The organism is Aeromonas sp. QDB31, assembly GCF_027707605.1.
GTDB classification, from domain to species: Bacteria; Pseudomonadota; Gammaproteobacteria; order Enterobacterales; family Aeromonadaceae; genus Aeromonas; species Aeromonas media.
This window is the reverse complement of the sequence record NZ_JAPCIX010000011.1, coordinates 56,932-113,582: the sequence shown is the minus strand read 5'-3', so window position 1 is coordinate 113,582 and position 56,651 is coordinate 56,932. Positions and strand designations below refer to the sequence as shown.

51 protein-coding genes and 2 tRNA genes (1 of these 53 running past the window's edge) are annotated in these 56,651 nt (G+C 61.7%); 25 read left to right on the top strand and 28 right to left on the bottom strand.

Annotation, left to right across the window (positions count from 1 at the left end; all coding sequences use genetic code 11):
- The 7 genes from PG898_RS13180 to putP form a co-directional block, all read left to right on the top strand.
- Positions 1-327, top strand: partial view of a GNAT family N-acetyltransferase gene (locus PG898_RS13180; RefSeq protein ID WP_268424666.1) — the 3' portion only. It extends 225 nt beyond the left edge of the window; only the last 327 of its 552 coding nucleotides appear in the window; its start codon lies off the left edge, out of view; it ends in the stop codon at positions 325-327.
- A 221-nt stretch (positions 328-548) separates the two neighbouring features.
- Positions 549-1,655, top strand: coding sequence for a 1-acyl-sn-glycerol-3-phosphate acyltransferase (locus tag PG898_RS13175; RefSeq protein ID WP_043132989.1), 1,107 nt, complete (start codon positions 549-551; stop codon positions 1,653-1,655).
- Between the two features lie 300 nt (positions 1,656-1,955).
- Positions 1,956-2,426, top strand: a complete 471-nt coding sequence (locus PG898_RS13170; protein WP_270824689.1) for a YhcH/YjgK/YiaL family protein — start codon at positions 1,956-1,958, stop codon at positions 2,424-2,426.
- A gap of 282 nt (positions 2,427-2,708) precedes the next feature.
- Positions 2,709-3,908: an acetate kinase gene (locus PG898_RS13165; RefSeq protein ID WP_270824690.1), complete on the top strand. Its 1,200-nt coding sequence runs from the start codon at positions 2,709-2,711 to the stop codon at positions 3,906-3,908.
- A gap of 133 nt (positions 3,909-4,041) precedes the next feature.
- On the top strand, positions 4,042-5,283 hold the full coding sequence (locus tag PG898_RS13160) for a mechanosensitive ion channel family protein (protein WP_270824691.1): 1,242 nt from the start codon (positions 4,042-4,044) through the stop codon (positions 5,281-5,283).
- Between the two features lie 185 nt (positions 5,284-5,468).
- Positions 5,469-6,392 carry a L,D-transpeptidase family protein gene (locus PG898_RS13155; RefSeq protein WP_270824692.1) on the top strand — a complete coding sequence of 308 codons (924 nt, stop codon included), beginning with the start codon at positions 5,469-5,471 and terminating at the stop codon, positions 6,390-6,392.
- A gap of 273 nt (positions 6,393-6,665) precedes the next feature.
- On the top strand, positions 6,666-8,174 hold the full coding sequence (gene putP / locus PG898_RS13150) for a sodium/proline symporter PutP (protein WP_270824693.1): 1,509 nt from the start codon (positions 6,666-6,668) through the stop codon (positions 8,172-8,174).
- Between the two features lie 61 nt (positions 8,175-8,235).
- Here putP and PG898_RS13145 read toward each other — a convergent pair whose 3' ends face one another.
- From PG898_RS13145 to PG898_RS13115, 7 genes are all read right to left on the bottom strand, one after another.
- A complete protein-coding gene (locus PG898_RS13145) occupies positions 8,236-8,826 on the bottom strand; it encodes an MliC family protein (protein ID WP_270824694.1) in 591 nt (196 codons plus the stop codon).
- 145 nt (positions 8,827-8,971) lie between these two features.
- Positions 8,972-9,577 (bottom strand): NAD(P)H-dependent oxidoreductase, encoded by a 606-nt coding sequence (locus PG898_RS13140; RefSeq protein ID WP_270824695.1) that lies wholly within the window; start codon positions 9,575-9,577, stop codon positions 8,972-8,974.
- 56 nt (positions 9,578-9,633) lie between these two features.
- Positions 9,634-10,065 (bottom strand): MerR family transcriptional regulator, encoded by a 432-nt coding sequence (locus PG898_RS13135; protein WP_270824696.1) that lies wholly within the window; start codon positions 10,063-10,065, stop codon positions 9,634-9,636.
- Between the two features lie 610 nt (positions 10,066-10,675).
- Positions 10,676-11,248: a hypothetical protein gene (locus PG898_RS13130; RefSeq protein ID WP_270824697.1), complete on the bottom strand. Its 573-nt coding sequence runs from the start codon at positions 11,246-11,248 to the stop codon at positions 10,676-10,678.
- A complete protein-coding gene (locus PG898_RS13125) occupies positions 11,229-11,669 on the bottom strand; it encodes a hypothetical protein (RefSeq protein WP_270824698.1) in 441 nt (146 codons plus the stop codon). The genes PG898_RS13130 and PG898_RS13125 overlap by 20 nt, the downstream gene beginning before the upstream one ends.
- Positions 11,670-11,968: 299 nt before the next feature.
- A complete protein-coding gene (locus tag PG898_RS13120) occupies positions 11,969-12,397 on the bottom strand; it encodes a VOC family protein (RefSeq protein WP_270824699.1) in 429 nt (142 codons plus the stop codon).
- A 395-nt stretch (positions 12,398-12,792) separates the two neighbouring features.
- Positions 12,793-13,155, bottom strand: coding sequence for a DUF2061 domain-containing protein (locus PG898_RS13115; RefSeq protein WP_270824700.1), 363 nt, complete (start codon positions 13,153-13,155; stop codon positions 12,793-12,795).
- A 180-nt stretch (positions 13,156-13,335) separates the two neighbouring features.
- Here PG898_RS13115 and PG898_RS13110 point away from each other — a divergent pair, with 180 nt between their 5' ends.
- Entirely contained in the window at positions 13,336-13,542 is a 207-nt protein-coding gene (locus tag PG898_RS13110) for a hypothetical protein (protein WP_005325909.1), read from the top strand.
- An 80-nt stretch (positions 13,543-13,622) separates the two neighbouring features.
- Here PG898_RS13110 and PG898_RS13105 read toward each other — a convergent pair whose 3' ends face one another.
- Genes PG898_RS13105 through PG898_RS13095 form a run of 3 tightly spaced genes read right to left on the bottom strand, consistent with a single transcriptional unit; the run spans position 13,623 to position 16,835 of the window.
- The gene (locus PG898_RS13105; protein WP_270824701.1) at positions 13,623-14,477 is read right to left on the bottom strand and encodes a 23S rRNA (adenine(2030)-N(6))-methyltransferase RlmJ; all 855 of its coding nucleotides are present in this window, start codon (positions 14,475-14,477) and stop codon (positions 13,623-13,625) included.
- Complete coding sequence (locus PG898_RS13100; RefSeq protein ID WP_182787743.1) at positions 14,471-14,932, bottom strand: DUF2390 domain-containing protein; 462 nt, start codon at positions 14,930-14,932, stop codon at positions 14,471-14,473. Before PG898_RS13100 ends, PG898_RS13105 begins: the two co-directional genes overlap by 7 nt.
- Complete coding sequence (locus PG898_RS13095) at positions 14,925-16,835, bottom strand: ABC transporter ATP-binding protein (protein WP_270824703.1); 1,911 nt, start codon at positions 16,833-16,835, stop codon at positions 14,925-14,927. The genes PG898_RS13100 and PG898_RS13095 overlap by 8 nt, the downstream gene beginning before the upstream one ends.
- 152 nt (positions 16,836-16,987) lie before the next feature.
- Here PG898_RS13095 and PG898_RS13090 point away from each other — a divergent pair, with 152 nt between their 5' ends.
- From PG898_RS13090 to PG898_RS13080, 3 genes are all read left to right on the top strand, one after another.
- Positions 16,988-17,398: a CBS domain-containing protein gene (locus tag PG898_RS13090; RefSeq protein ID WP_226171593.1), complete on the top strand. Its 411-nt coding sequence runs from the start codon at positions 16,988-16,990 to the stop codon at positions 17,396-17,398.
- A 317-nt stretch (positions 17,399-17,715) separates the two neighbouring features.
- Positions 17,716-18,783, top strand: a complete 1,068-nt coding sequence (locus PG898_RS13085; protein ID WP_226171596.1) for a porin — start codon at positions 17,716-17,718, stop codon at positions 18,781-18,783.
- Positions 18,784-19,132: 349 nt separating this feature from the next.
- Positions 19,133-20,077, top strand: a complete 945-nt coding sequence (locus PG898_RS13080) for a chemotaxis protein CheV (protein WP_042650193.1) — start codon at positions 19,133-19,135, stop codon at positions 20,075-20,077.
- Between the two features lie 104 nt (positions 20,078-20,181).
- Here the strand turns inward: PG898_RS13080 and PG898_RS13075 are convergent, their stop codons facing one another.
- On the bottom strand, positions 20,182-20,790 hold the full coding sequence (locus tag PG898_RS13075; protein ID WP_182787747.1) for an arylesterase: 609 nt from the start codon (positions 20,788-20,790) through the stop codon (positions 20,182-20,184).
- A 57-nt stretch (positions 20,791-20,847) separates the two neighbouring features.
- Between PG898_RS13075 and PG898_RS13070 the strand changes: the two genes are divergently transcribed.
- Positions 20,848-21,558, top strand: coding sequence for an ABC transporter ATP-binding protein (locus PG898_RS13070; protein WP_005325231.1), 711 nt, complete (start codon positions 20,848-20,850; stop codon positions 21,556-21,558).
- The gene (locus PG898_RS13065; protein ID WP_270824704.1) at positions 21,555-23,996 is read left to right on the top strand and encodes an ABC transporter permease; all 2,442 of its coding nucleotides are present in this window, start codon (positions 21,555-21,557) and stop codon (positions 23,994-23,996) included. The genes PG898_RS13070 and PG898_RS13065 overlap by 4 nt, the downstream gene beginning before the upstream one ends.
- Positions 23,997-24,060: 64 nt before the next feature.
- Here PG898_RS13065 and PG898_RS13060 read toward each other — a convergent pair whose 3' ends face one another.
- Entirely contained in the window at positions 24,061-24,966 is a 906-nt protein-coding gene (locus PG898_RS13060; protein ID WP_171273296.1) for a TIGR01777 family oxidoreductase, read from the bottom strand.
- Positions 24,967-25,227: 261 nt separating this feature from the next.
- On the opposite strand from PG898_RS13060, the gene PG898_RS13055 reads away from it, so the two are divergent.
- Positions 25,228-26,778, top strand: coding sequence for an EAL domain-containing protein (locus PG898_RS13055; protein ID WP_270824705.1), 1,551 nt, complete (start codon positions 25,228-25,230; stop codon positions 26,776-26,778).
- Between the two features lie 118 nt (positions 26,779-26,896).
- Here the strand turns inward: PG898_RS13055 and PG898_RS13050 are convergent, their stop codons facing one another.
- Both PG898_RS13050 and PG898_RS13045 read right to left on the bottom strand, forming a co-directional pair.
- Positions 26,897-28,078, bottom strand: a complete 1,182-nt coding sequence (locus tag PG898_RS13050) for an aminotransferase-like domain-containing protein (protein ID WP_043132945.1) — start codon at positions 28,076-28,078, stop codon at positions 26,897-26,899.
- Between the two features lie 201 nt (positions 28,079-28,279).
- Positions 28,280-29,347 carry a M28 family metallopeptidase gene (locus PG898_RS13045; protein ID WP_270824706.1) on the bottom strand — a complete coding sequence of 356 codons (1,068 nt, stop codon included), beginning with the start codon at positions 29,345-29,347 and terminating at the stop codon, positions 28,280-28,282.
- A gap of 277 nt (positions 29,348-29,624) precedes the next feature.
- Between PG898_RS13045 and trmB the strand changes: the two genes are divergently transcribed.
- From trmB to PG898_RS13020, 5 genes are all read left to right on the top strand, one after another.
- Complete coding sequence (gene trmB / locus PG898_RS13040; RefSeq protein ID WP_041205099.1) at positions 29,625-30,338, top strand: tRNA (guanosine(46)-N7)-methyltransferase TrmB; 714 nt, start codon at positions 29,625-29,627, stop codon at positions 30,336-30,338.
- Between the two features lie 43 nt (positions 30,339-30,381).
- Positions 30,382-30,714: a YggL family protein gene (locus PG898_RS13035; protein WP_005325222.1), complete on the top strand. Its 333-nt coding sequence runs from the start codon at positions 30,382-30,384 to the stop codon at positions 30,712-30,714.
- Between the two features lie 99 nt (positions 30,715-30,813).
- On the top strand, positions 30,814-31,734 hold the full coding sequence (gene glsB, locus PG898_RS13030) for a glutaminase B (RefSeq protein ID WP_270824707.1): 921 nt from the start codon (positions 30,814-30,816) through the stop codon (positions 31,732-31,734).
- Positions 31,735-31,772: 38 nt separating this feature from the next.
- A complete protein-coding gene (locus PG898_RS13025; RefSeq protein ID WP_374396647.1) occupies positions 31,773-33,056 on the top strand; it encodes a rhodanese-like domain-containing protein in 1,284 nt (427 codons plus the stop codon).
- A gap of 188 nt (positions 33,057-33,244) precedes the next feature.
- On the top strand, positions 33,245-33,454 hold the full coding sequence (locus tag PG898_RS13020; protein WP_182787760.1) for a YgdI/YgdR family lipoprotein: 210 nt from the start codon (positions 33,245-33,247) through the stop codon (positions 33,452-33,454).
- 52 nt (positions 33,455-33,506) lie between these two features.
- Here the strand turns inward: PG898_RS13020 and PG898_RS13015 are convergent, their stop codons facing one another.
- Together PG898_RS13015 and PG898_RS13010 are read right to left on the bottom strand one after the other, a co-directional pair.
- On the bottom strand, positions 33,507-37,070 hold the full coding sequence (locus PG898_RS13015; protein WP_270824709.1) for an ATP-binding cassette domain-containing protein: 3,564 nt from the start codon (positions 37,068-37,070) through the stop codon (positions 33,507-33,509).
- Between the two features lie 99 nt (positions 37,071-37,169).
- Positions 37,170-38,447 (bottom strand): alpha/beta hydrolase, encoded by a 1,278-nt coding sequence (locus tag PG898_RS13010; RefSeq protein WP_270824710.1) that lies wholly within the window; start codon positions 38,445-38,447, stop codon positions 37,170-37,172.
- A 521-nt stretch (positions 38,448-38,968) separates the two neighbouring features.
- On the opposite strand from PG898_RS13010, the gene PG898_RS13005 reads away from it, so the two are divergent.
- Positions 38,969-39,190 carry a hypothetical protein gene (locus PG898_RS13005; protein WP_080675078.1) on the top strand — a complete coding sequence of 74 codons (222 nt, stop codon included), beginning with the start codon at positions 38,969-38,971 and terminating at the stop codon, positions 39,188-39,190.
- A gap of 64 nt (positions 39,191-39,254) precedes the next feature.
- Here the strand turns inward: PG898_RS13005 and PG898_RS13000 are convergent.
- From PG898_RS13000 to PG898_RS12985, 4 genes are all read right to left on the bottom strand, one after another.
- Positions 39,255-39,330, bottom strand: a tRNA-Asn gene (locus PG898_RS13000).
- A gap of 5 nt (positions 39,331-39,335) precedes the next feature.
- Positions 39,336-39,411 (bottom strand) — tRNA-Phe (locus PG898_RS12995).
- A gap of 304 nt (positions 39,412-39,715) precedes the next feature.
- A complete protein-coding gene (locus PG898_RS12990) occupies positions 39,716-41,062 on the bottom strand; it encodes an MFS transporter (protein WP_043133176.1) in 1,347 nt (448 codons plus the stop codon).
- Between the two features lie 63 nt (positions 41,063-41,125).
- Positions 41,126-42,220: a cellulase family glycosylhydrolase gene (locus tag PG898_RS12985; protein WP_041205105.1), complete on the bottom strand. Its 1,095-nt coding sequence runs from the start codon at positions 42,218-42,220 to the stop codon at positions 41,126-41,128.
- A gap of 325 nt (positions 42,221-42,545) precedes the next feature.
- Between PG898_RS12985 and PG898_RS12980 the strand changes: the two genes are divergently transcribed.
- Entirely contained in the window at positions 42,546-43,565 is a 1,020-nt protein-coding gene (locus tag PG898_RS12980; RefSeq protein WP_270824711.1) for a LacI family DNA-binding transcriptional regulator, read from the top strand.
- A 149-nt stretch (positions 43,566-43,714) separates the two neighbouring features.
- Here the strand turns inward: PG898_RS12980 and PG898_RS12975 are convergent, their stop codons facing one another.
- The 5 genes from PG898_RS12975 to galE all read right to left on the bottom strand — a co-directional run bounded on the left by PG898_RS12975 (position 43,715) and on the right by galE (position 48,373).
- Positions 43,715-44,050 carry a SemiSWEET family sugar transporter gene (locus PG898_RS12975; protein WP_081805630.1) on the bottom strand — a complete coding sequence of 112 codons (336 nt, stop codon included), beginning with the start codon at positions 44,048-44,050 and terminating at the stop codon, positions 43,715-43,717.
- Between the two features lie 95 nt (positions 44,051-44,145).
- Entirely contained in the window at positions 44,146-45,117 is a 972-nt protein-coding gene (locus PG898_RS12970) for a galactose-1-epimerase (RefSeq protein ID WP_270824712.1), read from the bottom strand.
- Positions 45,114-46,265 (bottom strand): galactokinase, encoded by a 1,152-nt coding sequence (galK, locus tag PG898_RS12965; protein ID WP_270824713.1) that lies wholly within the window; start codon positions 46,263-46,265, stop codon positions 45,114-45,116. The genes PG898_RS12970 and galK overlap by 4 nt, the downstream gene beginning before the upstream one ends.
- Positions 46,262-47,308 (bottom strand): UDP-glucose--hexose-1-phosphate uridylyltransferase, encoded by a 1,047-nt coding sequence (locus PG898_RS12960; RefSeq protein WP_270824714.1) that lies wholly within the window; start codon positions 47,306-47,308, stop codon positions 46,262-46,264. The genes galK and PG898_RS12960 overlap by 4 nt, the downstream gene beginning before the upstream one ends.
- Before the next feature lie 51 nt (positions 47,309-47,359).
- The gene (gene galE, locus PG898_RS12955; protein ID WP_270824715.1) at positions 47,360-48,373 is read right to left on the bottom strand and encodes a UDP-glucose 4-epimerase GalE; all 1,014 of its coding nucleotides are present in this window, start codon (positions 48,371-48,373) and stop codon (positions 47,360-47,362) included.
- 136 nt (positions 48,374-48,509) lie between these two features.
- Here galE and PG898_RS12950 point away from each other — a divergent pair, with 136 nt between their 5' ends.
- Positions 48,510-48,839, top strand: a complete 330-nt coding sequence (locus PG898_RS12950) for a hypothetical protein (protein WP_270824716.1) — start codon at positions 48,510-48,512, stop codon at positions 48,837-48,839.
- A 419-nt stretch (positions 48,840-49,258) separates the two neighbouring features.
- Here the strand turns inward: PG898_RS12950 and PG898_RS12945 are convergent, their stop codons facing one another.
- Positions 49,259-51,472 carry an immune inhibitor A domain-containing protein gene (locus tag PG898_RS12945; RefSeq protein ID WP_270824717.1) on the bottom strand — a complete coding sequence of 738 codons (2,214 nt, stop codon included), beginning with the start codon at positions 51,470-51,472 and terminating at the stop codon, positions 49,259-49,261.
- 495 nt (positions 51,473-51,967) lie between these two features.
- On the opposite strand from PG898_RS12945, the gene rraB reads away from it, so the two are divergent.
- The gene (rraB, locus tag PG898_RS12940; RefSeq protein ID WP_270824722.1) at positions 51,968-52,303 is read left to right on the top strand and encodes a ribonuclease E inhibitor RraB; all 336 of its coding nucleotides are present in this window, start codon (positions 51,968-51,970) and stop codon (positions 52,301-52,303) included.
- 103 nt (positions 52,304-52,406) lie between these two features.
- Here rraB and PG898_RS12935 read toward each other — a convergent pair whose 3' ends face one another.
- Entirely contained in the window at positions 52,407-54,377 is a 1,971-nt protein-coding gene (locus tag PG898_RS12935; protein ID WP_270824718.1) for a putative bifunctional diguanylate cyclase/phosphodiesterase, read from the bottom strand.
- A 169-nt stretch (positions 54,378-54,546) separates the two neighbouring features.
- Here PG898_RS12935 and PG898_RS12930 point away from each other — a divergent pair, with 169 nt between their 5' ends.
- Complete coding sequence (locus PG898_RS12930) at positions 54,547-55,041, top strand: hypothetical protein (RefSeq protein WP_042648318.1); 495 nt, start codon at positions 54,547-54,549, stop codon at positions 55,039-55,041.
- A gap of 63 nt (positions 55,042-55,104) precedes the next feature.
- Here the strand turns inward: PG898_RS12930 and PG898_RS12925 are convergent, their stop codons facing one another.
- A complete protein-coding gene (locus PG898_RS12925; protein ID WP_270824719.1) occupies positions 55,105-56,046 on the bottom strand; it encodes an AraC family transcriptional regulator in 942 nt (313 codons plus the stop codon).
- Between the two features lie 113 nt (positions 56,047-56,159).
- On the opposite strand from PG898_RS12925, the gene PG898_RS12920 reads away from it, so the two are divergent.
- Complete coding sequence (locus tag PG898_RS12920) at positions 56,160-56,489, top strand: carboxymuconolactone decarboxylase family protein (RefSeq protein WP_024945875.1); 330 nt, start codon at positions 56,160-56,162, stop codon at positions 56,487-56,489.
- Positions 56,490-56,651: the final 162 nt, after the last annotated feature.

Here is a 56,651-nt window from a genome sequence, read left to right as displayed (position 1 = left end):
CCCAAAGGGGAGCGGGTACTCGCCACCTGCAACTTCACCCACATCATGATGGGCATGTTCAAGGCATGCCATCTGGGCTATGCCATCGACCAGGCCCATGAGGGGCAGGGGCTGATGCAGGAGGTGGTGGCCGCCGGCATCGACTATCTGTTCCGGGAGCGCGGCCTGCACCGCATCATGGCGAGCTACATGCCGGCGAATCGGCGCAGCGGCGCCTTGCTGGCGCGTCTCGGGTTCGAGCAGGAAGGCTATGCCCGGGACTATCTGATGATCAACGGCCGCTGGGAGGACCACGTCCTCACCGCGCTGCTCAATCCGGCAGGTTGAGGCCCATATGGCTTTCTCCGTGCTGGGCCAGTTCCTTCTCAAGCCGTTGGCACAGACCGTCCCGGATCCTGGTTACCCAGGTTATCTCGGCTTTTTCACGGCAAGATCGCACTATCTGTGTGCGTCTCATACCCCTGACCCCAAAAGCGTGTAAAATTGCGCCCTGAATTTTCCCGGCCAGCAGCAGCTGGTCGCGACTCCATACATGCAAGGCTGACATTGTGACAGAAGTAGATAGATTCGCGGACATTCGCCCCTATCGCGATGACGAAGTGCCGGCTGCCATCGAGCGGCTGATCCAGGATGACGAGTTTATCGGCGCCATCGCCAAATACCGTTTCGGTTCCCTGATGAGCTGGCTGGGCTGGGCCATTCGCCCGCTGATCCGCCAGTTCCTGCGCCACAAGTGGGCCAAGGTCAGCACCATCCATCAGGTGCAGATGGGGGTGACCCGTTACATGAGCCGCATGATCGCCACCTCCACCCAGGGGGTGAGCTTCTCCGGTCTCGAGCATCTGAAGAAGGAGCAGGGCTACCTGTTCGTCTCCAACCACAGGGACATCGCCATGGATCCGGCGTTCGTCAACTGGGGGCTGCACACCCACGGTTTCGATACCGTGCGCATCGCCATCGGTGACAACCTGCTGCGCAAGCCCTGTGCCACCGAGCTGATGAAGCTCAACAAGAGCTTCATCGTCAAGCGCTCCGCCAAGGGGCCGCGGGAGATGATGAAAGCCCTCGGCGAGCTGTCGGCCTACATCGGCCAGTCGGTGCACGAAGGCCACTCCATCTGGATCGCCCAGAAGGAAGGGCGCGCCAAGAACGGGGACGACAAGACGGATCCGGCCATCCTCAAGATGTTCTACGTGGACGGCAAGAAGCAGAAGATCGACTTCGTCGACTACATGCGCAGCCTCAATATCGTGCCGGTGAGCATCAGCTACGAAGTGGATCCCACCGACAAGGCCAAGGCGCGGGAGCTCTACGAGAAGTCGGTCAACGGCAGCTATGAGAAGGGCGAGTTCGAGGACATCGAGAGCATAGTCGCCGGCATCATCGGCCAGAAGGGGCGGGTACACGTCTCCTTCGGTGCCCCCATCACCGAGGGCTTCAGCGATCCGGACGAACTGGCCGCGCTCATCGACAAGGCGATCTGGAGCAGCTACCGCCTCTTCCCGGGCAACTACCTGGCCGCAGATGTGCCCGGCAAGGCCAGCACTATAGAGCAGACCGCCTTCCTGACCCGCCAGTCGGAGGTGCCGGAAGAGCACAAGGCCATCTGGCGCGCGATGTACGCCAAGCCGGTGGAGAACGCCAGCAAGGTTTGAATGACGCCGATTCGGTGAAAAAAACGGGAGCAGATGCTCCCGTTTTTGCGTCTGGTCAAAGTCGGTGGCAATGGACTAGTGAATAATATTGTTTCAACTGGTACGATCATCGGGTGAATGAGCGGGTATCTCTTGGCAAGGGGCGGGCGACTGTGCAACAGTGACCCGGCGCCAACAAGATGAATCAGGCGCTTTTCGAGTCTGCATGGATGGCAGGCGACGCTGAATAAGGACCTTTAGGGGTCCTTTTTCATTGATGGACAAAGATAGACGGCAGATATACCTAAGGATGCAAACCCCATGATCACCGGCAGTCTGGATACCTTGCAACGCACCCCCTTGCCCGCGCCCCTGGCCCGCATCATGGCCGAGGTAGTGAAGAGCCTTGCCCACTGGCGTGAGGCGCCGCTTGGGAAGCAGGACATCGACGGCCTCAAGCTGTTCTGCCTGGTGAGCGAAGCGCTGACCGAGCCGGTCGCGGATCGCCGCGGCGAGTTTCATGAGCAGTATCTGGACATCCAGCTGCTGCTGCGGGGGGAGGAGTGGATCGGCGTCGGGCCCCATGCCTATGTGAGCGACGGTGCCGATCATCCCCACCCCGATCTCTGGTTCGTCGATGACGACCAGACCAGTTATCTGGCGTTGCAGCCCGGCGACTTTGCCATCTTCTGGCCGGGAGAACTGCATCGCCCTCTCTGTACCCTGACTACCCCAGGCTTGGTGAAGAAGCTGGTTGTCAAGGTCCACCAGTCGTTGCTGGCCACCGTCTGAGCTGCAGCGCCGGGTGCCCGGGCACCCGCCACAACAGGGCCGCCGCTCGGCCCGTCCCGAATCGATGATTCGACGCGCGCGCCAGGCCCAGGGTTGGCGGTTAGCGCCAGACAGTTTGAGATAGATGAGCGCGCCAGACCCAGCGTTGGTGGTCGGCGCCAGACAGTTTGAAAAATTGGGCGCACTTTCCTGCGACCATAACGCCCCCGGCAGGGGAATCCCATCCATGTTGGATGACACGACACTGTCGGCGTAAAGCCGAAGCACAGGAAGATGTAGAACATGAGCAAGTTGGTATTGATCCTTAACTGCGGTAGCTCTTCCCTGAAATTTGCCGTAATGGACGCCGAAACAGGTGAGGACATGCTGTCCGGCCTGGCCGAATGCTTCAATCTGGATGACGCACGTATCAAATGGAAACTCCACGGAGTCAAGGGCGAAGCCATGCTGGGCGCGGGCGCTGCGCACCAAGCCGCCCTTGACCACATAGTGGGTCACATCCTGCCCCAGGATCCGACTCTCGCCGAGCAACTGGTCGCCATCGGCCATCGCATCGTGCACGGTGGCGAGCAGTTCTCCCGCTCCGTTCGCATCGATGATGGCGTCATCGCCGGCATCGAGGCCGCCATTCCGTTTGCCCCCCTGCACAACCCGGCGCACCTCATCGGCATCCGTGCCGCCCTCAAGGTCTTCCCAGCCCTGGCCGAGAAGAACGTGGCCGTGTTCGACACCGCCTTCCACCAGACCCTGCCGCAGGAAGCCTACCTCTACGCGCTGCCCTACAAGCTCTATCAGGAGAACGGCATCCGTCGTTACGGCGCCCACGGCACTTCCCATCGCTTCATCGCCGAAGAGACCGCCAAGGCGCTGGGCAAGCCGCTGTCCGAGCTCAACATCATCAACTGCCATCTGGGCAATGGTGCCTCCGTCTGCGCCATCCGAAACGGCGAGTCCGTCGATACCTCCATGGGTCTGACCCCGCTGGAAGGGCTGGCCATGGGCACCCGCTCCGGTGACATCGACCCTGCCGTGGTCTTCTTCATGCACGACCAGCTCGGTTACAGCGTGGACGAGATCAACCAGGTGCTGACCCGTGAATCCGGTCTGCTGGGCATGACCGAGGCGAGCAGCGACTGCCGTTACGTCACCACCAACTACGCCACCGATACCGGCGCCAAGCGTGCGCTGGATGTCTTCACCTACCGGGTGGCCAAGTATGTGGGTGCCTACGCCGCCGCCATGGGCGGTCGCCTGGACGCCCTGGTGTTCACCGGCGGGATCGGCGAGAACGCCGCCATGGTGCGCGAGATGGTGCTGGCAAGGTTGGCCCTGTTCGGCTTCAAGGTTGATAAAGAGGCGAACAACGCCGCCGTGCTCGGTGGCGAAGGCCCCATCACTGCCGAAGGCAGCCGCCTGGCGCTGGTGATGCCCACCAACGAAGAGCTGGTCATCGCTCGCGATGCCCTGAGCCTGGTCGGCTGACGCCACCTCGCAGCGAATCAACGCCCGGCCTGTGCCGGGCGTTGTCGTTTCGGGGGCACATTGAGCAAGCTGTCATTTGACATGAGGGGCCAGATACGTACCCTGACCGCAGTTTCACGTCCCGGAGGTAGAGATGAAGGAGATATTTTTCAACTGGTTGTCAGGCCTGGGTGTCGATGTGACCCCCATGATCGCCCTGGTGATCGCCCTGGGCTTCATCGTGCTGACCGCTCTGGCCCTGCACCTGGTGCTGCACCGTATCCTGCTGGTGCGTCTGGTGGGGCTGCTCGGCAAGACCAAGCAGGTGTGGCTGCCGCCCCAGCTGCAGCAGCGCCTGTTCTACCGGCTCGCCCTGGTGTTGCAGGGGGCCGTGCTGCTCGGTCAGGCGGAAATCTGGCTGCCCAAGGCATCCGACAGCCTGCAACTGATCGAGATGCTGGCCCAGCTCTGGATCCTGCTGTTCCTGCTGCTCGCGCTGTTTGCCCTGCTTGACTGCCTGCTGTCGGTGAGCCGCCATACCCGGCTCGGACGGGATCTGCCCCTGCGCGGCATCTTCCAGGGGGTGAAACTGGTGGCCAGCATACTGGTCGGCATCCTGATGATCGCCCTGCTGCTCGGCAAGTCGCCGCTCTTCCTGTTCAGCGGCCTGGGGGCCATGACCGCGGTCCTGATGCTGGTGTTCAAGGACCCCATCCTCGGTCTGGTGGCCGGCATCCAGCTCTCCGCCAACCGCATGCTGAGCGTCGGTGACTGGCTGCAGATGGACAAGTACGGTGCCGATGGCGAGGTGACTGACATTGGCCTCACCACGGTCAAGGTGTCGAACTGGGACAAGACCATCACCACCATCCCCACCTATGCCCTCATCTCCGACTCCTTCAAGAACTGGCAGGGGATGACGGAGTCCGGCGGCCGGCGCATCAAGCGCAGCGTCAACATCGACATGACCAGCGTGCGCTTCCTCACCACCGAAGAGCAGTTGCAGCTCAAGCAGGCCAAGTTGCTGGCCCCCTATCTCAGCCGCAAGGAGCAGGAGCTGAGTGCCTACAACCAGCAGCTCAGCGACGCCTTGAGCTGCCCCATCAATGGCCGTCACCTCACCAACCTCGGCACCCTGCGCGCCTATCTGGATGCCTACCTGCGCGCCCACCCCGGCATTCGCAAGGACATGACCCTGATGGTGCGCCAGCTGGCACCGACCTCCGACGGTCTGCCGCTGGAGATCTACTGCTTCACGGCGACCACCGCCTGGGCCGATTACGAAGGGATCCAGGCCGATATATTCGACCACATATTCGCCATTATCGGGCAATTTCATCTGCGGTTGCATCAATCCCCAACCGGTTATGACATGCATGCCTGGAAGAACGGGTGATTTGATTATTGTTACAGGATGAGGCCAGGGGAAAACGCCATATTAATCATCGACCCGTCACCACGTGTCGGTTGAAATTTGCGGTGCAGAGGAGAAAAATGGCGGCCTTCTCTTCGCCCCGGGCGCGCACGCCGAGCCCGGTCTGGCACAGAGTGCTGTATCACCCCCTATATCACAGGAAAGTTATGAAGCTCCTCCACAACACGGCGGCCGCACTGTGCTGCAGCCTGCTCCTGGCCGCCCCCGGGTTTGCCATCGAATATACCCTGCCTGCGGCCAACAGCCGCCTGGTGGGCGAGAACCTGGAATACGTGGTGCCGGCCGAAGAGGCGGGCCAGCCCCTGGAAGCGGCCGCGGCCAAGTTCCAGCTGGGATTGACCAACATGCTGGAAGCGAACCCCAAGGCGGATCCCCTGTTGCTGCAGGCGGGTGAGAAGCTGGTCGTGCCGCACCAGCTGATCCTGCCGGATGCCCCCCGCGAGGGCATAGTGCTGAACGTCGCCGAGATGCGCCTCTACTACTACCCGAAGGGCAAGAAGGTAGTGGAAGTGCTGCCGATCGGCATCGGCCAGCTCGGCACCGACACCCCGGAAGACTGGGTGACCAGTGTACAGCGCAAGAAGGCGGGCCCGACCTGGACCCCGACCGCCAAGATGCACGCCGAGTACGCCGCCCGGGGCGAGACCCTGCCCGCGGTCTGGCCGGCCGGCCCGGACAACCCCATGGGGCTGTTCGCGCTCTACATCGGCAAGATGTACGCCATCCACGGCACCAACGCCCAGTTCGGCATCGGCCTGCGGGTGAGCCACGGCTGCGTGCGCCTGCGTAACGACGACATCGAGTACCTGTTCAAACAGGTACCGGTCGGCACCCGTGTCCAGTTCGTGAACCAGCCGATCAAGGCTTCGGTCGAGCCGGATGGCAGCCGCTACCTGGAAGTGCACCAGCCGCTCTCCCGCAGCCAGGAGGAGTTCAACTCCAGCCTGCCGGCACCCTTGCCCATGTCCACTGCTGTGACCCGCTTCATCGCCCACGCCGACAGCGATTCCCAGTTGGTCAAGCAGGCTCTGGAACAACGCAGCGGCATGCCCATCGCCATCAACCGCTGATCCGGTTGCCCTCGATGTCGAGCCCCGGCCAAGGTCGGGGCTTTTTTATGATGCAGGGGAGGGGATCCCACGGATAAGTCTTTGCACCGCCGGGATATAATCCGGCCTAACCGCTCTTGATTGGTTACTTGATTAGGTGTGAAACGTTTTCTCTGTGTTTTTTATTTGTTAAAAGTGGTTGTGATCAGGCGATCTGCTGATTACTCTAGGCCGGTTTTTTAAGGAAGAGTTCGTCGCAAGAACGAACACAGACGTCACATAACGGAGTTTTGAATGACAGCTAGCACCCCAATGCTCATCACCTTTTTGGTGTACATCCTCGGGATGGTGTTGATCGGCTTTATCGCCTATCGCGCCACCCAGAACTTTGACGACTACATTCTCGGCGGCCGCCGCATGGGGAGCTGGGTGACCGCCCTCTCCGCCGGCGCCTCCGACATGAGTGGCTGGCTCCTGATGGGCCTGCCCGGCGCCGTCTTCATCGGCGGCATTTCCGAGAGCTGGATCGCCATCGGCCTCACCATAGGTGCCTACTTCAACTGGCGCTGGGTAGCCGGTCGGCTGCGGGTTCACACCGAGAAGAACCGCAACGCCCTGACCCTGCCGGACTACTTCACCTACCGTTTCGAGGACAAGAGCCGGGTGCTGCGCATCCTCTCCGCCCTGGTGATCCTGCTGTTCTTCACCATCTACTGCGCCTCCGGCGTGGTGGCCGGTGCCCGCCTGTTCGAGAGCACCTTCGGCATGAGCTATGACACCGCCCTCTGGGTCGGTGCCGCGGCCACCATCACCTACACCTTCTTCGGCGGCTTCCTCGCGGTGAGCTGGACAGATACGGTGCAGGCGACCCTGATGATCTTCGCCCTGATCCTCACCCCGGTATTCGTCATCATCGCCGTCGGCGGCATCGACACCGCCATGGTGCAGGTAGCGGCACAGAACGCCAGCAACCTCGACATGTTCAAGAACCTGGACTTCATCGCCATCATCTCGCTGATGGCCTGGGGCCTGGGCTACTTCGGCCAGCCCCACATACTGGCGCGCTTCATGGCGGCGGATTCCCACCACTCCATGGTCAATGCCCGCCGTATCAGCATGACCTGGATGGTGTTCTGCCTCGGCGGCGCCGTGGCCATCGGCTTCTTCGGCCTCTCCTACTTCTCCACCTTCACCGAGCAGGCCGCCGGTGTTACCGGCAACCCGGAGCGCGTCTTCATCGAGCTCTCCAAGATACTGTTCAACCCCTGGATTGCCGGCGTGCTGCTCTCCGCCATTCTGGCGGCGGTGATGAGCACCCTGAGCTGTCAGCTGCTGGTCTGCTCCAGCGCCATCACCGAAGATCTCTACAAGCCCTTCCTGCGCAAGAACGCCTCCCAGAAAGAGCTGGTGTGGGTCGGCCGTGCCATGGTGCTGCTGATCGCCGTGGTGGCCATCGCTGTCGCCGTGAACCCGGAGAACCGGGTACTGGGGCTGGTGAGCTACGCCTGGGCCGGCTTCGGTGCCGCCTTCGGCCCCGTGGTGCTGCTCTCCGTGCTCTGGTCGCGCATGACCCGCAACGGCGCCCTGGCAGGCATGCTGACCGGTGCCCTGACCGTCATCGTCTGGAAGCAGTTCGGCTGGCTGGGTCTGTATGAAATCATCCCGGGCTTCGTCTTCGCCACCCTGGCCATAGTGCTGTTCAGCTTGCTGGACAAGGCCCCCTCCAAGGCCATGCTGGATCGCTTTGCCGATGCCGAGCGGGAGTTTCAGACCCCCATAGCCGAGGCGATCGCGGTGAAATAACCCCGGTGACCGCCAACAAAAAGCCCCGCAACTGCGGGGCTTTTTTCATGGCGAGGCGGGCTTATTGGCCGCTGACCCGGCACTGCCGGGCGGCTTGGTCATAACGCTCCAGCCTGGCTTCGTTCCCCTTGGTCAGCAGCGTGAGATTCTGCCCCTCGTAACGGGCGCCGCTGGCGCTGGGGGCTTCAAAGGCGAGCACCTGCGACTGCTGCGCCCCCTCGCTCAGGTTGATAACGGCAGCGGGCCGCTTGGCCTCGTTGTAGAAGTAGGTCGAGAGCCGGATCCCGCCGTCGCACTGGTAGTCGACCGGGCTTGGCACCATCAGCTGGCCCCCCTTTATCTGCAGCTCTGTGATGCGCAGCTGGTAGCTCTCCTCCACGCATTGGCGCGAGTCGCTCTCCTTCCAGCACTCGTTGCGCCCCTTGATCCAGCCGCGCTGCATCGCCTTCTCCGTCTTCTGCTGCTCGGCCGACAGCTGGCTCAGCGCCTTGGGGTAGAGGGCGGCGAGCTCGTTATCCAGCGCCGCCAGCCCGGCGTCCTGGCAGACAAGCTGCTCGGTCGCGCTGTGGGCCTTGGTGCAATCAAAGGAGGGGGTGGCGGCACAGGCCAGCAGTGGCATCAAGGCGAGGGTGCCCAGCAACATCTTGGTCATCGAAAAGGCTCCAGCAAGAGGGATTCCCGCTTACTACAGCACAAGGGTGCCGGGCCGCCGAGGACTTTTTCACCCCAGGCTCCCTTGCCCGCCCCCTTGGGGCTTCGTTGCCGACAACCCTGGTCAGGGTCGTCGACGTCCTGGCTCAGGGTCGCCGCCGCGCCAACTGCTGCGCATCCTGGCGAGCGGCGGCCCCGGCTTGCGTGAGCCAGCGCTGGCGCGCCTTTTCATCCGAGGTGTGGACGGGCCCCAGATGCTGGCGATGGGTCAGCTGGATGCCGCAGAGCCCCAGCACCGGCTTGGCGAGGGTGCGTTCGACGGGGGAGCCCAGCCACCAGCGGTAGTACCAGACAGGGCTGTCCATGGTGAGCAACAGGCGCGCCGTCTTGCCGGCGAGCAGGCGCTCGGGAAGCGCCTTGCCCTTCTGATAGCGAAAGGCAAATCCCGAGAGCAGCGTTCTGTCCAGCAAGCCTTTGAGCCGGGCCGGCAGGTGGCCCCACCAGAGAGGGGCCACGATCACCAGATGGTGGGCCTGCTTCAGGCTTTGCTGCAATGCCAGCAGATCGGGCTCGAGGGGCTGCAATTCGTCATAGCCATGGTGCAGATCCGGCTCGAAGGCGAGCTCCCCCACGTGATGCAGGGTGACCTCTGCGCCACCCTCCTCGGCGCTGCGGGCATACTCCCTGGCCAGGGCATGGCAGAGGCTGTCGGGTTTGGGGTTGCCGTTGATGATAAGCAGCTTGGGTGTCATGGCGTGGCTCCTGATGAAGTGAGCCCCCATTACACCCCTTGTCCCATGGGACAGAGTCAAGCCACCTTGTGCGCCTGCCCTGCATCCCTCTGATAAAGCTGCGATTCTGAGTCGTGTGGGACGGGAGCGCCATAGCGGCAGGGGTGCAGCGCCAGCAGGGCGGCGCACTGGGTCAGGGATTGATGCTGGCGTTGCAGCTTGGCGATCTCCGCCTCGATCTGCGCCAGCTTGCCCGCGATAAGCTGCTCCACCTTCTGCCAAGGGAAGTGGTCGAGGCTGGTGACGTCCGCGAGCAGGGGAACCAGCTCCCCGAGCTTGCAGCCAAGCCGCTGGGCCTCGCGGATAAAGCCGACCCACTCCAGATCCTCGGCCCGGTAGACGCGATACTTGCCGCGCCGCCTGGGCTCGGGCAGCAGCCCTAGCTGCTCGTAGAGACGGACTGCCTTTGGAGTGGTGCCCGCCAGCCGGGCAAATTCGCCGATATACATGGTGCTGCTCGCAAAGGGGGTGTGAAAGGTGCCCACTATAGGCCAGTGGCAGGGGAGAATGCATCCCCATGGGGGAGGGGGGCGCCATCGGCGCATTGCATTGCATTGCATTGCATTGCGCGGCATGGCCTTGGACGGGGTTTCGCCCGCCCTTTGGGCCGGGGTGAGTGACTTTGGAAAGACCCGCTTTTTGTTGAACATAAGACCAAAGGTCTTCTCCCCCGGCAAGCCGTCCGCTTCGCTGATTCCCTCGCCTCCTTCATCGGGTCGGACGGATCGCCGCACACGGCACTTTGGCCTTCGCCATCCATGGCTTCGGCCAAAGCTCGCTTCGAACATCCCTGTTCTCGCGCCATATCGGGGTCGAGCAGTGCTCACCCTGATCCGATCTGGCACATCTGCGCCGTTGTCCATGGCGGCGCTCCTGACCCGCTAAACTCGGCTCGGCGGCTTGCAGGGGGTCGCAATACCGTACCAGCCCTTGCCTTATGGGGAAGTCGCTTTTCTGACCGCTACGCAGCACTCAGAATGATGGTGGAACCAATTCAGCTCTCTAGAATAAATGAAAAAGAAAAATACCATGCGTTGTGAAATTCTAGTTGATGACCTATCAATTGTTTTTTTTCAAGTCACCAAGCAAAATTTTACAGCTACCGACAATTGATTCCATAGCAATAACATTACCGAGCATATATCCGTGTTCATTTTGAATTGACGATGACATATCACACTGAATATTTTCTGTACTTCCTTTTAAGAATTGGTCTTTTTTCTTACCTTTCCCAAGGAAGTATTCATCAGAGTGTTCACGCATATCTCTTACATCTACTGCATCTCGCGTTGTTTCAATAAATTTTTCCAACGAAGATTTTAAACTTCCTTGCGAATAATTAGCTACTTGCTTTGAAAAACGAATGCTCATTACTGTGGCTGTAAGCACATAATGTTCATCAAACATACGTCTTTGATACCAGTCATCATGAATATCGAATGGTCTATTAATTTTGGCTAAAAACTCAGTTCCGCTGTATATCACTTCTTCTAACCAACTTTTCAAAAAGAAAATTGATGTTTCTTTCTCGTCTTGATTCATTGCTTCTCCAATGTTTTTAACACCATGCACAGCGATTTGAGTTACAGGTTTGGCAGCCCATTGCTGCTTGTTAACTATTTTTAAATGCAATGGCCAGTCCTGCTACTATTAGTGATGCAAAAGCTGTAACCCAAGGTCCTATTACAGCAATTTTATTGCGCCGTTCTTCCGCAGCTTTAGATATTATTAAATCCAATAGCTTAGTAATATACTCTGCTTCAAGTGGTGGCTTTTTATCATTTTCATCTTCATCCTCCGCTTCATCTAGCCATTGTCTTGCATGACGAATTTGCAGGCTGTAGAAATAGTCATCTGTTTTTTTACTTTTCCTTTTAGATTGTCTGAATAACCCTTTGAAACTGCTAAGAACAGTTTCAATTTCGTTTTTGTCGATAGAAAGAGCTTTGGCTAAGTTTGTAGCTGTTCGTGCAGACCAATCCGTCAAAGCTAAATGGGTAACCAATGCGATTAGCGTTTCTTGGTGATCAGAGTAACTGGGGTTTTGGCGCATACTTTCCTTGGTAGTTAACAGTAATTATATGGTAGGGGGTACTAATTCGATAATAAAGTCTTTCGCATGACTTCGTACCAAACTCATAACGGTTACTGAGATATTTTTTATATCAGTATATTGTGGCCATATCTAAGATGGCTGAGTCTGTTAAGTTTATGTTTTATTTTAGATGTTTTGTTGCGACTTTATAGGGGGGCAATGGGTAACTTATGATATTCACCATGGTGTAGCAGGGTATAGTTATCTTACTGCATCATGGGGGATCCCAAATTAGGGGGAGGGTCTTCTCCCTCTTTCTAAAACCGAATTTCCACCGACTCTGCGCTGCGCTTTGCCTCGCCGTGATATACCGCTTCGATATTGTTGCCGTCGGGGTCGAGCACAAAGGCGGCGTAATAGCCGGGATGATAGGCTCGCTCGCCGGGGGTGCCATTGTCCTGACCGCCATGGGCCAGCGCCGCCTGATAGAAGCGATCCACCATGGCCCTGTCTTGCGCCTGAAAGGCGAGATGGTGGCGGCCGGTGAGTACGCCAAGCGCCGCCGGGCTGTTGATGGCGGTGACAAACAGCTCGTCAGCCCAGAAATAGCCGTCACCCGCGCCGCCTATGGGAATATCGAGGGCGGCCAGCATGGCGCTGTAAAAGCGCTGGCTGGCGGCCAGGTCCTTCACCACCAGCTGAATGTGGTCGATCAGCCGACCCCGATGCAGTGTTTGCGTTTCCATGCTCAGCCTCCACTCAGACATTTTTGGACAAGAAACCGGTCTGATTGCTGGTTATCGTTTTTGGGCAAGCTACCGCCCCTGAATGTCAGCTTCCAGTGTGCTGCTATTTGGCTGCGCTTGAGGGATGGCGTGGCCCATGGGTGACTCCAACGAGGCATATATTGCCATTCGGGTATGTTAGCGGGGGTGGCGCTAAGGGGAAGGGCAGGGTGATGGATTTCTGGGCGGGATCAAAGAATGAGTCGCTATGGCAAGGGGAGTGGCGGCGTAGTCGTGCTGTGAGAGGGGGCTATGCCCCCTCATTGGGCTCATGGGGCCGGTTGCCTTTTAGGCCAGCACCAGGGGTTGGTGGCTGTTATGGCCGCTCGTGAAGGAGAAGGGCCGGTCGCCCTCCCTCAGGCCAGCGCCAATGTCTGGCGGCTGCGCCACAGCCGCTCGTGGAAGAAGAAGACGACGGTGTTGATGGCGGGCTCTATCAGCGCCATCACGCCACCGGTGAGCAGCTCGCCGCTCAGCAGGTAGGCGACGGCGAAGGCCACCGAGAAGTGCACCAGGGCGAAGCTGCTGGTCTTGGCCTGCAGGCTGTGGTCGGGCTTGAGCTTGTGCCAACCAAGGTCGTGGAAGTAGAAGGCGACAGTGTTGACGGCGGGCTCGATCAGGGCGATCAGGCTGGCGGTGAGCAGTTCGCCGGTCAGCAGGTAAGCCACGGTGAAGGCGACACTGAAGTGCAGGATGGCGAAGCTGATGGTCTTTTTCATGATGGTGTCTCCTCTGGCGATAAAGGCAGTATCACCCAGAACCTCATCAAATGAAAACCATTCTCATCTATCAGCGAAATAGAAAATGCCTATCAACCGGGGGAGAAGCCACCAGATTGGGAGTTGCCTGGGGCCACGGCGGCGCTAGAGTGTGCCTTTTGCCATGAAAAAGGAGCTTTCATGACCATCAATGCCAACATCTATGTGCTGTTCATCCTGCTTCTGATGATCGTCGTCGGCGTCGTGGCCTGGCGACTGGCCCGGCGCAAGAGCCGCCACCCTGTGCTTGTCACCGTCCTGTGCGTGCTGCTCTGCCTGGTACCGCCCTTCGCCCTGCTGGCGCTGCTCATTCTGGCACTCTGGCGGGATATGCCCGTCAGGGCCTGAGGCGAGCGGCGTCATCCTGGCAACGGCAGATAGAGAAAAGCCCCTTTCGGGGCTTTGTCGTGTTTGCGGTCGGTGAGGGCTCAGTCGGCTGCCTTGTTGAGCCACTCCACCCTGTACTGGGCACCGGCGCCCTGGGCCAGTTTGGCGCACAGGGGTTTGAGGAAGTCTTCGATCTGCTCGTCCAGCATCCAGGGGGGGCTGACGATGAGCATGCCGGAGCCGTTCATGCCCCAGTCGCTGGTCTGGCCGGCCACTTCGAGCTCCGCCACCAGGACGTTGCCGAAGTTCTCCCGCTTGATCGCTTTGAGCATATCGCGGGACTTGTCCGCCTCCTGTCCGAGGATGGGATACCAGAGGGCATAGATGCCGGTGGCCCAGCGCTTCTGTGCTTTTTTAAGGGTATCGACCACGGCGAAGTAATCTTCCTTGAGCTCATAGGGAGGGTCGATGAGCACCAGCCCCCGGCGCGGCGTCGGCGGCAGCAGGGCCACCAGCCCCTCGAAGCCGTCCCTATGGTGGACGGCGACACGGGGGTCGTAGCCCATGTTGGCGCGAAGGTCCTCCACCTCGTTGTTGTGCAGCTCCATCAGCGCCAGCTTGTCCTGATCGCGGATAAGGCGGCGCGACAGCTCCGGCGAGCCCGGGTAGTAGTGCAGCTGACCATCGCTGTTCATCTCCTCGATGACGCCCAGATAGGGGGCCATGGCGGACCACTGGGCCCGCTCGTCCCACAGGCGGCCGATGCCGTCGACGTACTCCGCCTTCTTCTGGGACCAGTCGCCGCGCAGGTCATAGAGACCGCCGCCGGCATGGGTGTCCAGCACGATGAAGGGCTTCTCCTTCTTCTTGAGGGACTCGATGATCAGGGCCTGGACGGCGTGCTTCAGGACGTCGGCGTGGTTGCCGGCGTGAAAGGCGTGGCGGTAGCTCAGCATATTAGGTCTCTGAGGGGGCCCTGCTGGGCACCCAGTAACGATAGATAGTTCAACAGGTTGTGGCTCTTGCCACGAAACAGGGAGAGGCCGCGCAGGGTCTGCAGCAGGACCCCCTGTTGCAGCCGCTCCAGCTCCAGCTCGTGGGCCAGCATGGCCTGGTACTCTTCCTCGGCCAGCCGTGACTTGGCTTGCTGGCGCAGGGTGCGCCAGGGGAGCAGCACGGCTTCGGTCTGGACCAGGGCCGGTTGCAGGTCGGTGAGATCTACCGGGATGCCGAGCAAGTCCAGATGGTGCAGCAAGAGCGCCAGGTTGACGTTGCCCCCCTGGCTCTGCACGTCGAGCCAGTCCTGGCTGCGCTCGCCATAGACCTTGCCGCTCCAGTGCCAGAAGCCGAGTGGCGTCGGCAGCTCGTGCACGGCGACCCGCTCGCTTGCCATCAGCCGTTCGTCACGCAAAGAAGGCCTGCTCCATGGTTTCCAGCTCCTCACTGAGGCTCATCCATTCCAGCTCCACCTCTTCCAGCTGCTCCTTGAGGGGGCCCTGGGACTTGAGCAGCTCGGAGAGCTTGCCCTTGGCGCTCTCTTCGTAGATGGCGGGATCGGCCAGCTGGCTCTCTATGTCGCCAAGCTTGCCCTGCAGCTTCTCCATGCTGGCCTCGAGCTTCTCCAGCTTCTGGCGCAGTGGCCGGGTCTGCTGACGGAACTGGGCCTCGAGCCGTTTCTGATCCTTGCGCGCCACCGCCGAGTTGGCGGAGACGGGGCCGTCCGTCGGCTTGGCGTTGGCCTCTTTCTCCTGCTCGCCGAGCCACTTGTGGTAGTCATCCAGATCGCCGTCGAACGGCTCGACCCGGCCACCGTGCACCAGATAGAAGTCATCGGTGGTGGTGCGCAGCAGGTGACGGTCGTGCGAGACCACCACCATGGCACCCTCGAAGCCTTGCAGCGCCATGGTCAGGGCGTGGCGCATCTCCAGATCCAGGTGGTTGGTCGGTTCATCCAGCAGCAGCAGGTTCGGCTTTTGCCAGGTGATCAGCGCCAGCACCAGCCGCGCCTTCTCGCCGCCGGAGAAGGGGGCCACCTTGTCCAGCGCCTTGTCACCGTGGAAGCCGAAGCTGCCGAGGTAGTTGCGCAGCTCCTGCTCGGACTTGTCCGGCGCGAGGCGGGCCAGGTGATCGAGCGGGGTATCGTCCAGGCGCAGGGTCTCGAGCTGATGCTGGGCGAAGTAGCCGATGCTGACCCCGGCGCTCACCTCCAGCTTGCCCGATAACGGCGCATTGGAGCCCGACAGCATCTTGATGAAGGTGGACTTGCCTGCGCCATTGCGCCCCAGCAGGCCGATGCGTGAGCCCGGCACCAGGTTCATCTTTATCTTCTCCAGGATCACCTTGTCACCGTAACCGGCGCACAGGTTCTCCATGGCGATGAGGGGGGTCGGCAGGGCCGAGGGCTCGCGAAACTCGAAGCTGAACTCGGAGTCGGCGTGGGCGGGCAGGATCTTCTCCATCCGCTCCATGGCTTTCAACCGGCTCTGGGCCTGACGTGCCTTGGAGGCCTTGTAGCGGAAACGGTCCACATAGGCCTGCATGTGGGACATCTCCCGCTGCTGCTTCTCGTACATGGACTGCTGCTGCGCCAGTTGCTCGGCGCGCTGCAGCTCGAAGTCGGAGTAGCCGCCGGTATATTCGTTGAGCTTGCCGTTCTCGATGTGGATGATGCGGTTGATGACCGAATCGAGGAAGTCGCGGTCGTGAGAAATCAGCACCAGCGTGCCCTGATAGCCCTTGAGCCACTTCTCCAGCCAGATGACGGCATCCAAATCCAGGTGGTTGGTCGGTTCATCGAGCAGCAGCAGATCGGAGCGGCAGAGCAGCGCCTGGGCCAGGTTCAGGCGCATGCGCCAGCCACCGGAGAAGCTACGCACCGGCGAGTCGAGCTGATCGCCCCCAAAGCCCAGGCCGTGCAGCAGCTCGGCGGCGCGGGCGCGGATGCTGTAGGCGCCTATGGTGTCGAGCCTGCCGTGCAGCTCGGCCACCAGGAGGCCGTTGTCATCCGCCTCGGCCTGGGCCAGCTGGGCTTCGAGGGCGCGGAACTCCTTGTCGCCATCGACCACGTACTCCAGCGCGGAGCAGTCCAGCGCCGGGGTCTCCTGGGCCACGCCGGCAATCTGCCAGCCGGCGGGCAGACTGAAGCTGCCGTTGTCGATGGCCAGCTCGCCCCGCACCAGCGCAAAGAAGGTGGACTTGCCACAGCCGTTCTTGCCCACCAGGCCCACCTTGTGGCCGGGATGTATGGTGCAGGAAGCGTTGTCCAGCAGCGTGCGGCCGCCGCGGATCAGTTCGATTTGACTGGCAACTATCATGGATGGATCTGCTTGGCTCAATGAAGGGGAGAAACTGGCGCGGATCTTACGTGAAATGACTCGGATTTGCACTTGAGGCTGGAGGGCATGGCTGGCTGCGGCAAGAAAAACGTGCCATAACAGAGACATCTGTCAGGGGGCTGGAGGCTTCCATGTTGATTAAAGAGATCATGACGACCCGGGTTGCGACCGTTTCCATGGATGACAGGCTCAATGTCATCAAGGCGATCTTCGAGCAGGCTCACTTTCGCCACCTGCTGGTGGTGGAGGAGGAGGTGCTGGTGGGGGTCATCTCGGACCGGGATCTGCTGCGCGCCATCAGCCCCTATCTCGACACGGATGCCGAGATGAACCGCGACACCGAGACCCTCAACCGACGCGCCCACCAGATCATGAGTCGCGAGCCCATCACCATCTCTCCCGAACGTTCCTTGCAGGAGGCAGCCAGCATCATGCTGGAGCAGCATGTCTCCTGCCTGCCGGTGCTGGAAAACGGCGCCCTGGTGGGCATCGTCAGCTGGAAAGACCTGCTGCGCGTCATGCGGGGCTGGCAACCGATCTGAGGCTTCTTGGGGTCGCATGGAGCCCACTCCACCTGGCCCTTATTGAACACCGCTCGATACAAGTGTCTGTCATATCGATATAGGACGTTTTTATTGTTCTTATTTCATGTCTTCTATGGTTTAAAATTCCAAATTAATCGGCCTTTGTGACACTTGGTGTCGCAATGACTGGATTGCATCGTGTTTTTCCAATTAATCGACCCCAGCTTCAGTTCCCATCAAGGTTCGCAGATCTACCCTAGGTCATCGGAAATGAACCCGATTCAAAATGACAACGACCGAGCACAGGTCTGGTTTACACCTCAGAGGAACGAACAATGAAAAAGACAGCATTGACGATGGCCATCTCCAGCCTGCTGCTGGCCGGTGGTGCACAAGCTTCTACCGTTTACAACCAGGATGGTACCAAGCTTGACATCGGTGGCCGTGTTCAAGGCATGTACTACGGTAGCGACAACGACGACGAGAGTGGCGATCAGAGCTACCTGCGTCTGCGCATCGGTGGTGAGACCCGCATCAACGAAGAAACCGTCGCCAACGGCTTCGTCGAGTACAACGTACCGACCAACAGCTCCGACACCGAGCTGCGTTATGCCTACGTTGGCATCAAGAACGATCGTTTCGGTGCCTTCAGCTACGGTCGTCAGGATGGTCTGATTGCCAAGGCCGTTAACGACTACACCGACGTTCTGCCGGAGTGGGGCGGAGATGGCCTGGGCAAGGGTACCGAAGTGTTCGGTACCGGTCGCACCAACGGCCTGGCCCAGTACATCTACACCTTCGACGGTCTGGTGCTGGGTGCCCAGTTCACCGGCGAGAACGAAGCGCAGAACGAGAGCGCTACCAGCTGGACCAAGGGCTCCAACGAAGGTTACGCCCTGTCTGCCAACTACAACTTCGACATGGGCATCAGCCTGGGTCTGGCCTATAACCAGGCCGGCAAGACCACCGAACAGGTTGAAAAGGCCAACTTCGGCGCTCAGGACGCGAAGCTGACTGCCGTTGGTATCAAGTACAACGCCAACAACCTGTATGCTGCCGCGACCTATGCCTATGGCGAAGACCATGTCTACGTTAACAATGCCGGCAACAACGGTTACGTTAGCGAGAGCAACGGTTACGAAGCCGTAGTTCAGTACACCTGGGGCCAGTGGAAGCCGTCCCTGGCGTACAACCGTCTGGACGTGAAAGACGCCGACCAGAACATTGACGATACCCTGACCGAGTACGTGTCCATCGGTGCCTGGTACAACATCAACGACAACTTCGATGTCTACGTTGATTACAAGGCCAACCTGCTGAGCAGCGACGGCACTGACGGGTACAACAAGTTCGGCCAGAACACCGACGACGTCGTTGGCGTGGCCATGCAGTACCACTTCTAAGTCATTCCCTGACTGCCTACTGTATTTTTGGACCGGCCGCTTTGCGGCCGGTTTTTTTATGGGCGCCACATCAGGTGGGCGTGTTATCGGGCGTCAGGCCAATCCCGGGTTCAGCATTGTCCCCTGCTGGTCGATAACTCTCTGTGTCGGGTCGGTGGCGATGAAGGACGACTGTCACTGGGCTATGGGGCGAGGATCACGTCCCGTGGCCAAGTTCCTATCTTTTCTCGACCCTTTTCATTATTTCTATAGAGACTTGCGTTGCTCCTGCCGGGAGAATGCGGGTCTGGTTGGCATGCTGGCGCCCCATCGCGGGGCGGCACTCGGGAAACGGACGTAAGGGCTTTATATGGCGAGCATATTGGATTCAGTGGATCAACGTACCCAGCTGGTGGGGGAGAATCGCCTGGAGTTGTTGATGTTCCGGCTGGGTACCCAGCAGCTCTTTGCGATCAACGTCTTCAAGGTGCGGGAGGTGGTGAAGCTGCCCCATCTCAACAAGATGCCGGGCTCCCATCACAACATCAGCGGCGTGGCGAACATCCGCGGCGTCTCCATTCCCGTCATCAACCTGCGCGGTGCCATCGGCATGCGCCCCATGGCGGTCGACAACGAATCCAACCTCATCATCACCGAATACAACCGCACCATTCAGGGGTTCCTGGTGGGGCAGGTGGCCCACATCGTCAACATGACCTGGAAGGACATACTGCCGCCCCCCCGTTCGGCGGGCCGCGCCAACTACCTCACCGCCATCACCCGTGTCCCGGAGGGCGGGGTCGATCAGATTGTCGAAATCATCGACGTGGAGAAGGTGCTGGCGGAGATCATCACCTATGACATCCGCATCTCGGCGGAGGTGCTGGACAAGGAGATCCTGCCCCAGATGCAGGGGCGCCGGGTGCTCATCGTCGATGACTCCAGCACGGCCCGCAATCAGGTGCGCGAGACGCTCGCCCAGCTCGGGCTCGAGGTGATCGAGTGCCAGGATGGCTTGCAGGCGCTCAAGCTGCTCAAGGGGTGGTGCGATGCGGGCAAGAAGGTGACTGACGAGATCATGCTGATGATAACGGACGCCGAGATGCCTGAGATGGATGGCTACCGTCTGACCCACGAGGTGCGCAGCGATCCGCGCATGGCCGATCTCTTCATCACCCTCAACACCTCCCTGAGCGGCAACTTCAACGAGGCCATGGTCAAGAAGGTGGGATGCGATCGCTTCATCTCCAAGTTCCAGCCTGATTTGCTGGTCGGGGTTACCCAGGAGCGCATGCGCCAGATCCTGGGGGCTTGAACCGGACTCAAAGGCTTAGCGCCTTAAGCCAGCCTGATAACAGAACACCCGCCTTGGCGGGTGTTCTGTTTTGGCGGGCAGGGGCCAATGCCGGCCCCCTGGGGTCACTGGGTCAGCAGGGGCTCGATAAAGCGGGCGACCCGATCGCGGATCTGGGGCTGCGCCGCCGCCGTGGGGTGGATCCCATCGTTCATCATGAGTTCAGGGCGCAGCACAATATCATCGAGAAAGAAGGGCATCAGCGGCAGGCCATTGGCTTGCGCCAGCTCCGGGAAGATCTGCTCGAACTGCTGCAGGTAGCGAGCGCCATAGTTGCGCGGCAACTGGATCTGGGTCAGCACCGTCTTCGCCTGGCTGGCCTTGGCCAGCGCCACCATCTTGGTGAGGTTGGCCCGGGTGATGGCGGGGGCGAAGCCGCGCAGGCCATCGTTGCCGCCGAGCTCGATCAGCACCCAGTCAGGCTTGTGCTCCTCGAGCAGGGCGGGCAGGCGGGCCAGCCCTCCCTGGGTGGTTTCACCACTGATGCTGGCGTTGATGAGCTTGTGCTCGCCACCCTGCTGCTGCCATTTTTCATTGAGCAGGGCAGGCCAGCTCTGTTCGGCCGGCATCTGGTAGCCGGCACTCAGGCTGTCCCCCAGTACCAGCAGGGTTTGCGCCTGAGCTGATGAGAGCCAGCCACACAGGCAACTCAAGACGAACAAGACACGTATCATGCATTCAACTCCCAAGATCTATGGTCATTACAGGTTCAGGCAAACAGGAAACGTATCATGAGTTCAACGCCCATTATCACCGTCAGGGGGCTCGGCAAAACCGTTCGCCTCGGCCAGGAAAGTCTCACCATCCTTGAAGGGATCGATCTGCAAGTCAATACCGGCGAGACGCTGGCGCTGGTCGGTGCCTCCGGCTCTGGCAAGTCCACCCTGCTCGGCCTGCTGGCCGGGCTGGATCTGCCGAGCAGCGGCGAGATAGAGATCCTGGGTCAATCCCTCACCCGGCTGGACGAGGAGGGGCGGGCCAGATTGCGCGCCGAGCAGGTGGGGTTCGTGTTCCAGTCCTTCCTGCTGCTGCCCACCCTGAGCGCCCTGGAGAACGTCATGCTGCCAGCCGAGCTGCGCGGCGAGACCGACTGTGAGCCCCGAGCCCGCGAACTGCTCACCCAGGTCGGGCTGGCCGAGCGGCTGCACCACCTGCCGCCGCGCCTGTCCGGGGGTGAACAGCAGCGGGTCGCCATCGCCCGGGCCTTCATGACCCGGCCCAGCCTGCTGCTGGCGGACGAGCCGACTGGCAACCTCGACAGCAAGACGGGGGAGACGGTGATCGAGCTGCTGTTTCGCCTCAACCGTGAGCACAACACCACCCTGGTGGTGGTGACCCATGATCATGAGTTGGCCCAGCGCTGCCAGCGGCAACTGGTGATGGCGGCGGGACGGCTGGAGGTGGAGCCCGTTGCGGCGGCCAGGGTGGGAGAGTTGTCATGAGTCAGTGGCGACTGGGTTTCAAGTTGCTGCGCCGGGAAGGCTTCAGCGGGGAGCTGCGCTGGTTCGTGCTGGCGCTGGCCCTGAGCGTGGCCTGCGTGCTGAGTGTGGCCCTGGTGGCGGACCGGCTGGATGCGGGGCTCAAGGCCTCGGGCCGCGACTTCATCGGGGCGGATCGGGTGCTGCGCTCCGCCACCCCGGCGCCCGAGGCCTGGCTCGCCCAAGCGAAGCAGGAGGGGCTCCTCGTCCAGACCACGGTCAGCTTCAACAGCATGCTGTTTCACGGTGATGGGCTGCAGCTGGCGTCCATTCGCGCCGTGCCGAGCGATTTCCCCTTCTATGGCAAGCTGGAGCTGATGCCCCAGCGTGCCCCTGCGCCCGGCGAGATCTGGCTCTCCGACCGGGTGATGCAGTTGCTCGGCGCCACACTCGGGGACGAGCTGGAGGTCGGCAACACCAGATTGAAGGTGGCGGGGGAGCTGGGTCAGGAACCGGATCAGGGCTTCAGCCCCTTCCAGATGGCGCCAAGGGCGCTTATCCACAGCGCCGATATCGAGGCGACCGGCGCCCTCTTGCCGGGCAGCCGCCAGCAGTGGCGTTATCTCATCAAGGGGCCGCGGGAGGGGGTCGCCCGTTATGAGCGCTGGCTCAAGCCCAAGCTGACGGCTGGGCAGAAGCTGATCAAGCCGGACGATCAGGGCTCCCAGGTCGGCAAGACCCTGGCCAATGCCGAGCGCTTCTTCCGTCTGGCGTCGCTGGCAGGCGTGTTGCTGGGGGCGCTGGCCATGGGCATAGCGGTGCGTCACTTCGCCGAACGGCAGACCAACATGGTGGCGCTGCTCAAGACGCTCGGCGCGTCGCGGCGTACCCTATGGCAACTGATGGGAACGCTCCTGCTTTCCCTGACCTCGATAGGCGCCCTGATCGGTCTGGTGGCGGGGAGCGCCATGCAGTGGCTGACGCTGCAACTGCTGGGGGATCTGCTGCCCGCGGATCTGCCGCCCCCCTCCTGGCGTCCCTTCGCCCTGGGTCTGGCGGTCGCCTTCTTCATCACCCTGCTGCTGGCCTTCGTCCCTTTCCTGCGTCTGCTCAAGGTGCCACCGCTGCGGGTGCTGCGCCGGGAGCTGGAGGCGGGCATTCCCCCCTGGCTGACGGTGCCGGTTGGCCTGCTCGGCTTGTTCGGACTGGTCTGGGGCTTTACCGCCGATGTCAGGCTGGCGCTCGGTCTCATCGGGGGCATGGGGTTGTTGATGGTGCTGCTGGCGCTGCTGGCCTCCGGGCTGCTGCGACTCGGTGGTCGGCTCAAGGGGCCCCATGCCCTGCGTCTGGCCATCAGCCACCTCTCCCGCGAGCGCGGCAGCGGCCTGTTCCAGCTGGCGGGCTTTGCCCTGGCGCTCATGCTGTTCGGGCTCTTGTGGACGGCGCGGGTCGATCTGCTGGATGATTTCTCCGCCCGCCTGCCCGCGGATGCCCCCAACCGCTTCCTGGTCAATGTGGCCGACGGGGAGCGCGACGGCATACTGGCGGACCTGCACAAGGCCGGGGCCATCACCTCGGACTTCTACCCCATGGTGCGCGGGCGTCTGACCCGGATCGCCGGTCAGGCAGTGGGTGAGGATGCGGCGCGGGAGGGAGTGAACCGCGAGCTCAACTTCACCACCACGGCGACCCTGCCCCCCGACAACCAGGTCACCTCGGGGCAGTGGCTCGGCGGCAAGGGGGAGGTCTCCGTCGACGAGGTGCTGGCGGGCCAGCTTGGCATCGCTCTGGGGGACGCCCTCAGCTTCACCATAGAGGGGCGCAGCTTCGAGGCCAGGGTGACCAGCCTGAGGTCCATAAAGTGGGACAACATGCGCCCGAACTTCTACATGATCTTCTCGCCGGACGTGCTGGCCCCCTTCTCCCAGACCTGGCTTGGCAGCTATCGCTTGCCGCCACAGGGACGCAGTGCCGAGGTAGAGATCATCCGTCGCCACCCCACGGTGAGTCTCATCGACGTGGAGGATCTGATAGGGCGGCTAACCCTGGTCTCGAGTCAGGTGAGCCGGGCGTTGGGGCTGATGCTGGGGCTGGTGACGGTGGCCGCCCTGCTGGTGCTGCTGACCCAGACCCAGGCCAGCATGGCCGCCCGGCGCCGCGAACTGCTGCTGATGCGCACTCTGGGGGCCGGCAGCAAACTGCTCGAGAAGATGCTGCGCTGGGAGCTGGTGGCGAGCGGCGCCCTGGCGGGGCTGTGCGCCGCCACGGTGGTGGAGCTTTGCTCCTTTGGTCTGCAGTGGTGGTGGTTCGATGGCCGGTGGCAGTTCCACTGGGCCATCTGGGCCTGCTTGCCCCCGCTGGGTGCTCTGCTGGTGACCCTGGCCGGTCAGGGCATGCGCCGCCAGTTGCTGGCGGGCACCCTGAGCGACCGGTTAAGAGGTCTGGGGCAGGGGCTGCTCTGACAGCTCCCTGGCGAGGTGCCAGTCGTAAAAATCCCGACTTCGGTCGGGATTTTTCATCATGGCTTCAGCGCGGGGCTTGCAGCAGGTTGCCGAGGGCCTCGGGGAGGGCCGGATAGGTGAAGTGGAACCCCGCCTCCTGCAAGCGTGCGGGCAGGACGTGCTGGCCGGTGAGCAGCAGATCCGCCGCCTCGCCCATCAGCAGTCGAAGCACCTGGGCTGGCACGAAGAAGAGGTGCGGGCGATGGAGTGTGCTCGCCAGGGTCTGGCTGAACAGGCGATTGCTGACCGGCTGCGGGGCCGTGCCATTGAAGATCCCCTCGCACTCGTCGTGCTCGAGCAGGAACAGCATGGCCCGCACCAGATCCTGCACATGGATCCAGCTCATCGTCTGGGTGCCCGGGCCCATGGGGCCGCCGAGCCCCAGCCGATAGGGGGGCAGCATCCTGGGCAGGGCACCGCCATCGGTGCCGAGCACCAGGCCGATGCGCACTATGCAGACCCGGGTCTGGGCGCTGCGGGCCTGCAGGGCCAGTTGCTCCCACCGCTGGCAGAGCCGGTGGGTGAACTCGTCGTGAGGGTGGTGGCAGCGCTCGTCCAGAGGCTCATCCCCCTGGCGGCCATACCAGCCGATGGCGGAGGCGTTCAGCAACAATCTGGGTGGCGTGCTGGAGAGCTTGATGAGATCGACCAGTTGCTCGGTCAGCAGCCAGCGGCTGTTGCACAACAACTGCTTGCGGGATTCGCTCCAGCGGCCAGCGGCGATGGGCTCCCCGGCCAGGTTGATGACGATGTCCACGTCGTTGAGGTGGTCCAGCCGGTCCAGATTGTCGAGCAGAGTGACGTCATGGCCAAGCAGCTCATAGGCCCGGCTACCCTGACGGGTCAACACCACCACGTCATGCGCCACCTTGAGGTGTGCCACCAGGCGGCGGCCGATAAAGCCGGTGCCTCCCGTGATCAGTATCTTCATGTCCTGCCTCCCTGACGGCTGTTCGCTCTACTCTAGAGGCTGGGCGCTGGATGGACAAGATCCTGTTTTTATGAGCATTATAAATTCACGATGGGGCAGGCTAGTGCACCTTGCGCTGGCGGCGGCACGAAGCGTCGATGGGGGTGGTATTTGTCGACCATGCCGCCATTCGCTTTGTATCTGGACGCATCACCATTACTTGCCAAGCGGACAGCAGCGAGTAAACTCGTCCGCTTTTTCGCCGTGACCATGAGGGCAGTTATGCCATTTCGTCGTTTAAGGGTGCGTCAATTCTATGTCCGGCTGGTCTGTGCCCTGCTGGCGGGTCTGCTGCCCATGGTGCTGGGACTGGCCATCATCGTCTGGCAGACCGCCACCGGGGTGCGGCAGGATGCGGTGGCGCGGCTGCAACATGCCAGGCTGATGTTTGACCGTACTCTGGACAACGCCCAAGTGGCGGCGTCGGCCCTTCGCGGCAGCCTGGACAAACCCTGCCTCGAGGTGGTGCAGGGGCTGCGGGATCAGGTGGCGACGGTGCCGGATGTGCGCAGCGTCAACCTGGCCGAGGGCACGACCATCTACTGCACCTCCCTCTATGGGCCGGTCAGCGGGGAGATCAGGCTGGGCGACTATGCGGATGGCAAGCTCGACCTGATGAAGGGCAATCCCGTCACCCCGAATCGTCCCCTCATCGTCTACCGGGAGGAGATCGGTGCGTTCAGCGTGCTGGTGGGCATAGATGGTTACTACCTGCTCAACATTCTGGACATGCTGAGCCGCAACTCCCCCCTCGGCCTGGTGGTCGGCCAGGAGATGCTGCTGCGGGACAGCCAGCTCACCGACAGGCTCATCCCCCCGGGTAGCCAGGGCTATCTGGAGGAGCACTCGACCAGGTATCCGTTCAAGGTGGTGACCAGGGTATCGGTCGGTGAGTACAGGGCCCATATCTGGGACTACTCCAAGGTCGGCATCATCGTCTATCCCCTGCTGAGCCTGCTGTTCGGGGTGGGGATCTTCTGGTTGACGGGACGATCGACCTCCCCGACCCAGGAGCTGAAGCGGGCGCTGGATCAGCAGGAGTTCATTCCCTACCTGCAACCCGTGGTGACCGGGGACGATGCGCACTGGAGCGGCTGCGAGGTGCTGATGCGCTGGCAACATCCCCGCCAGGGCATGATCTCGCCGGATCGCTTCATTCCGCTCGCAGAGGACAGCGGCCTCATAGTCCCCATGACCCGGTTGCTGATGGCCCAGGTGCGAGAGGCCTTTGCCCACCTGGCGGACCAGTTGCCCGGGGGGTTCCACTTCGGTTTCAACATCAGCGCCAGCCACTGCAAGGATCTCAGCCTGGTGGACGATTGCCGGGACTTCATCTATGCCTTCCGGGATAACCCCATCAAGCTGGTGCTGGAGTTGACCGAGCGCGAGCTCATCGTGGCGGACGAGGTGACTGACCGGCTGTTCGCCGAGCTGCACCAGCTCGGGGTCTTCATCGCCATCGACGACTTCGGCACTGGCCACTCCAGCCTGACCTATCTGCAGACCTTCCAGGTGGACTTCCTCAAGATCGATCAGAGTTTCGTCGGCATGATAGGGTCGGATGCGCTCTCCAGCCACATCGTCGAGAACGTCATCGATCTGGCGACCCGGCTCGGTCTGCTGCTGGTGGCTGAGGGGGTGGAGACCCAGGTGCAGGCCGATTACCTGAAGGCGCGCAAGGTGGACTTCCAGCAGGGTTACCTCTATGGCAGGCCCATGCCGATGACGGTCTTTGCCAGCCAGCTACCCACCCAGAAGGGATCATCAGCCTGAGGGGCAGCGGCTCCAATGGTTTGCCCATCCACGTCTTGCCCGCTCACCGGGGCTGACGGCGAGACATAAAAAAAAACCAGCGACCCGGGTCGCTGGTTTTTTTTCATCTTCAGAGGGTTCAGAGCATGCGGGCCAGGGCGCGGCAGAGGCGCTTGATGCCCTCTTCCGTGGTGGCCTCATCCACGCAGGAGAAGCTCAGGCGCAGGGTGTTCTGGATCTCGGGGCGCACATAGAAGGGAGCACCGGGCACGAAGGCCACCTTCTCCTTGATCGCCTCGTCGAACAGGGCCATGGCACTGACGCTGGGCGGCAGGGTCAGCCAGAGGAACATGCCTCCCTCGGGACGGGTGTAGCTGACGCCGGGCGGGCAATGACGGCTCAGGGCGGCCTCCATGGCGGCCCGCTGGCGGCCATAGACCTCCTTGATCTTCTCCAGATGGGCATCCAGCGAGTGATCGGTCAGGAAGCGGTGCAGCACCTGCTGGCTGAAGGCGTTGCTGTGCAGATCCGTGGCCTGCTTGGCGATGGTCACCTTCTTGCGCAGCCAGTCCGGCACCAGCATCCAGCCCAGACGGAACGCGGGTACCACCGTCTTGGAGAAGGAGCCGAGCAGCACGGTATTGTTCGGTGCCAGCTTGGCGATGGGGGGAAGATGTTCCCCCTCGAAGCGCAGCTCGCCATAAGGGTCGTCTTCCACCATCAGCAGATCGTGGCGCACCAGCCGCTCGGCCAGGGCCTCACGGTTGGCGCGGCTGTAAGAGACCCCGCTCGGGTTCTGGAAGTTCGGCACGCCGTACAGCAGCCTGGCGCTGGAACCCTGCTCCAGCAGCGCATCCAGCGCGGCCAGATCCAGTCCCTCTTCCCCGAGGGTGATGGGCTTGAAGTTCGGTTGATAGACGGAGAACGCCTGGATGGCACCTAGGTAGCCCGGCTCTTCGATGATCAGATCCTGCCCCTCGTCCACCAGCACCTTGCCCAGCAGATCCAGCGCCTGTTGGGAGCCGCTGGTGATGAGGATGTTGTCCGGGTTGACCTCCATGCCGTGGCGGCTCAGGTAGCGGTCGGCGATGTACTGGCGCAGCGGGGCGAAACCTTCGGTGGTGGCGTATTGCAGCGCCGCAGCGCCCTGCTCGCGCAGCACGTCCTGGCAGGCTTGCTCGATGGCCTTGACCGGGAACAGGTGAGGATTGGGCAGGCCGCCGGCGAAGGAGATGATCTCCGGATTGGCGGCGACTTTGAGGATTTCACGGATAAACGAAGGCTCGACCTTCTCGAAGCGCTGGGCAAAAAACGGCTGCATAGGGTTCTCTCTGACTAGGTGGCGGTCGCTCCATTCAACCGCCAGGTTATCCGTTTGTATCAGATTTAAGAAATGAGGCAATGGCTGTCACAAAAATCCATAAAAAAGGGCAGGTTTGGCACCTGCCCGAATTTTATCGCTTCGACCCTGGCCGAGGGCGCAAAAAGCCCTGCCAGTTGTTCATCGGTCGGGATGGGGCACTCAGATCCCCGGCGCCTTGAGGAAGCTGATCATCAGCTCCGTGTTGGCACCGAGCTGCTGCTGGACCCGGCCCGGGAATAGCTCGGCCATCTTGTCGAGGCGGTCGTGCTCGGTGTGCCAGATCTTGCCCCACTGGGTCTCGCTGTCCCGATCGCAGGCGCTCTTGCTGGTTTCGTCGTAGCAATCCCACAGCGCCGGGTTGGTGCTCTGGGAGTAGCCGTCATAACCATCCTCCCCGTTGATGGTGAAGTTGGTGGCCTCCACATAGGCGATCGGCACCCCTAGACAGGCGAAGGGGGCGTGATCCGACCAGCTGCCAGTTTCCCCTTCCGGGTAACCGTCGTAGCTGGGGTGGATGGCGAAGGGGGTGGCGCTCTGCTTGGAGATGGCCAGCAGGCGATCGCGCACCTTGGGATCGAAGCTGTAGCGGCTCGGCTCGGCACAGTTGTACTCGGCCACGTCGGAGTGGGCGGAGTGGACATAGACGATGTCGCCCCCGGCGATGGTGTCGTAGTTCACCATGGCCAGCAGCTTGGCGACGGCGTCGCCGTCGAGGCTGGCGACATAGGCCCTGGAGCCGTTGAGGCCGTTTTCCTCCGCTCCGAAGAAGGCGAAGCGCACCGTGTAGGGCAGGGTTTGATCCTTGAGCGCCTCTGCGACCGCCAGCAGGGCTGCGACACCGGCGCCGTTGTCGGTGGCACCTTCGGATCCCTTCTTCTCGCCGGTGCTGTCATAGTGGGCACCGATCAGGATCACCTTGTCGCTCTGACCCTTGAGTTCGGCGACCAGATTCTGGGAGGTTCTGTCGGTGCCGCCCCGGGTGTAGCTGAAGGGCTGGTTCTGCACCTCGTAGCCCCAGCCAGTCAGATGATCCTGGATCCAGGCGGCGGCGCGGGTTTCGGCCTCGGTCCCCGTGGGTCTGGCGCCTATCCCCTCGGCGCTCGAGCTCAGTTGCACCAGGTATTCATAGGCCTGGGTGGCGGGCGCAGGGGGCTGGGAGTCATTGTCAGAGGTGTTGCACCCGGCCAGCAGGGACGGGATGACGAGGGTCAACAGGGCTTTTTTCATACTGCAATCCTTTGTTGTGTATGGTTTTATTTTTCCGCGTCAGGATGCACCTGACGCCCGGGAGATTCTGTGAAGGGGGTGGCATTTGTCAACCGCAGGGGCGGAATTGGTCAGTCAGGGGGGATTTGTTGTGCGAAACACTTGCGCCTTGGGCCTATCTTGGGATAATTCGCTCCCCTGTTTTTGCCGATTGATGAAATAACGAACCACCCAGGTCGCCCTTAACCCGGATGGCCCCCGGTTCTGTTACCCGGATTGATGAAATAACGAGACAATTATGCCTGTGACCCAAGATGTATTTAACGAAGACGGCAAGTTCATGCGCAAGATCCGCAGCTTCGTCCGTCGCGAAGGCCGCCTGACCAAAGGGCAGGAGAAGGCTCTGGAAGAGCTCTGGCCGGTCATGGGCATCGATTTCGCACCGGCGCCGCTGGACATGGTGGCGCTGTTTGGCCGCGAGGCCCCGGTGGTGCTGGAAATAGGCTTCGGCATGGGCGCCTCCCTGGTGGAGATGGCCAAGAATGCCCCCGAGAAGAACTTCATCGGCATTGAGGTACACTCTCCCGGTGTGGGTGCCTGCCTCGGCACCGCCCAGGAGGCGGGCGTCACCAACCTGCGCGTGATCTGTCACGATGCGGTGGAAGTGCTGGAGCACATGATCCCGAACGGCTCGCTCGCCTGCCTGCAGCTGTTCTTCCCGGACCCCTGGCACAAGAGCCGTCACCACAAGCGCCGCATCGTGCAGCCGGCGTTTGCTCAGGACATTCGCCAGAAGCTCGCCATCGGTGGCGTCTTCCACATGGCCACCGACTGGGAAAACTACGCCGAACACATGCTGGAAGTGATGAGTGCCGCCGAAGGGTACGAGAACACCTCCGCCACCGGCAACTGGGTGGAGCGCCCCGACTGGCGCCCGCTGACCAAATTCGAACAACGTGGCCATCGTCTGGGTCACGGGGTCTGGGATCTGATTTTCAAACGTGTCAGCTAAGCTGGCGCGTCAACTCGCGTATCCACTAACTTGAGGAGCTATCATGGCCAATCGTAGCCGCCGTCTGCGTAAGAAACTGCGCGTCGATGAATTCCAGGAAATGGGTTTCGACATCAGTTTCAACTTCCCGGTCGGCACTGCCGAAGAGACCATCGATGCGGTAGTCGATGCGATGATCGATGAGGTTGTTGAACCCCGTAAACTGGCCTTCGCCGGTTCGGGCCACCTGGCCTGGGAAGGCATGATCTGTACCCAGCAACTGGGCAAGTGTACCGAAGAAGACCGCGCCGTCGTCAAATCCTGGCTGGAAGGCAAGGGGATGGAAGCGGTGGTGGTCACCGAGCTGTTCGACCTCTGGTACGGTGAGCCGGCCTGATATCGGATTGCCTGTCACGGGCACATAGAAAATCCCGCCGCCGGCGGGATTTTTGTCGGTGAGCCTCGCCTCACCTCGTCTCATCTCATGGAATCGTCGATGGTGTTGTCATCCGAATTACTGGCCAGCATCCTGGAAGAGGTGCGTCCGCTGCTCGGGCAGGGCAAGGTGGCCGATTATATTCCCGCGCTGGCGCAGGTGCCGGCGGACAGGCTCGGGATCGCCGTCTGTACCGTGGAGGGGGAGCTGTTCACCGCCGGTGACGCCTTCGAGCCCTTCTCCATCCAGAGCATCTCCAAGGCCCTGAGCCTCACGCTGGCACTCACCCTCTATCAGGAGGAGGAGATCTGGGCCCGGGTGGGCAAGGAGCCGTCAGGCCAGCCGTTCAACTCGCTGGTGCAGCTTGAATTCGAGCACGGCATTCCCCGCAACCCCTTCATCAATGCCGGTGCCCTGGTGGTGAGCGATCTGCTGGAGACCCGGCTCACCGCCCCCCGGCAGCGTACCCTGGAACTGGTGCGGCGCCTGTGCGGCAATCCGGCCATCATGGCGGACCAGGTGGTGGCCCGCTCCGAATATCAGCACGCCGCCCGCAACGCCGCCATCGCCTACCTGATGAAGGCCTATGGCAACTTCGAGAACGAGGTGGACAAGGTGCTGCAGAGCTACTTCAATGCCTGTGCCATCCGCATGAGCTGCGTCGATCTGGCCAGGGCATTCATCTATCTGGCCAACCGTGGCGTGCCGCTCGGTGAGACGACGCCCCTGCTGCCTGCCCGCACCACCAAGCAGGTCAACGCCCTGCTCGCCACCTGCGGCCTCTATGACGAAGCCGGTGATTTTGCCTATCGGGTCGGCATGCCGGGCAAGTCCGGGGTGGGGGGCGGCATCATGGCGCTGATCCCCGGCGAGCTGACGGTCTGTGTCTGGTCCCCCGAGCTCAACAAGGCGGGCAACTCCCTGGCGGGCACGGCGGCGCTGGAGCTGCTGGCCGAGCGCCTGGGGCGCTCCATTTTTTAACTTTGTTCACTATGCATCGAGACAACATCATGAAACGAATGACAGGACTGTGGCGAAGCGGCCTGGCCGCCTTGCTGCTCTGGTGTGCCTGGCCCGCCCTGGCCGCCGAACTACCTTCCCTCTCCCTGGCGGATGCCAAGGCGAAGCAGGCCGTGATTCTGGATACCCGCCCCAGCTACTTCTACCAGGGCTGGCCCATGGCGGGCGAGACGCAGGGTGGCCATGTGGCCGGTGCCGAGCACCTCTCCGCCGAGTGGAAATACAGTGACGAAGAGTGGCCCAAGGCGCTCGCGAGCAAGGGGCTGAAGGCCGATCTCCCGGTCGCTCTCTACGGCGCACCGCGGGAAGTGGCCGAGGTGGCCCGCCTGCTGCGCCAGCAGGGCATCAAGCAGCTGTTCGAGCTGCAGGGCTGGCAGAGCGCGCCGCGCGAGCACCTGGCCCGCTGGCAGCAACTGGTCTATCCGCTCTGGCTCGCCGATCTGCAGGCAGGCAAGCCGGTGGCTGCCGCCCCCAAGGGGGAGTGGAAGGTGTTCGAAGTGGACTGGGGGGCTCCCAAGGCCTATCTGCTGAGCCACATTCCGGGGGCTGGTTACATCGACACCAACCGCCTGGAGGCGGAGCCGCTGTGGAACAAGGTCTCTGACGAAGCCCTCAAGCAGTTGCTGCTGGAGAACGGCATCCGCCACGACACCACCGTCATCCTCTATGGTCGCAACACCATGGCGGCGGCCCGCGCCGCCCATCTGATGATGTATGCCGGGGTGGAAGACGTACGCCTGCTGGATGGCGGCCTGGATGCCTGGTTCGTGCAGCACCTGCGCACCGAGACCGGTCTGGCGAACAAGTTTGAGCCGGTGAAGGAGTTTGGCGTGTCCATTCCGGCCCATCCCGAGTACTACACCACCCTGAGCCAGGCCAAGGCGCTGCTCGAGCAACCCGATGGCGCCCTGGTCAGCGTGCGCACCTGGGATGAGTTTGTCGGCAACACCTCCGGCTACAGCTACATCAAGCCCAAGGGCGACATTCCCGGCGCCAAGTGGGGTCGCGGCGGCGTGGATGCCAACAGCATGAGTGACTTCCACAACCCGGACGGCACCATGAAGCCGGCTAGCGAGATCCTCGCCATGTGGGATGAGTGGGACATCGAACCGACCCAGCAGGCCGCCTTCTACTGCGGTACCGGCTGGCGCGCCTCCGAGGCCTTCTTCTACGCCTGGCTGATGGACTGGAAGCGGATCAGCGTCTACGACGGCGGCTGGTACGAGTGGAGCTCGGATCCTGCGAACCCCACCGTCACCGGTGAGCGCAAGCCACAGGGCTGATGACGCGGATGCGTTGCCCAGTCAAAGGCCGGACTCATGTCCGGCCTTTGAGCATTCAGGGGGCTGAGATGGGGAGTTGATTCTTGATATGGATCCAGTTTTGCAGAGTTTTTTGAACGGATTGATTTCATTGAACTAATCTTCAACAGACGTCCTTGAGGTAAGGATGAAAGCGGAGATTAAAGCAGATGAAAAAGCTGATGATGATCATGGTGTGTGCCTTGGGGCTGGTGGCATGCAGCTCCCAATACATAATGAGTACCAAGGACGGCAAGATGATCACCACCGACAGCAAGCCCAAGTTGGACGAGAGCACCGGCATGTACCGCTACTACGATGCCGAGGGGCGGGAGGTCATGATCAAGCAGGACGATGTTACCCAGATCATGGAGCGCTGATACCTTGTGACTGTGGCGAAAGGAGGGCTGCCCTGGGGCAGCCCTCCTTGTTTCAGCCCGTCAGCTCTCCCACCTGGCGGTTCACCTGACCGGCGAACAGCTGATGGAAGCGGGAGCCCGGATTGGCCAACAGGCTGACCGGCGATCCCTGCTCCACCACGGTACCTGCCTCCATCACCACGACTTTGTCCACCGACAGCAGCGGCTCCAGATGGTGGGCGATCACCAGATAGCTGGCCTCGGGCCGGTAGCGATAGAGCAGCTCCGCCATCTTGCGCATGCCGCCGTGACTGAGATCCGAGGTAGCCTCGTCCAGCACGATGAGCGGGCGGTGGGACAGCAGAATGCGGGCGATCACCAGCAACTGGGTCTCGCCGGCGGAGAGTTGCAGCCTGTCGAGATCTTCGTCCAGTCGGCCGGCGCAACGTTCGGCCAGGCCGACCCGGGCCAGCGCCTGTTCCAGCGCGGCGTCGCTCTGCTCGCTCAGGGGGGAGAGATTCGCACGCAGGGTGCCGAAGAAGGTGAGGGGGATCTGGGAGACGGTGTCATAGAGTGCGCGCACTGCCTCCGGCGCCAGGGCAGAGAGCGGCTGCTCGCCGTAGTAGATCTCCCCCTGGGATGCCGGATACATGGCCTGCAGCACCCCGAGCAGGGAGCTCTTGCCCGCCCCTGTGCGGCCACAGACCCCCACCTTCTCGCCGGGGGCCAGCTCGAAGTTGACCCTGTGCAGGGCCCACTGGCTTGCACCCGGGTAGCGCAGTCCCTGGTTGTCAAAACGCACCGCCGGATGGGGCGTGGCGAGGGCCTCTCCCTCCTGGCGCTCGCTCTCAATCTCACTGTATTCACGCACCCGCTCCACTGCGTTCATCACCTGTTCCACCTCGGCGAAGGTACGGATCAGGGAGTTGAGCATGGCCGAGGCGGTGAAGGCGTAGGTGATGGCCACGGCCCCCAGCAGCGGGCTGTTGCCAAAGGCCACCATCAGTGCCACTGCCCCCACCAGGGCGGCGGAGAGCAGGGTCTGGTGCATGCCGAGCCAGCGGTTGATGGAGGTGGTGGTGTACCAGCTGCGTAGGTTGTTGTCATAGTGATGCAGCACCTGATCCAGGGCGAAGCGTTCGGCCCCGGCCAGACGCAGGGCGGGGGCACCGCGAATGGTCTCGCTGATGCTGATGTAGAGCGGGGAACGCAGCACCGAGGACTGGCGCCGCAGCTTGAGCTGCACCGCCCGGTAGCGCCGTTGCAGCACGTAGAGCGCCCAGCCCACCAGGGGGGCGATGAGCAGCAGCAGGGGAATGTTGATGCCGATGACCACCACCTGCAGCAGCACAGAGACCAGCATGCCGAACAGCCCCATCAGCATGGACAGCAGCACCTCCTGGGCCTCCCCGAGATCCCGGTCGAAGCGGTTGAGGATGCGCCCCTGGGGCACCTTGTCGAAGAAGGCCATGGGGGCGCGGCTGATGCGGCCCAGCATGCCGTCGAACAGGGTCCAGGCCAGCTTGAGGCCGAGTTTGTAGTTGATGACCCGCACCACCATGATGCAGACCAGCGATCCTGCCCCCAACAGCACATAGATGCCGAGCAGGGTGCCCACATCGCTCACCTCGGCCTTGCCGCCGAGCCAGAGATCCGAGGCGATGCGCAGCCCCTCCTGACCTAGCGTGAGCATCAGGGCGATCAGGATGGCGCCGGGGGCGGCCAGGCGCTGCCACATGAAGCCGAACAGCCCCCAGTCCACCTTGCCTTCCACCACTTTTTCTTCGCTGAACTGCTCCGCCTCCTGAGGCGCCACCATGGGGGCGGGGAGCGGATGCTGGATAAGATCCGCCAACTGGCGGGCGTCGAGCTCCACCAGCCGGCCCTGCTCGATACGGATCACCCGATCGCAGTGGGCTAGTACGTCCGGATCGTGGCTCACCAGCAGCCGGGTCGGTCCCGGTTTGAAGGCGAGCCCCTGCTCCAGCACCTGGGCCGAGACGATGGGATCCAGTGCTGACAGGGGGTTGTCCAGCAGCAGGATGTCGGCCTCTGCATAGAGGGCGCGGGCCAGGGCGACTCGCTGCTGCTGACCGCCGGAGAGGCGGGTGCCGAGCTCACCCACCAGAGTCTGATCCCCGTGGCTCAGCAGTCCCAGATCCATGGTGAGGGCGCAGGCACCAAGAACCCAGTGGTAGCGATCCTCGTGCCAGGGTTGGCCGAACAGTATGTTGTTGCGGATGCTGTCGTTCATCAGCCAGGGTTTGTGGCCAAGGTGCGCCACCCGGCCGTTGCGGCGGATGCTCCCCTCGAAGTCGTTGTCAAAACCGGCGACCAGGTGCAGCAGGCAGCTCTTGCCCGCACCGGTCGCCCCGGTGATCCCCACCAGCTCCCCCGGCTGGATGCTGAGGCTGACGTCCTGCAACACCATTTTTTGCTGGTGCAGGGCGGTGACGCGGTCTAGCCCCAGGCTGCCTGCCGGCAGGCTGGGGTCGGTGAGATCCCGATGCTGCTCCGGGCCATTCAAGAACTCGCACAGCCGGTTGAAGCCCGTATTGAAGTTGATCAGGGTGCGGATGAGGTAGGGCAGCCGCATCATGGGGATCCGCAGCACCGCGAACAGGGCGATGGTGATGAACACCTGGGGCAGGGTCAGGCTCTGGCCCGAGGCCAGATAGGTGGTGAAGGTGGCGAGCGTCACCAGCAGCGGGGTGCTCATCATCAGGAAGCTGTTGATGGCATCGAGCTTGAGCACCCGGCCGAGCACCACGAGTTCCTGCTGGCGCTTGGTGTTGGCCGCCCGGGTGAAGAAGGTGCCGAGACCGTTCTGGCGCACCAGCCGCAGCTTCTTGATGTATTCCGCCAGTATGCCGTTGCGCTCGTCCTGCTGGCGCTTGAGCTGCTGCTCCTGCTGGTTCATGCGGCGCACCACCCGGGTGGAGAGCAGCAGCAGCAGGGTGAGCACCGCAAAGCCCACCAGGCCGGCGCTGCCCACCTGCCACACCAGCAGGGCTATGGTGCCCGCCAGCTGCAGTGCCATGGTGAGCGGCATGGCGGGATCCGCCAATATCCAGGTGATGTCCCACACGTCCCGGTTGATGAGGTTCTGTACCCGGCCACCGGCCCTGTCATCGAAGCTCTTGCCGCCGAGTTTCATCACCTTGGCGAGCAGGGACTCGGCCAGCAGGCGGCGAATGGGGACGTGCATCTTGAGCGCCAGCTGCAGGGAGTGCTCCGCCAGCATGCCGGCGGCGAGCACCGAGGCAAACAGGGCGAAGGCCAGCAACAGCTTGTGGCCGGTGCTGGCCCCGGTGCCGAGCTGGGTCATGCTGTGGTTGAGCAGCCAGGGGCTGGCCAGGGTGGCCAGCATGCCGATCAGCTGCAACAGGGTGAGCAGGCCGATGCGGCGGCGGTAGTGGCGCCAGATAAAGGCCATGATGGGCCAAGGGCGCACCGGCGCACTCGCGGTGAGCGCGAGGAAGGCATCGGCCCGCGCGTCGCGCCTGTCTTCCGGCAGCAGGGGGTAGAGATCGTCGAGACCGACCTGGGGCTCGGTCAGCCCCTTGCGTTGCAGCGGGCCCGTCCAGTGATAGAAGAGGCGGCTCAGCCAGCCGGCCGAGATTTCCGGATGATCCAAAGGGTGTCCTTGTTGTTTTGTGTTGCTTCCGACAGGGCGGGGCGGCTCATGGGCCGCCCTCGATATTCTTGTTATGGCGGGCTCGTCGCCCGCGGGGGATCAGCAGCCCCGGTTCAAGCGGATGAGTCTGTCCAGGATCTGCTCGCCGTCGACTCTCAGGCCGTTGTGCTCGTACTCGTTGGTGATCCAGGCGCGGCTGTTGCCAAGGCCCCTGAGGGTATCGCGGCTGTAGTCGAACTCCACGTACATGTCCTCGGCATAGACGGCGCAGGCCACCGGCACCGGGTTCTTAGCCAGTTGCGCCTGGTCGTAGAGGGGGGCCCAATCGGCCTTCTTGGCCAGCAGGTGGGCGGCCTCCTTGAGCGGCATCAGCTCGCGGAACTGCTCGAACATCCAGGGGAAGATCATCTCGCCGGTGAAGGTGAAATCCTTGCCGGGCGCCCAGGCCAGGGCCGGGAACTCGCCCCTGACCCGCTCGGCCGCCCAGTTGCTGGCAGCTCCTTCGCAATAGATGGCCTCGTGCAAAATGGCGAACACAGGATTGGTGTTGAACGGCTGCATGGCCTGCATCTTGTAGAGGAAGGCGGGGTTGATTTCCTCGCCGATGAAGGCGTCCTCCAGCAGGTAGTAGAGCTCCTCGAAGGCGCCGCTGGCGCCGAGATCCAGCCCCTGTTGCTGCAACTGCTCCACCGTCAGGCGCTGGCCGTTCGGCAGGCGGACGTCGTGGCGGTGCAGGTGGGTCGCCAGCCGGTTGGCGATGGCCTGGGCATGGGGGAAGCGGGCGAAGAAGGCGCGATTCTTGTCCGCCACCCGTTGATAGGTGGCGCGGTAGACCTCGTCCGCGCTGCGACCTATGGGGGCCACGCCGCCGGTGAGGTAGACCTCGTGCAGGCTGCCTGGGAACAGGGAGAGATAGGTGAGGCTGCAAAAGCCGCCGAAGCTCTGGCCAAGCAGGCTCCAGGGCCGGTCCGGGCTCAGGGTCTCGCGAATGTATTCGGCGTCCCGCACTATGCTGTCGGCGCGAAAATGGCCGAGGTAGTCGGCCTGCTCCCCCGGGGTGAGCCCGGCCAGCGCCGCGGCACTGATGGGGGTGGAGTGGCCAGTGCCGCGCTGATCGAGCAGCAGCACCCGAAACTCCTGCAGGGCCCGCTTGATCCAGCCGCCGCTCGCGGTCGGGCGCGGGGCGCCAAAGCCCGGCCCCCCCTGTAGATAGAGCAGCCAGGGCAGCTCGTCATCCAGCCTGTCCTGGCGACAGAGAGTGCGGCCAAACAGAGTGATGCTCTTCTCGTCATCCGGTTTCTGGTGGTCGAGGGGCACGGTGAAGAAGTGTGGCTCGCAATGGATGCCATCCAGCACGTAGTGCAAGGGGCTGCTCATCTGGGGTCTCCCTGGGGTCGGAAATCGTCGGCCTCATCATAGCCCTGGCTCGCAGAAGGGTCACGCCGGTTTTCCCGATAATGAGCAGCCGATGACGAGAGACTCTCTTGTGTACCTAGCCGGTTTATGGTTGCGGACCGATTGACCTTGAGCTGAACCGGGATCAAGATGAGCGGCCTGCCGAAGAGGGCAGGGGAGCTGGACACAACAGGACGAGGTGGGCTCGATGAAGCCGCGATGGACAAGGTTCAGAAAGAGAAGAAAAGAGACGGATCCTGAGGGAGTGCTGCAGGCGGGGTTGCTGGTATTCAGCGCCACCTGCGGGGCGACCCTGTTGCTGGCGGCCTGTAACGGCGGCTAGCAGGTATGGAAGGCCCGTCCGACAGGGTGGGCCTTTTCATTTGTCTCCCTTTTTCGGCAGGGGTGGACCGGCCTGGAGCCCTTTGCTGGCGCGGGTTTGCGGTAGTCTGATACCTGCTGCTATGGTCAATTTACGACGGGATCCACAGAGGGAGGCGATCATGAATAGTCGTGAAAGGGTACTGGCTCATTTGGCCACAGATCACCGGGTTGCAGGATTGACCGCTGGCGAGGCTCTGGCCGGTATCAGCCACTCGATGAGTTCGCTCCTGCTGCAACAAGATCAGCACTTCTTCCGCTCTCATGCCGATGATCCTTGTCACGAGGTCGCCCGGGCATGTTCTGCCGGTCATGTCTGGCACGGTGACGAGAATCGCTATTAGGGGATGACATTTCGGGAAGGGGAGATGCAGAAAGGCCCGCTCAGATGAGCAGGCCTTTCGAATTTGGCTCCTCCTGCTGGACTTGAACCAGCGACATACGGATTAACAGTCCGCCGTTCTACCGACTGAACTAAGGAGGAATTATTGGTGCCCAGAGACGGAATCGAACCGCCGACACGGGGATTTTCAATCCCCTGCTCTACCGACTGAGCTATCTGGGCAACGGCGCGCATTAAACCCTTTCTGGACTGGGGTGTCAACCTTGCAGCCCCAGTTTCTGGCATGTTTTTGCATAGGGTGAACCAAGTGGCGAGATACTGTGCAAGGAGTCCCTGATCCAACACCGGGGATCAGTCCAGTTTCTACGAAACTCAAGGCTATTCATCCTTAAATTGGATAACTTGCCACTCAGTCGTAGCCCTTTTGAGGGCTAGCGGGGAGCTATGTCAGCAGATCTTGATAGATATGGGTTGTACAGATCTAGTTATCGCCAGACACCGAACCAGGTTACACCATTCAGTCAGTTTAAATAGGGTTGTTCGAGCGCCATTTTATCAAGGCGTGACGCACCCTGGCATGTTTATCTTCGGTGAAGTTGTACCGTGTCATGATAATAATACGCATTATGCTGCCCAAGATTGGTACCAGAGATATACAGATAAACAGCCCATCCATCGTTGCTTGAGTCTGCGCTGTATTCGGTTGATAACCAAGCCAGATCAGCAGGGTGCCGGAGATCCCGCCCGCAATGGCCCAGGCTAATTTTCCGGTAAAGGTCTGCCCTGAGAAGGCGATGGCGGCACAGCGGCGACCAGATTTTAGTTCTGCGTATTCAATAGTTTCGCTGAGCATGGCGGAGATCAGCGGGTTGGTGATGACGTTGGCGGCATGGATCAGGGCGAGGAAGCCGAACACCAATATCAGGTTGTCGTAACCCGCCGTGTAGAAACCGACGCGCAGGGCGATCTCCAGCATAGTGAGCATCAGGAAGAGATCACGTTTTCTGAAGCGCTTGGTCAACACCGGCACCAGCATGCAGGCCATGGAGGTGGCCACGCCTATGGTCCCCATCACCGAGAGCAACCCGGCGTCACCCATGTTGTAGGTGAAGAAGAAGATGTAGAGCCCGGTCGCCAGGTTGAAGAAGACATTGCAGAAGAAGGAGCCCAGCACATAAGCCAGCGGTTTGTTGGCCCGCAGGACGCGGAAGGAGTCCCTGATGGTGATCTTGTCATCCGGGTTGGGCTTGACGCGCTCCTTCATCTGGCTGGCGCCGATCACCATCAGCGGCAGGGCGATCAGCATCAGGCAGAGGGCGCCTTCCATGTAGCCCTTGGTGCTGCTGGTCGCGGCAAACAGCTCGGTGAGCTTCGGGAAGATGATGGAGGCACCGCCGATGCCGATATTGACCCCCAGCATGGCGACGGTCACGGCTTTGGCGCGCTCTTGCGGCTCCTGGCTCATGACAGACGACATGGTCCAGAACGGCACATCGGAGAGGGTGTAGATCATGCCCCAGGCGATATAGGTCACCGCCGCATAGGCCACCTTGGTCGCCATCGGCAGATCCAGGCCGATGAAGCTGAGGGAGGTGACGCCCGCGATCAGGAAGGGCACGCACAACATATAGGGGGTAAATTTGCCGCGCTTGAAATTCAGCGTATCCATATAGCCGGCAATGAGGGGATCGTTGATGGCATCCCAAATACGGGCGACGAGGAAAATGGCCCCGGCCGCAGCAGGCGATATTCCAAGAATATCGGTGTAAAAATAGAGAATGAAGGAACCCACCAGGCCGAAGCTGAGGCATTGCCCGACGGCGTAGCTGAAATATCCCGCCAGCTCTCTATTTTGTATCTTTTGGTCTGTCATCTGCCAACCTCTAGGACATGAATGGGTTGTGAAGAGCGCCACCGCTGTGGCGTCCTTCTTGTGTTATGAGCGGGTCAATGCGCGGATAAGTGCTGTTTCGCTGGCGGAGTAGGGGGTGCCGTCCTCTTCCAGCAGATCATGGAACCAGACCCGGCGCCAGTCGGGGTCGATATTGCGAACGAAGGGCCAGGGTAAATGGGTCTGGGTTTTGCCTTTCACCAGGCCCCACTGATAGGCGCCAATCTTCAGCTCCTTGAACAGGGGTAATTGCTGCTCCACCGTGCTGCCGACATGGCGTGCCAGCCACTCGGTGCAGAGCATAGGACGGCGATAGCTGCCGACCACCTCCAGAGAGATCTTCAACCCCTCCATGCGCTGATAGGAGTGGAAGGTGATGACATCAGACAGCGCCATGGCCCGCCGGTCGGTGGGGTGGGTGAAGGTGTTTTCCGGGGTAAATTCCGCATCTCCCTGACCGATGCTGTAGGGGGCATGCCAGGCGCCGACGGTGAGCGGCTGGATGGGGTTCTCCTCCCGGGCCCAGACGAAGGCCAGTTCCATCAGATAGTGGGCATATGTCTCCAGCGATTCATCGAAACGCACCTCGACATCGCCTTCCGAGAAGATGCCGCGGTTGGTCGGCTCGTTGTAGAGATCCCAGATGAAGATCCGTTCGTCATTGGCGAAGGTACGCACCAGATCGCGGATGTAACGCTCCAGCTCGTGCCATTGGGTCGGGTCAGTGACGATGTTGCGGCCTGGACTTGCTGCCGCCTGACTGTTGTGAACATCGTCCCGCGGTGGTTTCTGACTACCCAAATAGGGATGATCACCAGAAAAACCGCAGTCATCCATCAGGGTCATCATCACGCGGATATCGTGTTTGCCGCACAGGGTGAGGAATTGCTCGATCCGTGCGATCAGGCCATCACGATCATGTTGCCAGACAATAAACGGCAAATTGGTGCGCAGGGTGTTGTAGCCCAGTTCGCTGGCCCAGGCCAACTCCTGATCGATGATGGTGGGATCGAAGGTCTCGGCCTGCCACATCTCGGTCCAGTTGACCGCCGTACGGGGCAGGTAGTTGAAGCCCAGTAGCCAAGGTTGTTTATCCCACCACTGCCAAGCCCGTTCTGTTGACCACTGTTGTACCGCCATCGGAGAACCTCTTTACTAATTATTTGTGTCTATTTGCTAATTATTATTAGCTAATAACTTTGGTTGCAAATGATGAAGGATAGAATTCTGGGATCAGTCACAAAACGAACAAATTTAAGGTGTTTTCAAGTTGGAGTTGGCGAGCTGTTGTCTCCTCGGGGTTATCGCTTTGTGCCAGATAACTCCTGTATCGTCTCCGAAAGCGCTTGTACTACTTGCTCATGCCCGTAATCATGAGTCATGATGGAAGGTAAATAATTAATATTATTATCTGGGCGGTACCGCTCACATTATGGTCATACCGATGAACAATAAACGCATCACCATGAGTGCCATCGCCGCGGCTGCTGGCGTCTCCCAATCAACGGTCTCACTCGTGCTCAATGGCTCGACCACCATCAAGCTGGCGGACGAAACACGGCGCAGAGTGCTCGAGAAAGCGGTCGAGCTGGGTTACCAGCATAAGCGAGCCGAACATCTACCCAGGGGGCCATCTGCGCGAAAAATTGCTTTCGTATTCAATGGCCTCACCTCCTATGACCCTTTTCTCGATGCGATCAATGCCTGCAATGAACGTGCTTGGGAGGCTGATCGCATGTTGGTTACCTTCGATTATCGCAACAGCGCGGAGCTCACCAGACTGATCGAACAGGAGATCAATCAGGGGGATTATCTGGGGATGATCTTCGCCTCCTCCATGACAAGGCAACTCGCCGAGATGGAGCTCTCCCCACAGGTACCTACCGTGTTGCTCAACTGTTATCTGGAAGCCACGAGCTTGCCCGAGCGCTATTCCATCCTGCCTGCCGATAAGTTAGCGGGCTATAAGGTGACGGCACACCTGCTGGATCAAGGTTGCAAACGGGTCGCACTTATTCAGGGAGAGCCCTGGATGGAAGCGAACAGCCTGCGGTTGGAAGGGTATCGTCAGGCGCTGATCAACCACGATCTGATCCCTGAACCACAATGGGTGCGCGTGGGCAACTGGTCGCTGCACGAGGCCTATGAACAGACCCGGCAACTGCTGGCACTGCCTCAGCCGCCTGATGGCATCTTCTGTTGCAGCGATTACATGGCCCAGGGTTGCTATCAGGCGATTGCCGAGGCGGGGTTGCGCATCCCGGAAGACATTCTGGTGGCCGGCCACGACAACCAGATGCTGGCCAGCGAAATGGAGCCTCCTTTGAGTTCCATTGAACTGCCTTACGACGAGATGGGCAAACAGGCGGTGGATACCTTGTTGCAACTGGCGCAAGGAGAGAAGCCCATCGCTTTGCAGATGAAGTTGGAGGGCGAGTTGCTGATCCGCGCCTCGACCAGGGGCCAGCCAGTTAACCGCCTTTGACCCCCTCTCGACGGCCTGTGGCACAGCGACGCCTTATGCCACGGATCGTGCTGAGATTTATGCCGTCATGCCCGCGAAAGTGTGTGGTAAGAATCAAAAATGAGAAGCCCATGATGGGTACTGAGTGGCCTTGTCCACCACTCGGTCAGCTAATGAATGCGTAGATATTCGTTTTTCAGTTTGAGCAGCAACACTGTGCATGCCAAGGCCAGCGTGATGGCATTGGCAATGATAAGGGGGATGTCGCCGATCTGAAGGCCATACACCAGCCAGCACAGCACGCCGCAACTGAACGCGAGATACATGCTGTTCGAGATCGCTTTGGTCTCCCTGGTTTTCAGTATCTGCAGCACTTGTAGTGCAAAAGATCCTGTGGTCAAGAAGGCTGCGCATAGGCCGAGATAATCGGCATCAAGCCATAATACCGAGACGCAAAGCACGACTGATATCGCAATGGCGCGAGGCCATAAAGCTGCGGGCAGCATGTTTCGTTCCTTTTCTGTGTTGAATGCGGTCATGATGAAGCCGATGGGCGGAAGAGGTGCGACAAAGGGGCGACTTGACGCGCCCCTTCAATGAGTCACGCCACGACCGGGATGAGCCGATAACGGGTAACGTGTTGATAACGTTCACCTGGCATCAACCAAGGGTCGCCCAATTCTGGACGGTTCGGGCTGTCTGGCAATTGCTGCGCCTCCAGACAGATCCCCTGATAGTTTCCCCAATGCCCACCCCCGCGCTTGGGCGCGCCGGCCAACCAGTTGCCGGTGTAGAGCTGGACGCTCGGCTGGTCGGTATGCATCTCCATGAGCAGGCTGCCATCCCCTGCCATCAGAGTGGCCTGTGGTGCGGACGAGGCGTCATCAAACAAGAAGCAGTGATCGAATCCCAGGCATTTCTCCTGCTGCGAGTGGGTCATCCACTGCTCCCCGACCCGCTTGCCATGCCGCAAATCGAATACCCCTTCGACCGGTGCGATGCCAAGCGGCAGCGAGTGCTCATCGGTCGGCAGATAGCGATCCGCATTGATGGTGATGCGATGGTCACGCACGTTACCGCCATCCAGATTGAAATAGGCGTGGCTGGTGAGGTTGACCGGGGTCGGTGCATCTGTGGTGGCGCTCAACGCGATCACCAGATCGGTCTGCTCCAGCCGGTATTCCACCGTCACGTCCAGATTGCCAGGGAAACCCTGCTCGCCGTCGGCCAGCCGGGTTTGCAGACGGATGCGATCTTCGGCCAGCTCGGCCAGTTGCCACTCCCGGTTGTGCAGGGAGTGGCTGCCCCCGTGCAGGCAGGTGGTGCCCTCGTTGGCATCGATCTGCCATTCTTGCCCATCCCGCTCCAGACGGGCGTTGCCGATACGATTGGCGAAACGCCCCACGATCGAGCCCAAATAAGCGCGCTGCTCAGGATAATCCACAGGATCACAGGCCAGCAGCACATTGCGAGACGTGCCGCTGACCGGGATCTCGAGGGCGGTGAGCGTTGCCCCGAAATCGAGCACGCTCAACCGCAGACCCGCTGCATTTCGCAGATGGAACTCTTTCATGCGATGACCCCCGCCCCGGCGCTGGCGCGGCAGACATAGCAGTCCGCCTGGAGGCCAAACCGGGCCGGGTACTGGGCCTCGACCACGGCGATCACCTCGTTCACCCGCTCCGGGCGCAGCAGGGCCACCACGCAGCCGCCGAAGCCGCCGCCGGTCATCCGCACGCCGCCTTCGCTGCCGATCTGGGCCTTGATGATCTCCACCAGACCGTCGATGGCGGGCACCGTGATCTCGAAGTCATCGCGCATGGCGGCATGAGACTGCCCCATCAGTTCGCCGAGGCGTACCAGATCGCCGCTCGCCAGGGCGTCAGCGGCGGCCAGAGTGCGGGCGTTTTCCCCCACCACGTGGCGGGCACGGCGGTAGCAGGCCTCGTCCAGTCCGGCCTTACCCGCTTCCAGTGCGGCCAGATCCAGGTCGCGCAGCGCCTTGACCCCGTAGTGACGGGCGGAGGTCTCGCACTGCTGGCGGCGGGTGTTGTATTCGCTGTCCACCAGGCCGCGGCGCACGTTGGAGTTGACGATCAGCACCGCCAGATCTGCGGGCATGGGGATGAGACGGGTCTCCAGGGTGCGGCAGTCCAGCAGCAGGGCGTGATCCCGTTCGCCGCTGGCGGAGATCATCTGATCCATGATGCCGCAGTTGCAGCCGACAAACTGGTTCTCCGCCTGCTGGCCGTTGAGGGCAATCTCGGCCTGGCTGATGGCAAGCCCCTGGGCTTCCTTGAAGGCCTGACCGATGGCCACCTCCAGGGAGGCGGACGAGGAGAGGCCGGTGCCCTGGGGCACGTTGCCGGAGACCACCAGGTTGAGGCCGCGCAGGGCGTGGCCACGGGCCTGAAGGTGTTTCACCACGCCGCGGATGTAGTCGCTCCAGCGCTGGTCCGGGTGATGGGTGATGGGCTTGTCCAGGCTGAACAGATCCCGCTGGTTGCCGTAGTCGGCGGCGATCACGTGCACCAGGTTGTCGCTGCGCCGGCCGATGGCGACGCAGGTCTCGTAGTCGATGGCACAGGGCAGCACGAAGCCGTCGTTGTAGTCGGTGTGCTCGCCGATGAGGTTGACGCGGCCGGGGGCGCGCACCAGCAGGTCGGGTTGTTGCTCAAACTGCTCGGCAAACACGGCACTGACGCGTTGGCTGGGAGTCATGGGGTCACCTCATTGGCTTTGTAATGAACGGGGGAGAGGGAACGCAGGCGTTCCGCGGCTTGTTCCGGCGTCAGGTCCCGCTGGGTTTCTGCCAGCATCTCGAAGCCCACCATGAACTTGCGCACCGTGGCCGAGCGCAGCAGGGGCGGGTAGAAGTGGGCGTGCAACTGCCAGGCCTCGGGGCAGTCCGAGTTCGGCGGCGCGAAATGCCAGCCCATGGAGTAGGGGAAGCTGCACTCGAACAGGTTGTCGTAGCGGCTGGTGAGCTCCTTGAGCGCCACCGCCAGATCTTCTTGCTGCTCCCGGGTGAGATCCAGCATTGAGGGTACATGGGCCTTGGGCAGCAGCAAGGTCTCGAACGGCCAGGCCGCCCAGAAGGGCACCACTGCCAGCCAGTGTGCGGTCTCCACCACGATGCGGGATCTGTCTTTCAGCTCCCGCTCCACATAGTCCAGCAGCAGCGGGCGGCCGTGCTCGGCCAGCCAGGTGCGCTGGTGCTGCTCTTCGCGGACTATCTCGTTGGGCAGGAAGTCGCTGCCCCACAGCTGGCCATGGGGGTGAGGGTTGGAGCAGCCCATGACGGCGCCCTTGTTCTCGAACACCTGCACCCATTCCCACTGGCTCGACAGCTCGGCGACCTGGCTCATCCAGGTGGTGATCACCGCCTCGATGGCGGGCAGGGGCAGTTCGGGCAGGGTCTTGCCGTGATCCGGCGAGAAGCAGATGACCCGGCTGGTACCACGAGCGGCTTCCAGCTTGAGCAGGGGATCCTGCTCGCCGCCGGCGGCCGGGGTGTCCTGCATCAGGGCAGCGAAGTCGTTGGTGAAGACGAAGGTGTCCCGATAGTCGGGGTTCTGGTCGCCGGTGACGCGCTTGTTGCCGGCGCAGAGGAAGCAGTCCGGATCGTGGGACTGGCTCGGCGCCTGGCTTATTTTTTCGACCTGACCCTGCCAGGGGCGCTTGGCCCTGTGGGGGGAGACCAGCACATACTGGCCGGTCAGCGGGTTGAAACGGCGGTGGGGGTGATCAACAGGGTTGAACATCATCACTCCAGTCAATGAGTTGAGAAAATCGTAACGGGCAGGCCGGCAGGCCTACTCCTCGTAACCGTTCGGGTTGGCGGATTGCCAGCGCCAGCTGTCGGCGCACATGGCGGCGAGATCCCGGGTGGCATGCCAGCCCAGTTCGCGCTGTGCCTTGGCGGGATCGGCCCAGCATTCGGCGATGTCGCCCGGGCGCCTGGGTTCAATGCGATAAGGCAGTGGCTTGCCGCAGGCGGCTGAGAACGCGGCCACCATCTGCAGCACGCTCTGGCCCTGGCCCGTGCCCAGGTTGTAAGGGTGGACGCCGCCTCGCCCCGCGCAGTGGTGCAGCGCCTTGACGTGCCCCTCGGCGAGATCCATCACATGGATGTAGTCGCGTACCCCGGTGCCGTCCGGAGTGTTGTAATCGTTTCCAAAGACCGAGAGGCAGTCGCGACGGCCAATGGCCACCTGGGTGATATAGGGCATCAGATTGTTGGGGATGCCCTGGGGATCTTCCCCCAGGGTGCCGGATTCGTGGGCGCCGACCGGGTTGAAGTAGCGCAGCAGGGTCATGCTCCAGTGGGGCTCGGCGGCCTGCAGATCCTCGAGGATCTCCTCGATGATCAGCTTGGAGCGGCCATAGGGGTTGGTGGCGCTGCGCGGGAAATCTTCCCGGATGGGGGTGCTGGACGGGTCGCCGTAGACGGTGGCCGAGGAGCTGAACACCAGGTTGTGAACCCCGGCCCGCTTCATCGCCTGCAGCAGCACCAGGGTGCCGCTCAGGTTGTTTTCATAGTATTCGAGGGGGATCCGGGTCGATTCGCCGACCGCTTTCAGGGCGGCGAAGTGGATCACGGCGTCGATCTGCTGCTCGGCGAAGATGCTGTCCAGCAGTGCCGGGTCACGGATGTCCCCCTGATAGAAGCGGGGCCGCTGCCCGCTGATGGCGGCAACCCGTGTCAGCACGGCGGCCTTGCTGTTGCAGAGGTTGTCCACCACCACGGGTTCCATGCCTGCCGCCTGCAAGGCCAGACAGGTGTGGCTGCCGATATAGCCGCAACCGCCGGTCACCAGTACTCTCATCCTCTTCTCCACCGTTCGTGCCTCACGCAAGGAAAGTCTGAGCAGGAGTTTAGCCGAAGCCAGATTACTTAAACCGTGATGTATGTCATGTAGTTGTGTAAACGATTACACTTGTTGTGAGAATGGACCTTTACCTGTGGCTATCAAGTTGTCGGCGCTTTTTACGTGCATTGTTGCCCGTTTCGACCGTGAGGAGAGTAAAGGCTGCGCGGGCGCCATCAAGGATGTTGCGCACGTGGTTGGCGCTAAAGTGGTAACGATTCCACAAAAGGGCCGCTCGCCCAATGTCAGTGTCGCCTTCCGCGAGGTGATGCAGAAGGCCACGGCCGAACTGGACTACACCCCCAACGCCCGGGCTCTGGTCAGCCAGACCAACGACACCATGGTGGCGGTTGGCCATATGGGCAAGCCCTGCCTCTGTGCCTCGGCCAAGGAGAGCACCATGAAACGGGGTTGCGCCTGCTGATGGACACTGTTTTTCACCGCGCCAGCAGGAGCGGGAAGCGATCGAATTGCTGATCGCAAGAGGTGTGAAGCCCAGAAGGGGGAACAGCAAGGTACCAAGTGAGAGGAAGGAGCGATGATGCCTTGTGTCCGCCCGGTTTGGCGCTGCTCAACAGCTAAAGCATGACCTTGAAGGAATGCGACATCGCCCTCAACAACCGGCAGGGTTACCACCAGGACACCGGGCAATATTCCGGGGCGGGTAAACCGGTCTGGAGCGACCTGCGGGCAGTTTGCTCTCCCCATCACAGGGCCGCATTCCCCGCGATGTGCTGAGGCCGCACCGCAGCGGTTAAGTATGAAAAAAGCGAATAAAAATAATGCCAGTCAGACTTAACTGACTGGCATTTGGGCCTGAACCCGGTGGATTCATGCCATGACTCAGTGACGGCTGACGATGATCCTCCCGGTGCTCATGTCGCGGGCCTGACCGGTAACGCTGATCTTGAGTCCATATTCGGGTAGCAGACGACCGGCGTCCGGGATCTCCTTGCTCTGGTAGCTGCGGGAATCCTTGAACACCCGGTTCGGGGTGATCCAGAAGTCGCGCAGCAGGGAGCCGCTCGGATGTTTGAGGTCGAGAGGGCGCTGGAAGCCCAGGCCGAAGGCAGCATCGTGGATCTGGTAACGAGTGCCGGCCACGGCCCCATCGCTCCACGTGAGGGTGCGCTGATCCCCGTCCACCACCCCGAGGAAGCCTTCACCCGGGTGCTGGCCCACCCAGTTGTTAGCCTGGCTGCTGTCCACGTACCAGAGCAGCATACCCGGCTCGTAGCGCATCAGCTGGTCGGCCACGTTGATGTGGGCCAGCCCCTTGTCCACCCCCGCATGGTTGCGCCACTCGGCCAGGTAATAGTGATCCTTGGCCTCGTTGCCATCGTTCTTCACAAAGCCGGCCAGGGTAAAGGCCGCACTGCCCTCGGCCCCGTCGCTCAGCAGGGTGTCGCCATCGGCGAGGATCTGCAGCTCGTCCACGAACAGCCCGTTTTCGGCCACGCCGCCATCGCTCTGGTATTGCAGGGTGAGGGTGATCTGCTGGCCGGCCCAGGGGGTGAGGTCGAACTCGGCATCGGTCCAGCCGTTGGAGTTGCCGGTGATGCCGACCCCGAAGCCGATCCCGTTCGGATCGTCACTGGTGGTCAGGTTGCCTGGGATGGGTTCGCCGTTGACCAGCACCCGACCGTAGTCAAAGCCATCTTCGATCTGATACCAGGCCTTGAAGAGCAGGCTGGCGCTCTGCCTGCCGCTGAGATCCAGCTTGAGGCTCATGCGGTTGTCCAGGTTGTTGCCCTTGCCGCCGTGGTACTGGTACTGACCGGCATAGGGCGGGTTGAGGGGCACCTGTTTGGCGGGCAGGTTGATGCGCACCACGTCGTCGTTGCGTCCCTTGTCGTTGGCCTGATCCAGCATGTAGACGTTGCCGCGTGGGTTGAGATCGGCAAGCTGCACATTGCTGCCGTGCAGCCAGTTGCCCCCGAGGGAGGCCTGCAGGAACTCCTTGGCCCAGGGTGAGAAGCCGGTCGGCTCGGTGCCGCCGATGACCCCGGCCCAGGAGCCTGAGGACATGATGGACCAGGTCGCCACCGGTTCCCCCTTGCCGCTGTACTTGGTGTCGTACTCGTCCGGCAATCCCAGATCGTGGCCATATTCGTGGGCACAGACCCCGGCCGCCGCATCGATGGGCTGGATGGTGTAGTCGTAGGCGGCGAACTGGCCGCCGAAATCGCCGTTCGGGCTGCTGGTGCCGGGGATGGGGTAGGGGGCGCCCAGGTTCCAGCGATGGGCCCAGATGGCATTCTCGCCGAGATCGCCACCCCCCGCCTCTTCGCCGACGCTGGCGTGGAAGATCATCAGGTGGTCGATGAGGCCGTCCGGCTCGTCCCGGTTGCCGTTGCCATTGAGATCGTAACGATCCTCCTGATCAAACTCGGCCAGATCGATGGCAGGATCTGCCGCCACCTGCGCCAGCGCCTCCTTCACCAGCTCCCGTACCGCCGTTTCGTTCTGGTTGCTGCCGTAGTAGGCCGCGTCCTTCCTGGTTGTGTACCAACCCGCCACCTTACCGCGCACGCTGTAGCTCTGGCCGGACTGCTGCTCGTAGAACTGGCGCATGGAGATGAAGCGTTCACCGTTCGGACCGGCATAGCCTTTGGACGAGAACAGCAGATCGTTGTAGTGCGCCTGGCTGTAGTCCGGGTAGTACATCTTGGTGAGCTCGGGGGTAACGCTGTTCTTCGGGTAGTCGGGGAAGTCCACCAGGATGGCGAGGATCTTGTCCTTGCGCATCTTGCCCCTGTAATGCTCCTTCTCGATGGCCTTGAGCAGCAGGGTGGGCACCCGATCGCCGGGGCGGGCGGTGCCGTTCAGGCGGATCTTCTTGAGGATGCGCTCCCGTACCTTGCCCTCTTTCACCGCCAGGGTGCCACTGTTGCCGTTGTAGACCCGTGACTTGTCGCGGTAATAGCGGGTCAGGGCCGCCTGCTCCATCTCGGGGGAGGCCAGGGTCGGGATCCGGCCGCTCTTCTTGAGCATCTCCAGCACCTTCACCTCGTCGGCGAGGGGGGCATCGAAGGGGCCATGGACCGGGGCGGCCATGACATGGTTTCCAATCATAAGGGTCGAGCCGATAAGCAGGCTCGTTATTGTTGTTTTGGGCATTGCAATGTGCTCCTTCACATGATCAGAAAGGAGCCCGTCGGGCTCCTTTTCCGGACGGGGAGTGATTCACCCGCGTCCCTTTATGCCTTTGGATTGGTCCTTTGTCATCAGCACCTCAATGGTGGAAAACGCTGACCCGAAAGGAGTGTGTGATGTGTTTTGACTGTCTTGTGCCGGAGGATGAAGGTATCTATGGGTGATGCCTGCCAATGATGGGTTATTACACTTTTTTAACCTTTTTGCGGACACCACCATTTGGGAGGAGGCTTGAGAGGCAGTTATCTTGGTTCGCCGCATTGAGCCCGTTGCGCTCTGCGGGTATGCTTTGCCGCAACCACCCCCTGGCGGCGAGCGGGCCGACACGGCCGCAGCGTGCCCGCCAGCAGGGGCTACATCCATCCAATACCGTCTGGGGTTTATATGAGTATCAACATGCAAGAGTGGCGCGAAGAGACCACCGCCATCGTCAACGAGCTGCTGGCCGATGGCAGCAACCCGGATCTGGACTACGAGATTGAGCACCACTTTGCCTGTCAGGACTTCGATCTGCTGGAGAAGGCGGCGGTTGACCTGTTCAAGGCCGGCTTCGAAGTGACCGATGCCGAGGAGATGGAACTGGACGACGGCGCCAGCATCTTCTGCTTCGATGCTACCGTGGAGTGCAAGCTGGATATCGAGACCATCGTCTCTGACATCGAGAAGATGCTGCCTATTCTGGAAAAGTACGGTGTGGACTACGACGGTTGGGGCACTTACTTCCAGGAGTAAGCCTGGGTCGGCGGCGGCTGTGTGCATCATGGTCCATGACGGCTGATCCACTGCCAGACAATCAAAAGGCCACCCCTGGGGTGGCCTCGTTGTTGGTGGCGGGTCAAGCTGGCAACTGGTAGTTGCTGGCAAACTCCCCGGGGGGCAGGGGGCGACTGAACAGATAGCCCTGCAGTCGATCGCAGCCAGCCTGTACCAGCCAGGCCTGCTGCTCTACCGTTTCTACCCCTTCGGCGGTGATCCTGATGCCGAGTTCATGACCCAGACCGATGACGGAGCGGACGATGGCGGTGGTGGCCTGGTTGCTGGCCAGTCCCTGGGTGAAGCTCTTGTCCAGCTTGAGGGTCGCCACCTGCAGCCGCGGCAGGTAGGCGAGCGAGCAGTAACCCGTGCCGAAATCGTCGATGGCGAGCTGGAAGCCCGCCTCGATGAGGCAGGCCAGATTGCTCTCTATCTCGTCGGCATTCTCCATCAGTACCCCTTCGGTGATCTCCAGCTCCAGTTGCCAGGGGGCGAGCCCGTGGCGCTCGATGCAGGCGAAGATCTGCGGGCAGAGTTCGGGATCGCGGAACTGCAGCGGTGACAGGTTGATGGAGAGCACCAGGTCAGGGGCCGCCACCTGCCAGCGCGCCAGCTGGGCACAGCCCAGCTCCAGCATCAGTTGACCGAGCTGGCCGATGAGGCCCAGCTCTTCCGCCAGGGGGATGAACTCATCGGGGGAGATCATGCCGAACTCGGGGTGGGGCCAGCGGCAGAGCAACTCGGCCCCGTGCAGCCGGTTGCTGTGGGTGCAGATGATAGGCTGGTAGACGGCGGTCAGCTCGGCCGATTTGATGGCCAGCGGCAACTGGGCGGCGATGAGCTGACGGCGCTTGAGCTTGGCATTGAGATCGGGATCGAACAGGGTGCAGTGCTGCTGCTGGCGTTTGCCCTGTGCCAGCGCGGCCTCCGCGTGACTCAGCAGGCGCTCGGCCTCCTTGGCCTTGCCGTGGGCGATGCCGAGGAAGACCGGGATCTGGATCCTGTGCTCCTCGACCTGGTAGGGGGCCATCAGTTCCTGTTGCAGGTTGCGGCTCCACTCATCCAGGGAGAGGGGAAGCTCGGGCAGCAGCAGGGCGAAGTCATCGGCAGCGACCCGGCAGAGCAGGGACTGAGGCGGCGCCAGCCGTTGCAGGCGACGCGCCACCTGGCTGAGCAGGCGGTCGGCGACCCGGATGCCGAAGCGATCGTTGATCTCGCGAAAATGTTGCAGATCCACCAACAGCAGGCTGGCCTTGCGGGCGCCTAGGTGGCGGCTGGTCTGCAGGAAGTGGGAGAGCTTGAGCAGGCCGGTGAGGCTGTCGTAGTGCTGCTCCTGCTGCAACTGGGCCTGGGTGGTACGCAGTCCGGTGATGTCACGGCTCAGGGTGAGAATGCCGAGGGCGTTACCCTCGTCGTCCGGGACTTCGACCCGGGTGACTTCCAGATGGCGGCCCTTGCCCTGGGCATCCACCACGCAATATTCACCCTGTCCCAGGGTCTGCTCGACGGGTAGACGGGGGGGCACTCGTCGACCCAGGGCGTCGCTTGCCGTCAGGCCCATGAAGTCGAGAAAAGCCTGATTGCAGTCGATGAGCACGCCCTGGTGATCTTCGAGGCGAATAAGATCCGGGATGGCATCCAGCAGGCGGCGCTGCAACAGTTGCTGCTGGCGGAAGGTTTGCTCCAGCTCCTTGCGCTGATCGATGGCGCTGACCATGGCAAAGAGGGCAAGGGGGTTGCCCTGCTCGTCATAGAGCGGCACCTTGTGGATCTCCATCCAGTTGGTGTTGGCGCCACTGTGGCAGTGCCATTGCTGGTGCAGCAGGGGTTTTCCTTCGGCCAGCAGGCGCACGTCCTCCTCACGGAACTGATCGCCCCAGGGCATCTCGGCGTCCGTCTTGCCGACGAGGTCGCTTGGCTGCTGTAGTCCTGCCTCCCGGGCGAAGGCCTTGTTGGCAAACAGGTACCGTCCGGCCGTATCCCGGCAGAAGATATTCATGGGTAACTGGTCGATGATCTGCTGCAGCAGCGCCAGGGAGAGCGAAGAATTCACGTGAGCACTCACGGGGGAGACTTCGAGCAAATCTATGATAACAGGTCAGTTTTGTAAAGCTTGGGTTAAGAATCCACCATTTATGTGGATCCCTGCTGACAGTCTGTGTCGTGATCGCCATAATAGCCGCCGATTGGCCTGTGGTGGCCTTATGGATGAGAGAAGCAGCATGAAGAAGATAATGGGGGGCGCCCTGGCCCTGTTGATGGTGGGTTGTGCCAGTGACAACAATGGCGGCGAACAGTACCGCTATACCCCGCCGGTTGCCAAAGCGACCAACAACACCCAGGAGATGGCAATTCCGGTGGATCTGGTGTGGGCCCGCGCCGAGAAGTGGTTTGGCGATCACGGTCTCAACATCGAAAACAGCCAGCGTGGTTCAGGTCTGATGACTGCCAACGTCGAGAACTCGGCCGACGGGCTGGAGTGGCTGGATTGCGGCACCATGGGTTCCAAGGTTGCACTGGGCAACCCCAATCTGCAGATCAACCTGATCATCACCCAGAGCGGCAACAACAGCGTGGCGACCGTCAACGTCAAGGGCAACACCCAGCTCTACTTCGTCGAGTCCTCCGGCGAGCGCGTGCTGGCCCCCTCCATCACCCCGGTCTGCGTCTCCCGCGGCAGCCTGGAGCAGAGCCTGTTCGCCACCCTGGGCAACTGATCCTGCCCTGCCGGAGCGCATGAAAACCCCGTTGCCTGCAACGGGGTTTTTGTTTTTGGCCCGCTAGCCGGGCAGGGCAGGCCAGCCCTGCTGGCGAAAGCGGCCAGGTGCCATCCCGCTCGACTGTTTGAATGCCTTGGCAAAGGAGGCCTCCGACTGATAGCCGACCCGCTGCGCCACCTCGCCGAGGGGGAGTTGATCCGGGTGGCGCAGCAGCTCGGCCGCCCGCACCATCCGCACCCGTACCATGACGTCCCAGACGCTGCAGCCCAGCCGCTGGCGAAAGTGGCGAAAATAGGTGGCGCGGGACATGGCGGCCAGCGCCGCCAGTTCATCCACGCTCCAGGGGTGGGCCGGGTCGGCCAGCATGGCCTGCAGCGAGCGCCCCAGCCTGGGATCCTGCAGGGCGCCGACCAGCCCGAGCGCCCCGTGTGGATCGCTGGCATGGGCCCGCAGCCCCATGGCCAGCAGCACCTGACTCAGGGCCGTCAGTACCGCCCCCGAGCCCTGCTGTTCGCGAAGCAACTCCTGGCGGATCAGGCTGAGCACCAGGCTCAGCGCCTGCTGCGACTCGCTGGCGAGCAGCGGGATGCAGAGCGGGCTCGGCAGGGCATCCAGCAACAGCGGCCGCAGCGGTCCCTGATAGCGGTACTCGCCGCACAGAAACTCCACCTGATCGCCGCCATCGCCCCTCTGCGGCAGCAGCCCGTCGCCCCTCTGCGGCAGCAGCCCGTCGCCCGGCTCGGCTAAGGCCAGGGTGTCGCCTTCCCGCCAGATGGTATGGGGCTCGCCACCGGGCAGCAGCAGCAGATCGCCCGGCCGCAGGACCACGTCATCGCCCTGCGCCGTGCTGACCCGGATCTCTCCTTTCATCAGCAGGTGAAACGGCATCACCCCGGCCGGGCTCTGCTCATGGGGCAGTCTGAAACCGCCGCGATAGAGGCAGCGCAGGTCGAACGTGCCCTGGATGCCGGCCTGGCTGATCAGCTGGTCTATCTGATTCATGATTCTATTTGACTGTTAATTGCGTCTTTAAAGTATTAAAAGACTCACTCCTCGATGCAATACTGGTTTCATCGAACAGGCAGGGGCCTGTTCTGCCAAACCGGAGAGTCAAGATGCAAGACTGGGATCAATACCGTAAACAGTTGATGGGCCGCGTCATGGAGCTGGGCACCCTGAGCCCGGATACCCTCAAGGGTTATCAGCAGCTGTCGTCCGCCGGCAGCAAGAGCGGCGTGCTCGATGGCAAGACCCGCGAGCTCATCTCGCTGGCGGTGGCCGTTACCACCCGCTGCGATGGCTGCATCGCCGTCCATGCCGATGCCGCCCTCAAGCAGGGGGCCAGCCGGGCGGAGATCGCCGATGCACTGGGGGTTGCCGTTGCCATGAATGCCGGGGCCGCCATGGTCTATTCCGCCCGGGTGCTGGACGCCATCGATCGTTGAGCCAGGGTGGGGCGGCTCTGACGCCGCCCTGCCGCCAGGTTGTCGGTCTGCCGGCCAGTCCCTGTCGGTTCCAGCAAGTTGAGTGACCCTGCCTACCTTTGCCACGCCCCACGGGCGTGGCTTTTTTGTCTGCGGGCTGGCCTGCCGGCCATGGTTTGCGCT

What these genes read in the sequence shown, in the direction of transcription:
- PG898_RS13170 (WP_270824689.1), top strand. Translation starts at nt 1,956, where the DNA reads ATGATCACCGGCAGTCTGGATACCTTGCAACGCACCCCCTTGCCCGCG.
- PG898_RS13165 (WP_270824690.1), top strand. Translation starts at nt 2,709, where the DNA reads ATGAGCAAGTTGGTATTGATCCTTAACTGCGGTAGCTCTTCCCTGAAA.
- PG898_RS13160 (WP_270824691.1), top strand. Translation starts at nt 4,042, where the DNA reads ATGAAGGAGATATTTTTCAACTGGTTGTCAGGCCTGGGTGTCGATGTG.
- PG898_RS13155 (WP_270824692.1), top strand. Translation starts at nt 5,469, where the DNA reads ATGAAGCTCCTCCACAACACGGCGGCCGCACTGTGCTGCAGCCTGCTC.
- putP (WP_270824693.1), top strand. Translation starts at nt 6,666, where the DNA reads ATGACAGCTAGCACCCCAATGCTCATCACCTTTTTGGTGTACATCCTC.
- PG898_RS13145 (WP_270824694.1), bottom strand. Translation starts at nt 8,826, where the DNA reads ATGACCAAGATGTTGCTGGGCACCCTCGCCTTGATGCCACTGCTGGCC.
- PG898_RS13140 (WP_270824695.1), bottom strand. Translation starts at nt 9,577, where the DNA reads ATGACACCCAAGCTGCTTATCATCAACGGCAACCCCAAACCCGACAGC.
- PG898_RS13135 (WP_270824696.1), bottom strand. Translation starts at nt 10,065, where the DNA reads ATGTATATCGGCGAATTTGCCCGGCTGGCGGGCACCACTCCAAAGGCA.
- PG898_RS13125 (WP_270824698.1), bottom strand. Translation starts at nt 11,669, where the DNA reads ATGCGCCAAAACCCCAGTTACTCTGATCACCAAGAAACGCTAATCGCA.
- PG898_RS13120 (WP_270824699.1), bottom strand. Translation starts at nt 12,397, where the DNA reads ATGGAAACGCAAACACTGCATCGGGGTCGGCTGATCGACCACATTCAG.
- PG898_RS13115 (WP_270824700.1), bottom strand. Translation starts at nt 13,155, where the DNA reads ATGAAAAAGACCATCAGCTTCGCCATCCTGCACTTCAGTGTCGCCTTC.
- PG898_RS13110 (WP_005325909.1), top strand. Translation starts at nt 13,336, where the DNA reads ATGACCATCAATGCCAACATCTATGTGCTGTTCATCCTGCTTCTGATG.
- PG898_RS13105 (WP_270824701.1), bottom strand. Translation starts at nt 14,477, where the DNA reads ATGCTGAGCTACCGCCACGCCTTTCACGCCGGCAACCACGCCGACGTC.
- PG898_RS13095 (WP_270824703.1), bottom strand. Translation starts at nt 16,835, where the DNA reads ATGATAGTTGCCAGTCAAATCGAACTGATCCGCGGCGGCCGCACGCTG.
- PG898_RS13090 (WP_226171593.1), top strand. Translation starts at nt 16,988, where the DNA reads ATGTTGATTAAAGAGATCATGACGACCCGGGTTGCGACCGTTTCCATG.
- PG898_RS13085 (WP_226171596.1), top strand. Translation starts at nt 17,716, where the DNA reads ATGAAAAAGACAGCATTGACGATGGCCATCTCCAGCCTGCTGCTGGCC.
- PG898_RS13080 (WP_042650193.1), top strand. Translation starts at nt 19,133, where the DNA reads ATGGCGAGCATATTGGATTCAGTGGATCAACGTACCCAGCTGGTGGGG.
- PG898_RS13075 (WP_182787747.1), bottom strand. Translation starts at nt 20,790, where the DNA reads ATGATACGTGTCTTGTTCGTCTTGAGTTGCCTGTGTGGCTGGCTCTCA.
- PG898_RS13070 (WP_005325231.1), top strand. Translation starts at nt 20,848, where the DNA reads ATGAGTTCAACGCCCATTATCACCGTCAGGGGGCTCGGCAAAACCGTT.
- PG898_RS13065 (WP_270824704.1), top strand. Translation starts at nt 21,555, where the DNA reads ATGAGTCAGTGGCGACTGGGTTTCAAGTTGCTGCGCCGGGAAGGCTTC.
- PG898_RS13060 (WP_171273296.1), bottom strand. Translation starts at nt 24,966, where the DNA reads ATGAAGATACTGATCACGGGAGGCACCGGCTTTATCGGCCGCCGCCTG.
- PG898_RS13055 (WP_270824705.1), top strand. Translation starts at nt 25,228, where the DNA reads ATGCCATTTCGTCGTTTAAGGGTGCGTCAATTCTATGTCCGGCTGGTC.
- PG898_RS13050 (WP_043132945.1), bottom strand. Translation starts at nt 28,078, where the DNA reads ATGCAGCCGTTTTTTGCCCAGCGCTTCGAGAAGGTCGAGCCTTCGTTT.
- PG898_RS13045 (WP_270824706.1), bottom strand. Translation starts at nt 29,347, where the DNA reads ATGAAAAAAGCCCTGTTGACCCTCGTCATCCCGTCCCTGCTGGCCGGG.
- trmB (WP_041205099.1), top strand. Translation starts at nt 29,625, where the DNA reads ATGCCTGTGACCCAAGATGTATTTAACGAAGACGGCAAGTTCATGCGC.
- PG898_RS13035 (WP_005325222.1), top strand. Translation starts at nt 30,382, where the DNA reads ATGGCCAATCGTAGCCGCCGTCTGCGTAAGAAACTGCGCGTCGATGAA.
- glsB (WP_270824707.1), top strand. Translation starts at nt 30,814, where the DNA reads ATGGTGTTGTCATCCGAATTACTGGCCAGCATCCTGGAAGAGGTGCGT.
- PG898_RS13025 (WP_374396647.1), top strand. Translation starts at nt 31,773, where the DNA reads ATGACAGGACTGTGGCGAAGCGGCCTGGCCGCCTTGCTGCTCTGGTGT.
- PG898_RS13020 (WP_182787760.1), top strand. Translation starts at nt 33,245, where the DNA reads ATGAAAAAGCTGATGATGATCATGGTGTGTGCCTTGGGGCTGGTGGCA.
- PG898_RS13010 (WP_270824710.1), bottom strand. Translation starts at nt 38,447, where the DNA reads ATGAGCAGCCCCTTGCACTACGTGCTGGATGGCATCCATTGCGAGCCA.
- PG898_RS13005 (WP_080675078.1), top strand. Translation starts at nt 38,969, where the DNA reads ATGAATAGTCGTGAAAGGGTACTGGCTCATTTGGCCACAGATCACCGG.
- PG898_RS12990 (WP_043133176.1), bottom strand. Translation starts at nt 41,062, where the DNA reads ATGACAGACCAAAAGATACAAAATAGAGAGCTGGCGGGATATTTCAGC.
- PG898_RS12985 (WP_041205105.1), bottom strand. Translation starts at nt 42,220, where the DNA reads ATGGCGGTACAACAGTGGTCAACAGAACGGGCTTGGCAGTGGTGGGAT.
- PG898_RS12980 (WP_270824711.1), top strand. Translation starts at nt 42,546, where the DNA reads ATGAGTGCCATCGCCGCGGCTGCTGGCGTCTCCCAATCAACGGTCTCA.
- PG898_RS12975 (WP_081805630.1), bottom strand. Translation starts at nt 44,050, where the DNA reads ATGCTGCCCGCAGCTTTATGGCCTCGCGCCATTGCGATATCAGTCGTG.
- PG898_RS12970 (WP_270824712.1), bottom strand. Translation starts at nt 45,117, where the DNA reads ATGAAAGAGTTCCATCTGCGAAATGCAGCGGGTCTGCGGTTGAGCGTG.
- galK (WP_270824713.1), bottom strand. Translation starts at nt 46,265, where the DNA reads ATGACTCCCAGCCAACGCGTCAGTGCCGTGTTTGCCGAGCAGTTTGAG.
- PG898_RS12960 (WP_270824714.1), bottom strand. Translation starts at nt 47,308, where the DNA reads ATGTTCAACCCTGTTGATCACCCCCACCGCCGTTTCAACCCGCTGACC.
- galE (WP_270824715.1), bottom strand. Translation starts at nt 48,373, where the DNA reads ATGAGAGTACTGGTGACCGGCGGTTGCGGCTATATCGGCAGCCACACC.
- PG898_RS12945 (WP_270824717.1), bottom strand. Translation starts at nt 51,472, where the DNA reads ATGGCCGCCCCGGTCCATGGCCCCTTCGATGCCCCCCTCGCCGACGAG.
- rraB (WP_270824722.1), top strand. Translation starts at nt 51,968, where the DNA reads ATGCAAGAGTGGCGCGAAGAGACCACCGCCATCGTCAACGAGCTGCTG.
- PG898_RS12930 (WP_042648318.1), top strand. Translation starts at nt 54,547, where the DNA reads ATGAAGAAGATAATGGGGGGCGCCCTGGCCCTGTTGATGGTGGGTTGT.
- PG898_RS12925 (WP_270824719.1), bottom strand. Translation starts at nt 56,046, where the DNA reads ATGAATCAGATAGACCAGCTGATCAGCCAGGCCGGCATCCAGGGCACG.
- PG898_RS12920 (WP_024945875.1), top strand. Translation starts at nt 56,160, where the DNA reads ATGCAAGACTGGGATCAATACCGTAAACAGTTGATGGGCCGCGTCATG.